General features: G+C 68.2%; 58 protein-coding genes and 1 tRNA gene (1 of these 59 cut by a window edge). 27 read left to right on the forward strand and 32 right to left on the reverse strand.

Going from position 1 to position 54,328, the window contains the following annotated elements; all coding sequences use genetic code 11:
• On the forward strand, window positions 1–540 hold a 540-nt coding region (locus tag ACODRV_RS15170; protein ID WP_488908865.1), incomplete at its 5' end, for a calcium-binding protein.
• A 192-nt stretch (window positions 541–732) separates the two neighbouring features.
• Here the strand turns inward: ACODRV_RS15170 and ACODRV_RS15175 are convergent.
• Entirely contained in the window at window positions 733–1,638 is a 906-nt protein-coding gene (locus ACODRV_RS15175) for a ParB/RepB/Spo0J family partition protein (protein ID WP_488908866.1), read from the reverse strand.
• Window positions 1,639–2,030: 392 nt separating this feature from the next.
• On the opposite strand from ACODRV_RS15175, the gene ACODRV_RS15180 reads away from it, so the two are divergent.
• Window positions 2,031–3,164 (forward strand): hypothetical protein, encoded by a 1,134-nt coding sequence (locus ACODRV_RS15180; RefSeq protein ID WP_488908867.1) that lies wholly within the window; start codon window positions 2,031–2,033, stop codon window positions 3,162–3,164.
• A 99-nt stretch (window positions 3,165–3,263) separates the two neighbouring features.
• Here ACODRV_RS15180 and ACODRV_RS15185 read toward each other — a convergent pair whose 3' ends face one another.
• Window positions 3,264–4,163, reverse strand: a complete 900-nt coding sequence (locus tag ACODRV_RS15185; protein WP_488908868.1) for an endonuclease/exonuclease/phosphatase family protein — start codon at window positions 4,161–4,163, stop codon at window positions 3,264–3,266.
• A gap of 272 nt (window positions 4,164–4,435) precedes the next feature.
• Here ACODRV_RS15185 and ACODRV_RS15190 point away from each other — a divergent pair, with 272 nt between their 5' ends.
• Window positions 4,436–4,720, forward strand: a complete 285-nt coding sequence (locus tag ACODRV_RS15190) for a helix-turn-helix transcriptional regulator (RefSeq protein WP_488908869.1) — start codon at window positions 4,436–4,438, stop codon at window positions 4,718–4,720.
• A gap of 30 nt (window positions 4,721–4,750) precedes the next feature.
• Here the strand turns inward: ACODRV_RS15190 and ACODRV_RS15195 are convergent, their stop codons facing one another.
• From ACODRV_RS15195 to guaB, 6 genes are all read right to left on the reverse strand, one after another.
• On the reverse strand, window positions 4,751–6,004 hold the full coding sequence (locus ACODRV_RS15195; RefSeq protein WP_488908870.1) for a tyrosine-type recombinase/integrase: 1,254 nt from the start codon (window positions 6,002–6,004) through the stop codon (window positions 4,751–4,753).
• 290 nt (window positions 6,005–6,294) lie between these two features.
• Window positions 6,295–7,854 carry a glutamine-hydrolyzing GMP synthase gene (gene guaA, locus ACODRV_RS15200; protein WP_488908871.1) on the reverse strand — a complete coding sequence of 520 codons (1,560 nt, stop codon included), beginning with the start codon at window positions 7,852–7,854 and terminating at the stop codon, window positions 6,295–6,297.
• A complete protein-coding gene (locus ACODRV_RS15205) occupies window positions 7,851–8,561 on the reverse strand; it encodes a 5'-methylthioadenosine/S-adenosylhomocysteine nucleosidase (protein WP_488908872.1) in 711 nt (236 codons plus the stop codon). Before ACODRV_RS15205 ends, guaA begins: the two co-directional genes overlap by 4 nt.
• Window positions 8,558–9,862: an RsmB/NOP family class I SAM-dependent RNA methyltransferase gene (locus tag ACODRV_RS15210; RefSeq protein WP_488908873.1), complete on the reverse strand. Its 1,305-nt coding sequence runs from the start codon at window positions 9,860–9,862 to the stop codon at window positions 8,558–8,560. Before ACODRV_RS15210 ends, ACODRV_RS15205 begins: the two co-directional genes overlap by 4 nt.
• Before the next feature lie 10 nt (window positions 9,863–9,872).
• A complete protein-coding gene (locus ACODRV_RS15215) occupies window positions 9,873–10,271 on the reverse strand; it encodes an MAPEG family protein (RefSeq protein WP_240811607.1) in 399 nt (132 codons plus the stop codon).
• 17 nt (window positions 10,272–10,288) lie between these two features.
• Window positions 10,289–11,746, reverse strand: coding sequence for an IMP dehydrogenase (gene guaB, locus ACODRV_RS15220; protein WP_141626922.1), 1,458 nt, complete (start codon window positions 11,744–11,746; stop codon window positions 10,289–10,291).
• 128 nt (window positions 11,747–11,874) lie between these two features.
• On the opposite strand from guaB, the gene ACODRV_RS15225 reads away from it, so the two are divergent.
• The gene (locus ACODRV_RS15225) at window positions 11,875–12,438 is read left to right on the forward strand and encodes a DUF2061 domain-containing protein (RefSeq protein ID WP_488908874.1); all 564 of its coding nucleotides are present in this window, start codon (window positions 11,875–11,877) and stop codon (window positions 12,436–12,438) included.
• Window positions 12,439–12,446: 8 nt separating this feature from the next.
• Here the strand turns inward: ACODRV_RS15225 and ACODRV_RS15230 are convergent, their stop codons facing one another.
• Both ACODRV_RS15230 and ACODRV_RS15235 read right to left on the reverse strand, forming a co-directional pair.
• A complete protein-coding gene (locus tag ACODRV_RS15230) occupies window positions 12,447–13,445 on the reverse strand; it encodes a hypothetical protein (protein ID WP_488908875.1) in 999 nt (332 codons plus the stop codon).
• A complete protein-coding gene (locus ACODRV_RS15235) occupies window positions 13,442–14,152 on the reverse strand; it encodes an RlmE family RNA methyltransferase (protein WP_141626925.1) in 711 nt (236 codons plus the stop codon). The genes ACODRV_RS15230 and ACODRV_RS15235 overlap by 4 nt, the downstream gene beginning before the upstream one ends.
• A gap of 66 nt (window positions 14,153–14,218) precedes the next feature.
• Between ACODRV_RS15235 and ACODRV_RS15240 the strand changes: the two genes are divergently transcribed.
• Window positions 14,219–14,680: a peptidylprolyl isomerase gene (locus tag ACODRV_RS15240; RefSeq protein WP_141626926.1), complete on the forward strand. Its 462-nt coding sequence runs from the start codon at window positions 14,219–14,221 to the stop codon at window positions 14,678–14,680.
• A gap of 137 nt (window positions 14,681–14,817) precedes the next feature.
• A complete protein-coding gene (locus tag ACODRV_RS15245; RefSeq protein WP_488908876.1) occupies window positions 14,818–15,159 on the forward strand; it encodes a hypothetical protein in 342 nt (113 codons plus the stop codon).
• Between the two features lie 4 nt (window positions 15,160–15,163).
• Here the strand turns inward: ACODRV_RS15245 and rnd are convergent, their stop codons facing one another.
• Window positions 15,164–16,312, reverse strand: coding sequence for a ribonuclease D (gene rnd / locus ACODRV_RS15250; protein WP_141626928.1), 1,149 nt, complete (start codon window positions 16,310–16,312; stop codon window positions 15,164–15,166).
• Between the two features lie 80 nt (window positions 16,313–16,392).
• On the opposite strand from rnd, the gene purM reads away from it, so the two are divergent.
• Entirely contained in the window at window positions 16,393–17,430 is a 1,038-nt protein-coding gene (gene purM, locus ACODRV_RS15255; protein WP_488908877.1) for a phosphoribosylformylglycinamidine cyclo-ligase, read from the forward strand.
• A 6-nt stretch (window positions 17,431–17,436) separates the two neighbouring features.
• On the opposite strand, the gene ACODRV_RS15260 is transcribed toward purM, so the two are convergent.
• On the reverse strand, window positions 17,437–17,922 hold the full coding sequence (locus ACODRV_RS15260; RefSeq protein ID WP_488908878.1) for a hypothetical protein: 486 nt from the start codon (window positions 17,920–17,922) through the stop codon (window positions 17,437–17,439).
• Window positions 17,923–18,062: 140 nt separating this feature from the next.
• On the opposite strand from ACODRV_RS15260, the gene purN reads away from it, so the two are divergent.
• Window positions 18,063–18,659, forward strand: coding sequence for a phosphoribosylglycinamide formyltransferase (gene purN, locus ACODRV_RS15265; RefSeq protein ID WP_141626931.1), 597 nt, complete (start codon window positions 18,063–18,065; stop codon window positions 18,657–18,659).
• Here purN and ACODRV_RS15270 read toward each other — a convergent pair.
• Both ACODRV_RS15270 and ndk read right to left on the reverse strand, forming a co-directional pair.
• On the reverse strand, window positions 18,656–19,318 hold the full coding sequence (locus ACODRV_RS15270; RefSeq protein WP_141626932.1) for a YoaK family protein: 663 nt from the start codon (window positions 19,316–19,318) through the stop codon (window positions 18,656–18,658). The two genes, purN and ACODRV_RS15270, sit on opposite strands and share 4 nt — an antisense overlap.
• A 79-nt stretch (window positions 19,319–19,397) precedes the next feature.
• Window positions 19,398–19,817 (reverse strand): nucleoside-diphosphate kinase, encoded by a 420-nt coding sequence (ndk, locus tag ACODRV_RS15275; protein WP_141626933.1) that lies wholly within the window; start codon window positions 19,815–19,817, stop codon window positions 19,398–19,400.
• Between the two features lie 142 nt (window positions 19,818–19,959).
• Between ndk and ACODRV_RS15280 the strand changes: the two genes are divergently transcribed.
• The 3 genes from ACODRV_RS15280 (at window position 19,960) to ACODRV_RS15290 (ending at window position 22,605) form a co-directional block, all read left to right on the forward strand.
• Complete coding sequence (locus tag ACODRV_RS15280; protein WP_488908879.1) at window positions 19,960–21,882, forward strand: ABC-F family ATP-binding cassette domain-containing protein; 1,923 nt, start codon at window positions 19,960–19,962, stop codon at window positions 21,880–21,882.
• On the forward strand, window positions 21,879–22,118 hold the full coding sequence (locus tag ACODRV_RS15285) for a DUF2164 domain-containing protein (protein ID WP_488908880.1): 240 nt from the start codon (window positions 21,879–21,881) through the stop codon (window positions 22,116–22,118). Before ACODRV_RS15280 ends, ACODRV_RS15285 begins: the two co-directional genes overlap by 4 nt.
• A 91-nt stretch (window positions 22,119–22,209) precedes the next feature.
• Window positions 22,210–22,605 (forward strand): hypothetical protein, encoded by a 396-nt coding sequence (locus ACODRV_RS15290; protein WP_488908881.1) that lies wholly within the window; start codon window positions 22,210–22,212, stop codon window positions 22,603–22,605.
• Window positions 22,606–22,657: 52 nt separating this feature from the next.
• Here ACODRV_RS15290 and ACODRV_RS15295 read toward each other — a convergent pair whose 3' ends face one another.
• Together ACODRV_RS15295 and ACODRV_RS15300 are read right to left on the reverse strand one after the other, a co-directional pair.
• Window positions 22,658–23,356: an AIM24 family protein gene (locus ACODRV_RS15295; protein WP_488908882.1), complete on the reverse strand. Its 699-nt coding sequence runs from the start codon at window positions 23,354–23,356 to the stop codon at window positions 22,658–22,660.
• A gap of 107 nt (window positions 23,357–23,463) precedes the next feature.
• The gene (locus ACODRV_RS15300) at window positions 23,464–25,041 is read right to left on the reverse strand and encodes a cryptochrome/photolyase family protein (protein WP_488908916.1); all 1,578 of its coding nucleotides are present in this window, start codon (window positions 25,039–25,041) and stop codon (window positions 23,464–23,466) included.
• Window positions 25,042–25,133: 92 nt separating this feature from the next.
• On the opposite strand from ACODRV_RS15300, the gene mutL reads away from it, so the two are divergent.
• From mutL to ACODRV_RS15315, 3 genes are all read left to right on the forward strand, one after another.
• A complete protein-coding gene (mutL, locus tag ACODRV_RS15305) occupies window positions 25,134–27,029 on the forward strand; it encodes a DNA mismatch repair endonuclease MutL (RefSeq protein WP_488908883.1) in 1,896 nt (631 codons plus the stop codon).
• 143 nt (window positions 27,030–27,172) lie between these two features.
• Window positions 27,173–28,837, forward strand: coding sequence for an AAA family ATPase (locus ACODRV_RS15310; RefSeq protein ID WP_488908884.1), 1,665 nt, complete (start codon window positions 27,173–27,175; stop codon window positions 28,835–28,837).
• 23 nt (window positions 28,838–28,860) lie between these two features.
• Window positions 28,861–29,046, forward strand: a complete 186-nt coding sequence (locus ACODRV_RS15315) for an arsenate reductase/protein-tyrosine-phosphatase family protein (RefSeq protein ID WP_488908885.1) — start codon at window positions 28,861–28,863, stop codon at window positions 29,044–29,046.
• Here ACODRV_RS15315 and ACODRV_RS15320 read toward each other — a convergent pair.
• A complete protein-coding gene (locus tag ACODRV_RS15320; protein WP_488908886.1) occupies window positions 29,007–29,537 on the reverse strand; it encodes a thioredoxin family protein in 531 nt (176 codons plus the stop codon). The genes ACODRV_RS15315 and ACODRV_RS15320 overlap by 40 nt on opposite strands.
• A 152-nt stretch (window positions 29,538–29,689) precedes the next feature.
• Between ACODRV_RS15320 and ACODRV_RS15325 the strand changes: the two genes are divergently transcribed.
• Window positions 29,690–30,151 (forward strand): low molecular weight protein-tyrosine-phosphatase, encoded by a 462-nt coding sequence (locus tag ACODRV_RS15325; protein WP_488908887.1) that lies wholly within the window; start codon window positions 29,690–29,692, stop codon window positions 30,149–30,151.
• Between the two features lie 114 nt (window positions 30,152–30,265).
• Here ACODRV_RS15325 and ACODRV_RS15330 read toward each other — a convergent pair whose 3' ends face one another.
• Window positions 30,266–31,312, reverse strand: coding sequence for a Kelch repeat-containing protein (locus ACODRV_RS15330; RefSeq protein ID WP_488908888.1), 1,047 nt, complete (start codon window positions 31,310–31,312; stop codon window positions 30,266–30,268).
• Window positions 31,313–31,587: 275 nt separating this feature from the next.
• Here ACODRV_RS15330 and ACODRV_RS15335 point away from each other — a divergent pair, with 275 nt between their 5' ends.
• Window positions 31,588–32,070 carry a hypothetical protein gene (locus ACODRV_RS15335; RefSeq protein WP_488908889.1) on the forward strand — a complete coding sequence of 161 codons (483 nt, stop codon included), beginning with the start codon at window positions 31,588–31,590 and terminating at the stop codon, window positions 32,068–32,070.
• A gap of 47 nt (window positions 32,071–32,117) precedes the next feature.
• Here ACODRV_RS15335 and rsmD read toward each other — a convergent pair whose 3' ends face one another.
• Together rsmD and ACODRV_RS15345 are read right to left on the reverse strand one after the other, a co-directional pair.
• Entirely contained in the window at window positions 32,118–32,693 is a 576-nt protein-coding gene (gene rsmD, locus ACODRV_RS15340; RefSeq protein ID WP_488908890.1) for a 16S rRNA (guanine(966)-N(2))-methyltransferase RsmD, read from the reverse strand.
• Window positions 32,694–32,696: 3 nt separating this feature from the next.
• On the reverse strand, window positions 32,697–34,211 hold the full coding sequence (locus tag ACODRV_RS15345; protein ID WP_488908891.1) for a pseudouridine synthase: 1,515 nt from the start codon (window positions 34,209–34,211) through the stop codon (window positions 32,697–32,699).
• On the opposite strand from ACODRV_RS15345, the gene tadA reads away from it, so the two are divergent.
• Window positions 34,200–34,685 carry a tRNA adenosine(34) deaminase TadA gene (gene tadA / locus ACODRV_RS15350; protein WP_488908892.1) on the forward strand — a complete coding sequence of 162 codons (486 nt, stop codon included), beginning with the start codon at window positions 34,200–34,202 and terminating at the stop codon, window positions 34,683–34,685. The two genes, ACODRV_RS15345 and tadA, sit on opposite strands and share 12 nt — an antisense overlap.
• Before the next feature lie 35 nt (window positions 34,686–34,720).
• A complete protein-coding gene (locus ACODRV_RS15355; protein ID WP_141626948.1) occupies window positions 34,721–35,125 on the forward strand; it encodes an MliC family protein in 405 nt (134 codons plus the stop codon).
• A 52-nt stretch (window positions 35,126–35,177) separates the two neighbouring features.
• Here the strand turns inward: ACODRV_RS15355 and aroB are convergent, their stop codons facing one another.
• Together aroB and ACODRV_RS15365 are read right to left on the reverse strand one after the other, a co-directional pair.
• Complete coding sequence (gene aroB, locus ACODRV_RS15360) at window positions 35,178–36,284, reverse strand: 3-dehydroquinate synthase (protein WP_488908893.1); 1,107 nt, start codon at window positions 36,282–36,284, stop codon at window positions 35,178–35,180.
• Window positions 36,281–36,838 (reverse strand): shikimate kinase, encoded by a 558-nt coding sequence (locus ACODRV_RS15365; protein ID WP_141626950.1) that lies wholly within the window; start codon window positions 36,836–36,838, stop codon window positions 36,281–36,283. The genes aroB and ACODRV_RS15365 overlap by 4 nt, the downstream gene beginning before the upstream one ends.
• Before the next feature lie 122 nt (window positions 36,839–36,960).
• Between ACODRV_RS15365 and ACODRV_RS15370 the strand changes: the two genes are divergently transcribed.
• From ACODRV_RS15370 to ACODRV_RS15385, 4 genes are all read left to right on the forward strand, one after another.
• Complete coding sequence (locus ACODRV_RS15370; RefSeq protein WP_488908894.1) at window positions 36,961–37,860, forward strand: tyrosine recombinase; 900 nt, start codon at window positions 36,961–36,963, stop codon at window positions 37,858–37,860.
• 84 nt (window positions 37,861–37,944) lie between these two features.
• Window positions 37,945–38,895, forward strand: coding sequence for an acetyl-CoA carboxylase carboxyltransferase subunit alpha (locus ACODRV_RS15375; RefSeq protein WP_141626952.1), 951 nt, complete (start codon window positions 37,945–37,947; stop codon window positions 38,893–38,895).
• Between the two features lie 91 nt (window positions 38,896–38,986).
• Entirely contained in the window at window positions 38,987–39,568 is a 582-nt protein-coding gene (locus ACODRV_RS15380) for a response regulator (protein WP_488908895.1), read from the forward strand.
• A complete protein-coding gene (locus tag ACODRV_RS15385) occupies window positions 39,565–40,041 on the forward strand; it encodes a chemotaxis protein CheE (RefSeq protein ID WP_141626954.1) in 477 nt (158 codons plus the stop codon). Before ACODRV_RS15380 ends, ACODRV_RS15385 begins: the two co-directional genes overlap by 4 nt.
• A 21-nt stretch (window positions 40,042–40,062) precedes the next feature.
• On the opposite strand, the gene ACODRV_RS15390 is transcribed toward ACODRV_RS15385, so the two are convergent.
• From ACODRV_RS15390 to bla, 6 genes are all read right to left on the reverse strand, one after another.
• Window positions 40,063–40,335: a hypothetical protein gene (locus ACODRV_RS15390; protein WP_488908896.1), complete on the reverse strand. Its 273-nt coding sequence runs from the start codon at window positions 40,333–40,335 to the stop codon at window positions 40,063–40,065.
• A gap of 81 nt (window positions 40,336–40,416) precedes the next feature.
• Complete coding sequence (locus ACODRV_RS15395) at window positions 40,417–42,306, reverse strand: ABCB family ABC transporter ATP-binding protein/permease (protein WP_488908897.1); 1,890 nt, start codon at window positions 42,304–42,306, stop codon at window positions 40,417–40,419.
• Between the two features lie 51 nt (window positions 42,307–42,357).
• Window positions 42,358–43,560 (reverse strand): acyl-CoA dehydrogenase family protein, encoded by a 1,203-nt coding sequence (locus ACODRV_RS15400; protein WP_141626956.1) that lies wholly within the window; start codon window positions 43,558–43,560, stop codon window positions 42,358–42,360.
• Window positions 43,561–43,639: 79 nt separating this feature from the next.
• Window positions 43,640–43,945: an SCP2 sterol-binding domain-containing protein gene (locus ACODRV_RS15405; protein ID WP_141626957.1), complete on the reverse strand. Its 306-nt coding sequence runs from the start codon at window positions 43,943–43,945 to the stop codon at window positions 43,640–43,642.
• Window positions 43,946–44,049: 104 nt separating this feature from the next.
• On the reverse strand, window positions 44,050–44,613 hold the full coding sequence (locus tag ACODRV_RS15410) for a hypothetical protein (protein WP_488908898.1): 564 nt from the start codon (window positions 44,611–44,613) through the stop codon (window positions 44,050–44,052).
• Window positions 44,614–44,700: 87 nt separating this feature from the next.
• Window positions 44,701–45,642 carry a subclass B3 metallo-beta-lactamase gene (bla, locus tag ACODRV_RS15415; RefSeq protein WP_488908899.1) on the reverse strand — a complete coding sequence of 314 codons (942 nt, stop codon included), beginning with the start codon at window positions 45,640–45,642 and terminating at the stop codon, window positions 44,701–44,703.
• Window positions 45,643–45,748: 106 nt separating this feature from the next.
• On the opposite strand from bla, the gene ACODRV_RS15420 reads away from it, so the two are divergent.
• The gene (locus ACODRV_RS15420; RefSeq protein WP_488908900.1) at window positions 45,749–46,648 is read left to right on the forward strand and encodes a LysR family transcriptional regulator; all 900 of its coding nucleotides are present in this window, start codon (window positions 45,749–45,751) and stop codon (window positions 46,646–46,648) included.
• Window positions 46,649–46,732: 84 nt separating this feature from the next.
• Here the strand turns inward: ACODRV_RS15420 and ACODRV_RS15425 are convergent.
• Window positions 46,733–46,824: transfer RNA gene (locus ACODRV_RS15425), tRNA-Ser, on the reverse strand.
• Between the two features lie 119 nt (window positions 46,825–46,943).
• Between ACODRV_RS15425 and ACODRV_RS15430 the strand changes: the two genes are divergently transcribed.
• The 4 genes from ACODRV_RS15430 to ACODRV_RS15445 are packed head-to-tail and all read left to right on the forward strand — an operon-like array spanning window position 46,944 to window position 51,845.
• The gene (locus tag ACODRV_RS15430) at window positions 46,944–48,506 is read left to right on the forward strand and encodes an exopolysaccharide biosynthesis polyprenyl glycosylphosphotransferase (RefSeq protein ID WP_488908901.1); all 1,563 of its coding nucleotides are present in this window, start codon (window positions 46,944–46,946) and stop codon (window positions 48,504–48,506) included.
• Window positions 48,507–48,514: 8 nt separating this feature from the next.
• Window positions 48,515–49,963 (forward strand): lipopolysaccharide biosynthesis protein, encoded by a 1,449-nt coding sequence (locus ACODRV_RS15435; protein WP_488908902.1) that lies wholly within the window; start codon window positions 48,515–48,517, stop codon window positions 49,961–49,963.
• Window positions 49,960–50,901 (forward strand): glycosyltransferase family 2 protein, encoded by a 942-nt coding sequence (locus tag ACODRV_RS15440; protein ID WP_488908903.1) that lies wholly within the window; start codon window positions 49,960–49,962, stop codon window positions 50,899–50,901. Before ACODRV_RS15435 ends, ACODRV_RS15440 begins: the two co-directional genes overlap by 4 nt.
• Window positions 50,901–51,845, forward strand: a complete 945-nt coding sequence (locus tag ACODRV_RS15445; RefSeq protein WP_488908904.1) for a glycosyltransferase — start codon at window positions 50,901–50,903, stop codon at window positions 51,843–51,845. The genes ACODRV_RS15440 and ACODRV_RS15445 overlap by 1 nt, the downstream gene beginning before the upstream one ends.
• 7 nt (window positions 51,846–51,852) lie before the next feature.
• Here the strand turns inward: ACODRV_RS15445 and ACODRV_RS15450 are convergent, their stop codons facing one another.
• The 3 genes from ACODRV_RS15450 to ACODRV_RS15460 form a co-directional block, all read right to left on the reverse strand.
• Window positions 51,853–52,125 (reverse strand): hypothetical protein, encoded by a 273-nt coding sequence (locus tag ACODRV_RS15450; RefSeq protein WP_141626965.1) that lies wholly within the window; start codon window positions 52,123–52,125, stop codon window positions 51,853–51,855.
• 78 nt (window positions 52,126–52,203) lie between these two features.
• Entirely contained in the window at window positions 52,204–52,905 is a 702-nt protein-coding gene (locus ACODRV_RS15455) for a CpsD/CapB family tyrosine-protein kinase (protein ID WP_141626966.1), read from the reverse strand.
• Window positions 52,906–52,959: 54 nt separating this feature from the next.
• Window positions 52,960–54,328: the 3' portion of a GumC family protein gene (locus ACODRV_RS15460; protein WP_488908905.1), read on the reverse strand. It continues 77 nt past the right edge of the window; 1,369 of the gene's 1,446 nt are visible here — the last part of the coding sequence; the start codon falls outside the window, past its right edge; it ends in the stop codon at window positions 52,960–52,962.

The raw sequence follows: 54,328 nt of genomic DNA on the forward strand, positions 1-54,328 counted from the left end.
GCCGACACCTACATCTACAATTCGGGCGACGGCCATGACGTCATCACCGAAGCCCCGTCCTATGACACCACCACCCTGGACCGGCTCGAACTCGGCGCAGGCCTGACCGCCGACCTGTTGCAGATCACCCGGGACGGCGCGCATCTGACCCTCAGCTTCACCGGCCACGCCGGTTCGATCCGGCTGGACAATCAGGACAACACCCTCGGAGCGGGGATTGAAAGGATCGTCTTCGGGGACGGCGAGGTCTGGACGCGGGCCCAACTTCTTCAGGCCGCGGCCTTGCCGGCGATGGCGGCCCAACGCGCCGGTCTTCCCGACGAGATACTGTCGGACGCCTTCGTGTCCCTACCGGCGGAGAGGTCCGACAAAACAGCTGCTTTTGATGCACAGACCCTGCCGGTTCTGGAGGGCCGATGGGAAGAGGGGGGCCTTGACGCCGACGCCTCCGGGGGGCTCCTCTGGCTCGCCCAGGGGCCCGACAGCCCCTGCCCGCCCCAGGAAGACCTCTTCGTCCACCCGCAGGACTGGATGACCTGAGGCCGCCCGGCCCGGCGTCCCGGCCTGGAGACGAGCCGTCGACGCCGGGCGCCCGCCGTATAGCGCGCCGGCGCGGGTCTCCGCGCGCCTCTTCCATGGACGTGGGACTCACCAGACCGTCCGCGTGGCCCGCCTCGCGATATGACCGGACGCCGCCCCCGGTCCCGTACGCCTTGCAGCCCGGCGAGCCGGTCAGGACGGATCGACGATGCCCAACCCCACCGCCTTCGCCACCGCTTCGATCCGGGTCCGGACCTGCAGCTTGGCGCACGCCTTCTCAAGGTCGCGCAGCACGGTCCCGCCCTCGGCCTGATAGGCCTCGACGCCGACAAACCGCGCCCGCCGGTCGTCCGCCGAGACCTTGGCCTCGGTCATGGCGCGGCGGATCGCATAGACCGGCATATGCCGCCCCATCCCCTCGAACACCTGCCGCTGCCGCTCGACGTCATCGCTGACGCAGAAGGCCATCAGCTGATCGAGCGCCAGCGCGCCTTCCCGATAGGCGGTCATCAGTTCGGGCGCCGCCGCGCCCAGCCGGAGCCGCTGGCGCACAAGAGTCCCCGACACCCCAAACCGGGCGCCGATCTCCTCGGGGCCGTAGCCCTTCTCGTCCGCCAGCCGACGGAAGGCCTCGAACTGGTCAGCGGGATGCATGGCCTCGCGGGTGATGTTCTCGTCCAGACTGATTTCATGGGCGTCGTTCTCGGTGTCGACCGTCACCCGGACCGGATGGGTCCGCTTGACCGCCTTGCGCTTGGCCAGCAGCCGCAACGCCAGACGCCGCCCCTCCCCGATGGTCACGAGATAGTTTCCGGTCGCGACGCCTTCGGCGTTCCGCTCGATCTCGACCACGGGCGGCTGCAACACCCCCTTGGCCCGGATCGAGGCGGCGAGGGCCTCGAGGGTCGCCGCGCTGTGCGGCGTCTTGCGGGCGTTCTTCGGGGACGCCTTCAAGCGGTTGAGGGGCACGAGGATCTCCGCGCCGTGCACCGGCCCGGACGCCGTCGAAACACCATCCTGAACCGGCTCCTGAGCCGCTCCGGTCGCGGCGGCGTCAGCCGCCGCGGGGCTACGGGCTTGGGTGGATTGAGCAGTCATGTCTGCCTCCTTTGGGCAAGGGTTGCAGGCACGCGAAAGGCGCGCCTGAAACCCTGCCCGTCGGCGAGACCGGGGTAGCAAGGGCCAGGGCGGATCGGCCGGAGGGGGATCGCCCGGCCTGCACAAGCCTGCCATTCCGGGAGCCTGACCGTCGTCGCCGGCGCGGAAGGCCGGGGAGACCGGCCGATCCGGCGGCGCAGCCGCGCACCCTGGCCCGCGCGAGGGCGGAGCCCTTAGCGCTTCAGAGGTCGGGTCGTCGTCTGTCGCTCCGGTGAGGCGCGACGAGACCATCCCGGCCAGGGCCCGTCTCCTCCGCCACCGCGCCAGGGCGAGGCGGCGGGCCAGCCTGCATCGCCGGTTGCGGTTTCGCGTAACAGTGGCATCCTGAACCGATGCACATCCTGATCCGTCGCCTCCTGCCCGGCCTGGCCGCCGTCGCCCTCTCGGCCTGCAGCCATGGCTGGAGCCGACCGGGCGAACCGGCATTCGCTATCGAACCGCACACGGCGTCTCTATTCGTCGACAGGGATGGCAGCGTCTATCCGCCGGACTGGCCGTCTCTTTACGGCCCGCAGAGCGCCGCCCGCATCGTCGAGACCGCGTCGCTGCGGCGGGGACTGACCGTGGAACAGGCCACGACATTCGACGAGGGACAGGCGGCGCTGCTGGACCAGGTCGCCGCCATGGCCGGGAGGCACGACCGGGTCTTCATCCTGATCCATGGCTTTCGCGATCCGCAGCCGGGCCCGGCCCACGCCTACCGCACCGTGATGCAGACCATCGATCTGAAGCCGACCGATGCGGTCATCGGCTTCCACTGGGACGGGCTCCAGTCCAGCGACGCGGCGATCGGCAACATCTGGTTCGAGTCCGCCGGCAACAGCCAGATCGCCGGTCTCAGGGCGCTCCGCCCCCTGCTGGCCCGGCTGCATGGCAAGCAGGTCATCCTGATCTCCTTCAGTCGCGGCGCCTCGGTGGTTCTCAGCGCCTTCGGCGATCCGTCCTTTGACGAAACCCGGGCGCGTCAGGAGCGGGAGGCTTTCCCCGCCCTGCAATTGACGGGCGCCGAATTGCCCCCCAACGGCAACACTTTCGATGTCATCTTCCTGGCGCCGGCCATCGGCTGTCCGGACTTCTGGAAGCCCCGGAGCCAATGGGTCCGGGGTCAATCCATCCTGCGGCCGCTCCCGCTCATCCGCACCCTGCAATACACCGTCAATCCCGACGACCCGGCCCTGATGAAGGCGGTCCGTGGCCTGCCCGGCCTGTCCGGGGGCTTCAACGCCACCAATCTCGGATATGTCCCGGCTGTCGGCGAGACCCTGCGCGAGACCTATCCCTTCATGCAGGGCCATCCGATCAGCGGCATCGGCCACAGTTTCGTGGACTACGCCGCCCATCCGGTTCTCCGCACCATGCTGGAGCGGATCGATGTCGGCGCCCGCCCCCTGCCCTTCACGCAAACCTACGCCTTCCGCCCGCAGGTCGCCCACCGGGGCGCCTGTCAGACCCTCGCTCTCTCGTGACCGGTGTCGGTCGCGGCGCGCGCACAGGCGTGATGACCTCGCCTGTCGACGCACGATCACGCCCCAAGGCGTCCGGTGCGACTGACCGCGCCCTGAGCGTCAGCCGCTGATCTTCACCGAGATCGGGCAGTGGTCCGACGGATGCTCGGTTTCCGGGATCCCGCCATACCGGTATTCCTCGAATGACCCCGGCTGCACGCGGGCCGTCGCCGCCGCGCCGGTGGCGATGAAGTCGATGAACTCCCGATAGCGCGCCTTGCAGCCCGCTGGCCGGTCGCCCGAGGCGAGGGTCAGGGTCGCGTCCGCCGGATCCCCGTCGTTCAGATCGGCGAGGAAGGCGTCATCCCGACTGGCCAGGCGTCGGTTCCAGTCGCCCAGAACCACGAAGGCTTGCCCCTCCCTGGCGCGGGCTTCCGTCCACCCTTCCAGAACAGGAAGCTGATCGAACAGGACCGGGCAGTCGGGGTCCGTCGGCGTGCGTCCCGAGTTGCAGCCCGATTTCAGATGAACGGCGAGCAGACGCACCGGCGCCCCCTGCGTCACGGTGATATCCACGCCCCACCGCAGATCGGGATTGCCCAGGGCGAGGGCCGAGAGGTCGGGATTGCGCCGCCACGGCACGCCCTTGCGGATCGCGAAGCCGACGGCCTGGTTCTGAATGAACAGACCGGGCCGCCCGCGGCACTCTCCGCCCCGCCGGCTGGCGGGCCGCGACGACATCACCACATCATAGATCGTCGGGTCGAAGACACGCTCGGCCGCTTGCCGGCTCTGCACCTCCTGGAAGGCGACGACGTCGGCGCCGAGCGCCTCGGCGTGACGACGCAGCGCCGCATAGTCGGCTTCCGTACGAGGCCGGCAACCCTCGCCGTCCCGGTCCGCCAGATGTTCCAGATTCCAGCTTGCGACCTTGAGCTCCCTCGCAGTTGTCGGCGGGTTCAGACCCGCGCAGCCCGAGAGCATCATCGCCGTCAGCGCCATCGCCGTGAAGGATTTCATGGTCAGCATCCTTGCGTTCGAAGAGGGGTGCGGCCCGGCCAACGGCGGGTCGGCGACGGGCCGCGGCTGATCGAGAGGTCGGTCCCGGCCAGCGATCTTCGCGTACCGCATCCTCACGATTCGGGCATCTGAACCCCGGACGGCCCGATCCGGTCCCGGACCCTTCGGGCGACGCTGAAGAGGACGCAACCCGCAAGGTGACGGTGGTCTGGTCACGGATCGACCGACCGACGCCTTTCGGATTCCCTTGAGTCGTATCGAGGAGATCCGCCATGGGACAGGCCAATGCGCCCCTGCCACGCACGATCAAGAAGCCCGAGTTGCGGCAGATCGTGCCGCTGGCCGACAGCACCATCTGGGAGATGGAGCAACGCGGGGAGTTCCCGAAGCGCTTCCTTCTGACGCCGCGGTGCGTGGTCTGGAACCTGGCCGAGGTCGAAGCCTGGCTTGAGCAACGAAGGCGATGTCCCGTTCCTCCGGCAAAGGCGCCGAACGTGCATCTGCGCCGGTCCCGCCCCGTGCGGCGCAGGCCCGACGACGACCTGCCCTGGCGGTGAGGGACGGCGACAGGCGAGCACGGCCCCGGATCAAACTCGCGGATCGAACCGGGGCGCGCGCCCCTCAGGCACGGCCAGAACCGGCGTATAGGCCTGCCCCGCTTCCCAGGCATCGACCGCATTGGACCACTCCTGCGCCATGTGCCGACGCTGCGCTTCGAACTCCGCCTTGTTGTAGACGCCCCGAGACGACCGCTCCTCGTGCGCGAGCCCCTTCTCGATCCAGTCAGAGTTGAAGCCCATCTCGTGCAGAAGGGTCGAGGCTGTCCGCCGCAGATCGTGGACGGTGAACGGCTCCAGCGGCAGTCCGCGCTCCCGCGCCTTGTCCACGATCGCCGTCGTCACACGATTGAAGGTCGCCCGGGACATGGGAGCGTCGGCGTCATAGCGAGACGGCAGGAGGTAGCGCGAGTTTCCGGCGCAGGTCTTCAGCGCGACGAGGATGTCCTGCATCTGGGTGGACAGATAGACGTTGTGGGCCCGCGACCGCTTCATACGCGCCGCCGGGATCGACCAGACCGCGTCTTCGAAATTCACCTCGGGCCAGACGCCGTCCTGCAGTTCGCTCTTGCGCACCATGCTGAGCAGGATGAACTTCAGGCCCAACCGGATCGTCGGAAGCGTAGCGACTTCCCCCAGGAGCTCCAGCATGATCCGGATCTCCGCCGGCGAGAGCGACCGGTCGCGAGGCCGGAAGGTGGCGATGGAAGCAGGCCCGACCCCGTCGGCGGGATTGTCGATCTTCTCCCCGTGCAGGATGGCCCAGCCGTAGATCTGTTTGACGATGTCCCGGACGTGGATGGCGGTCGCGGGGGCTCCACGATCCACGATCGTCTTGCAGTGCGCCCGCAGATCGTCGGGGGTGATCTCGCTCAGGAGTCGGTTGCGCCACTTCGGCAGGACTTCCCGATTGAAGATCGACCTCCGCATGGCCCGCGTGCTGTCCGCCATGGGCGCCTTGTCCATCCAGCCCTGGGCCACGTGCGCGAAGTCACGCGCCTCCTTCAGCCGTCGCTTGGCCCGCTGCTTCTCCACGGCCGGAGACGTCCCGTCGGCGATCATCTTCTTGATCTCGATCAGCCGTTCACGGGCCTGCGCCAGACTGAGACCGGTCCGGCCATATCGGCCCAGGGTCACCGTCTCCCGACGTCCGTTGAAGCGATAATCGTAGCGAAACGAGATCGCGCCGCCGGGCGAGACGTAGGCATACATGCCGTCCCTGTCGGTACTCTTGTAAGGCTTTGATCTGGGTCGCAAATTCTTGAGTGCAGCGTCCGTAAGCACGGTAAAATCGCCTCGATCTGGAGTTGGTCGAAATCGGCCGCCATTTCAGGAACTTTTCTTCGCCAAATCAGAAACTTGGTCGATTTCAGTACCGTCACCGGCCTTGGTGTGCATCTGACGGTATGGGCCCGAGTCCACCGGATCAATGCGCGGCGGTACCGTCGGCAAGGACGGTAAAATGAAAAAAGACCCTCCGAACGATCTCGAAGGGTCTCGACAGAATTCACAATGTTGTCAGAGCTTTATAGGCACCTTCCGAAGCGATCTCGAAAGGTGCCGAGAGCCCCGAATTATTCCCACTCGATCGTCCCCGGCGGCTTGGAGGTTACGTCGTAGACGACGCGGTTCACGCCGCGGACCTCGTTGATGATGCGCGTGGCGGTCTTGCCCAGCACATCCCAGGGGAACGGGTAGAAGTCGGCGGTCATCCCGTCGGTCGAAGAGACAGCGCGCAGGGCCAGCACCTTCTCGTAGGTGCGCGCGTCGCCCATCACGCCAACCGTCTTGACCGGCAGCAGCACGGCGAAGGCCTGCCAGATGTCGTCGTAAAGACCCGCGTTGCGGATTTCTTCCAGATAGATGGCGTCGGCCTGTTGCAGGGTGGCGACGGCGTCCGGGGTGATCTCGCCGGGGATGCGGATGGCCAGCCCTGGTCCGGGGAACGGGTGACGGCCCACGAAGGCGTCGCTCAGGCCCAACTCGCGGCCCAGCGCGCGGACCTCGTCCTTGAACAGTTCCCGCAGCGGCTCGACCAGCTTCAGCTTCATATAGTCCGGCAGGCCGCCGACATTGTGGTGGCTCTTGATGACGTGGGCCTTGCCGCTGGACGACGAGACGCTCTCGATCACGTCCGGATACAGGGTGCCCTGCGCCAGGAACTCGGCGCCCTCGATCCTGGCGGACTCGCGATCAAAGATTTCGATGAACACCCGGCCGATGGTCTTGCGCTTGGTCTCCGGGTCCGACTGACCGGCCAACTCGCCGAGGAATTCCTTCGACGCATCAACGTGGATCAGCGGGATGTTATAGTGCTCGCGGAACAGGGTCGTGACCTGCTTGGCCTCGTCCTTGCGCAGCAGGCCGGTGTCCACGAACACGCAGGTCAGCTGGTCGCCGATGGCTTCGTGGATCAGCACGGCGGCGACCGACGAATCCACGCCGCCCGACAGGCCGCAGATCACCCTGGCGTCGCCGACCTGTTCGCGGATCTGGGCGATCTTCTCGTCGCGATAGGCGGCCATGGTCCAGTCGCCCTTCAGCCCGGCGATGCCGTGGGTGAAGTTCTTCAGCATCTGGTGGCCGCGCGGGGTGTGCATCACCTCCGGGTGGAACTGCACGCCGTAGAAGCGGCGCGTCTCGTCGGCGATCACCGCATAGGGCGAGCCCGACGATGAGGCGACGACGTCAAAGCCGTCGGGGATGGCGACGATCTTGTCGCCATGGCTCATCCAGACTTCCTCCTCCTCGCCCACCGGAGCCAGACCGGCCAGCAGGGGCGAGGCCTTCTCGACGGTGATCGCCGCGCGACCGAACTCGCGGGTGTGACCGCCCTCGACCTTGCCGCCCAATTGCTCGCACATGGTCATCTCGCCGTAGCAGATGCCCAGCACCGGCACGCCCGCCTCGAACACGCCCTGCGGCGCGCGCGGGCTGCCTTCCTCGTGCACGCTCTCCGGCCCGCCCGACAGGATGATCGCCGCCGGCTTCATCGCCGCCATCGCGGCCTCGGCCTTGGCGTAGGGATGGATCTCGCAATAGACGCTCGCCTCGCGCAGGCGACGCGCGATCAGCTGGGTCACCTGACTGCCGAAGTCGACAATGAGAACTTTCTGGTGGGTCGGCTGGGTCATGCGAGCGATTCCGGGGAGGGCGTGGAATGGGCGGGGTCTTGGCGGTCTGAAACCGCAATAGCAAGGGCGGCGAGGCCGTCGGCCTCCAGCACGGCGATCAGGCGATCCAGCGCCGTCGCCAGGTTCTCGTCCACGTGGTGCAGGGTGGAGGTCCAGTCCTCCAGCGCCTTCAGTTCGGCGCGTCCATCCGACACCCCGCGCAAGGCGACCAGAGGAAGGCCGAAGGTCTGGCAGGCGCGCAACAGGGCGAAGGTCTCCATGTCCACCATATCGGCGTCGATGGCGTCATAGGCCGCCCCGGAGACGACATTCCCGCCGGTGGACAGGGTCGCCGTCGGCACGCCCGGGATCGGGCACGGCAAGGCCATCACGGCGGGGAGGTCCAGCAAGGGCGTCTTGCCCTTCTCGAAGCCGAGCGCGCTGGCGTCCATGTCTCGATAAGAAACCGACGACGCCTGATAGACCGCCGCATGCTCCAGCATCGGCGAGCCGCACGAGCCCAGCGACAGCACCAGATCGGGCAGGTCTCCCCTCGCCTCCAGCCGCGCCAGTTCGGCGGTCAGGGCGATTGCGCCCTCGACCGGACCGATACCGGTCATCAGCGGCTGGATGCGCGCCTTCAGATGGACACCGTACTCCGCCGGGGCCGCCATGACGCAGAGGACCGACACGTCGCCGTATCGCTCCATGCGCCAGGCCGCCGTCACGAAGCGCGCTCGTACAGGGCGACGAAGAAGCCGTCGGTAGTGGTCGAGGCCGGTGACAGGCGCAGGCGATGCCCGTCCGCCTTCGCCGCCAGCGTCGCCGCGCCGTCGCCGTTCAGCGCCGCATCCGACAGGGCCGAGGCCACCGTCACCGGCTTGAACTCCGGATGCGCCGCCTCGAAGGCCGCGACCGACGCCTCGTTCTCGCCGCTCAGCATCGAACAGGTCACATAGACCAGACGTCCGCCCGGCTTCACCAGCTGGGACGCCTGCGACAGGATGCGGACCTGCAACGCATGCAAGCGCTCCACCTCCTCGGTCGTCAGACGCCACGCGTCCTCCGGACGCCGCCGCCAGGTGCCCGAGCCGCTGCACGGCGCATCGACGAAGACCACATCGGCCTGACCGTTCAGATCCTCGATCCCGCCGCCGTTCTGGCCCAGCAGGCAGAGGTCCGCCGCCACGCCCGCGCGGGTCAGGCGAGGCCGGATGTTGTCCAGACGCTTCTGCACCACGTCACAGGCGACCAGCGTGCCTTGCGCCTGCATGGCCTGGGCCAGCGCCAGCGTCTTGCCGCCGCCGCCCGCGCAATAGTCCACGACCGTCATGCCCGGCCTGGCGCCGGCCAGCCAAGACACGATCTGGCTGCCTTCGTCCTGGATCTCGACATGGCCCTGTTTGAAGGCCTCCAGCGCCTGCACGTTCGGCGGCGGCTCGCTGGGCAGGCGCAGGCCGAAGGTCGAGAACGGCGTGGGCTCGGGCGACAGACCGGCCTCCTTCAGCTCGGCCTCGACATCCGCCGTCGTCGCCAGCAGGCCGTTGACCCTCAGGTCGATCGGCGCGCGCGGCGCCATCAGCTCGCGCGCCTCCTCGGCCCAGCGCTCGCCGTAGGTCGCCTTGAAGTCCTCGACCGCGAACTCGGGCAGGCCCGACGCGACCCAGCCCGGCAGTTCGCCTTCGCCGGCGGCGGTCAGGCGCGAGCGCTCCTGCTTGGACAGCGGACGGGGACCATAGCCGTCGCCCGAGTGCAGGGCCTCGATCTCGTCCAGCGACAGGCCGTCAATCAGGCTCAGGCTACCGATCACCAGCGCCCGGCCGTCCTCGCGCCCGCCCATGGCCCAAACCAGGCGGCCGCGCGCGCGCAGCACCTTGTAGACCCGGTCGGCGATGGCCCGCCGGTCCTTGGACCCGGCATATCGGTTGGCCGTCCCCCAGGCCTTCAGCACGGTTTCAGCGGGCTGACGCCCCTGGGCGATGCTGTCCAGGATGGAGGCGGCGGCGGCGAGACGGGCGGCTGGGGTCAATTCAGATCTTTCAGACGAACAGGGCGGCGATGACCATCAGCAGTCCGCCGGTGGCGATCAGCCAGACCAGCGAACGAACATAGGGCACGCCGAAGGCGTAGAGCGGGACATAGATCAGCCGCCCGAAGAAATAGAGGTGCGTACCGAGGGCGGTCAGGAAACCGAACTTGCCCTCGATGCTCGCCATGAGGACCGCGCCGATGAACAACGGCAGGGTCTCCAGCAGGTTGTTCTGCGCCCGCTTCAGGCGGCCCGCCAGCTTGCCGGAAGGCTGGGCGTCGCCATCACGCGGGCCCGCGTTCCACTTCCCGCCCAGTTCCGCCGTGCTGGCCATGCCGGCCGCCAGAATCTGGGCGAGCGCCAGAATGAGAGTGAAAGCCAACAGAATGAATTCAGGCGTCATATCCATGGCTTGCACTCCCTTGCTCAGCCCTGACGATAGTTCGGAGCCTCCCGCGTGATCATCACGTCATGGACGTGGCTCTCACGCAGACCGGCGCCGGTGATCCGCACAAAGCGGGCCCGTTCCTGGAAGTCCGGAATGGTCCCGGCGCCCACATAGCCCATCGAGGCGCGCAGGCCGCCGACCAGCTGGTGCAGGACGGGGCTGATCGGCCCCTTGTACGGGGTCTGGCCCTCGATGCCCTCCGGCACCAGCTTCTCGGACGACACTTCCTTCTGGAAGTAACGGTCCGCCGAGCCCGCGCCCATGGCGCCGACCGAACCCATGCCGCGGTACGACTTGTAGCTCCGGCCCTGATACAGGAAGACCTCGCCCGGGCTTTCGTCGGTGCCCGCGAACATCGAGCCCATCATGGCCACGTTGGCGCCGGCCGCGATGGCCTTGGCCAGATCGCCCGAATACTTGATGCCGCCGTCGGCGATGACCGAGGCGCCGGTGCCCCTGGCCGCGCGGGCCGAGTCCATCACGGCGGTCAGTTGGGGCACGCCCACGCCCGCGACGATGCGGGTGGTGCAGATCGAGCCCGGCCCGATGCCGACCTTCACGGCGTCGGCGCCCGCGTCGATCAGAGCGCGGGTGGCGTCATAGGTCGCCACGTTGCCGGCGATGATCTGCAGGCGGTTGTTCTCGCGCTTGATGCGCTCCACCACGGCGGCGACCGAGGCCGAGTGGCCGTGGGCGGTGTCGATCACCACCACGTCGCAGCCCGCGTCGGCCAGCGCCATCGCCCGCTCGAAGCCGGAATCGCCGACCGTCGAGGCGGCGCCGACCAGCAGGCGGCCCTGCTCGTCCTTGGCGGCGTTCGGGAAGGCCTGCGCCTTCTCGATATCCTTCATGGTGATCAGGCCGACGGCCCGATAATCCTCGTCCACCACGATGACCCGCTCGATCTTGCGGGTCCGCAGCAGTTCGCGGGCCTCGTCGCGGCTGGCGCCCTCGCGCACCGTGATCAGGTCGCCGGTGGTCATTAGCGAGGCGGCGGTGACGTTCAGGTCGCTCTCGAACCGCATGTCGCGGTGGGTCAGCATCCCGACCAGCCTGCCCGTCTTCGGATCGACGACCGGGAAGCCGGTGATCTTCTTGCGCTCGACGATCTGGCGAACCTCGCCGAGCGTCGTCTCGGGGCCGACCGTCACCGGATTGACCACCATGCCGCTTTCATAGCGCTTCACGGCGCGGACCTGATCGGCCTGCTCCTCGATGGTCATGTTCCGGTGCAGCACGCCCAGACCGCCGGCCTGGGCCATGGCGATGGCCAGACGGCTTTCGGTCACCGTGTCCATGGCGGACGACAGCAGCGGGATGTTCAGTCTGATGTCGCGGGTCAGCTGGGTCGAGACATCGACCATCGCCGGCATGAACTCGGACGGGCCGGGTTCGAGCAAAACATCATCGAAGGTGAAGCCTTCGCGTATCTCCATGAGGAGTCTCCGTTTTGCGGGCCGCGTATAACCGCACCGGGGGCGGAACCGCAAGGCCCGAGGCGGGCTATTGGACGGATAAGAAAAATTGCCTTGCGTCGCGAGGCTTTGGCCCCAATCTGTCGATAATGGTTCGCATCTTGTTCAACACGGCCCGCCGCCTTGCGCTCAAGATCGCGAGCTATGGCGTGATGCACCTTCTGGTCGCCATCCTGGTGGCCTTCGCCATCACGCGCGACTGGCGTCTGGCGCTGGCGGTCGGGGTGGTCGAACCCTTCTTCCAGACCATCGCCTATTCGATCCACGACCGCGTCTGGCACCGGATCGAACGTCGCCGCATGCTGTCCGGCGTCGAGGAGGCGTCCGAGGCCTTCACCGCCCGCCTTGGCCTCATGGACCCGGCCGAGCAGACGCGCGCCCACGGTCATCACGGCCACGGTCACCATGGCCACAGCCACGCCCTGCCCCGCTCGCTGAAGCAGATCGCGCTGAAGTCGATGACCTACGGCGCCATGCACTTCACGGTGGCCGTTCTGGTCGCCTTCGCCCTGACGCGGAACATCGGCCTGGCCCTGACCATCGGTCTGGTCGAGCCTCTGGTGCAGACGGTCTTCTTCACCATCCACGACCGCATCTGGACGGCCATCGAAGCCCGCAAGGCCAAGCGGGCCGAGGAACTGGCCCAGGCCTGAGCGCTCCCTCAGGGCCTCAGATTGCCATATGCCGTGCAGCCCCGGCGATGGTCGCCCGGCCGGTTCTCCGTATCGCGGCACATCAGCGACGCCAGCCCCAGATGACCGGCCTCGCGCCGGACCTCCCAGACCACCCGATCACCGCGCACGCCCAGCAGGCCGACGTCGGCGATATTGTCCAATCCGTCGCCCAGCTTGACCGCGATCACCGCGAAATCGGGATCGACCGGATCACGATGGATACGAACGCCGCGCCGCCTGCCCACGAAGGCGTCGACCCCGCCCGGCAGGATCGATCCCGGCTCGACCGAATCCAGCAGGGCGCCGCCCTCGCGGTCCGCCCGTGACTCTTCCGCCCGCTGGAACGGCACGAACGGCAGCACGGTCAGCCCGACCATGGCCCAGATGATATCGGTCCCGATGTCGCCGGACCGAGCCGTCTGCTCCGGCAACTGCATGCACAGACTGGTCACCGACAGATCGGCGGGCGACGGCGGGAGGCGCTCCAGCACGCCCAGACCATCCGACAGCGGCAGCCGACCCATCCCCACCGTCATCGGCGACGGCGGCTGGGGCGCCAGAATCCGGGCTTCGACCGAGTCCCGCGTCGCGGGACTTGCCGGACCGGTGCGGCGCGGAACCGGCGTCTCGGGGTAAACCCCGGTCAGCACCCCGTTCTCGAACACGTACCAGCCCCGGCTACGGCGCATCAGTCCGGCGCGGGGATTAGGGTCCGGCTCATCCGCCAGCGGGACCTCCGGGAAGCCCGTCACACACACACCGCCCCGGGGCCAGGCGCGCTGGAAGCGTTGGGCGGGATAGATATCGACCCGGCGTCCGCCCTCAAGGATGCGCACGGCGTCGGCCTCGACGACCTCGCCCGGCGCGCCGGTCATGAGGCCGACCTCGGCGGGCGTACGTCGCAATAAGTCGGCCACCGGAACGCGCACCGGCGGCAGGGCCGTGGCCTGCATCGCGCCGATCAGGGCCAGGGCAGCGACACTCATCGCTTGTTCAGCGCCACCAGAAACACCTCGGCGCTATCCTTGCGGCTCGATTCCGGCTTCACGTATTTCACCGTCTCGAACTCCTCGCGCAGGCGCGCCAGAACGCCCCCGGCGTCGCCGCCCTGGAAATTCTTTGACACGAAGGCCCCGCCCGGCCGCAGGGTGCGGATGGCGAAGTCGGCGGCGATCTCGATCAGGGCGATGATCTTCAGGTGATCCGTCTTGCGATGGCCGACCGTATTGTGGGCCATGTCCGACAGCACCAGATCCGGCGGCCCGCCCAGCAGGTCCATCATCTGTTGATCCACGCCCGGATGGGTGAAGTCGGCCTGGATCAGCTCTGCACCCGGAACAGGCTCGATCGGCAGCAGGTCCACGCCCACCACCGCCCTGGCGCCGCGCTTCAGCGCCACCTGCACCCAGCCGCCCGGCGCCGCGCCCAGATCGATCACCCGGCTGCCCGGCCTGATCAGGCGGAAACGGTCGTCGATCTCGATCAGCTTGAACGCCGCGCGCGAGCGCCAGCCCTCGGCCCGCGCCTTCTCGGACCACTTGTCCGACAGCTGGCGCTTGATCCACTGCTGGCTGGACATCGACTTGGTGTCCGCCGTCTTCATCTTGGCGCCCATGCCGCGCCCGGCAGCGGTTCCGCCGGTGGGCGGTTTCACCATTCTGCGGCGTTCGGCGGGCTTTTCGTCTTCACTCATGACACCCACATAGCCGCGACAGCGTTTGCGGGCTATGACCCCGCGACATTTCAAAGGAGCGCGCCCATGGCCGAAACCCTCACCCTCACCCTCGACAACGGCGACGCCCCGGGCGGCGACGTGGTCATCAAGCTGCGCCCGGACCTGGCGCCGAACCACGTCAAGCAGATCACCGAACTGGCGTCGGAAGGCTTCTATGACGGCGTCGTCTTCCACCGCGTGATCCCGGGCTTCATGGCCCAGGGCGGCGATCCGACCGGCACCGGCACCTCGGGCTCCAAGAAGCCGAACCTGAAGCAGGAATTCTCGGCCGAGCCGCACGTCCGCGGCGCCGTGTCGATGGCCCGCACCTCGGACCCGAACTCGGCCAACAGCCAGTTCTTCATCGTCTTCGATGACGCCACCTTCCTGGACCGCCAGTACACCGTCTGGGGCAATGTCATCGAAGGCATGGAGCACGTCGACAACCTGCCCAAGGGCGAGCCGCCGCGCGCTCCGGGCAAGATCGTCAAGGCCACGGTGGCCTGATCACCGCTCCGCTCTCAGCTAGCTGGGAAGCATGGTCTCCGGAGTACCAAGCGGCCTTGGGTCGCTTGGTACTTCAAGCTGGCTGGCTTGAGCACTGCGTGGTGCTCGCTCTTCATACCCTGACAGGCGATGTTCAAATGCCTGATCAAGGCGAGCGGCTGGACAGTTATGTTTTCCATGGGAAAAAGCGGCTTACCGAGAACGCGGAGAAGCTCCGCACCGAGGCCGTAAGGTTGGTTGGTGACGCAGAAGCGCGAGCGCTAGCGGCAGAATTTCAACTTGTCATCGAAGCCCGCAACACCGCCGTCCACGGCCACCACGGCATCGAGAACACGGGCCTCATCGTCCGGCTCCTAAAACCCGGACGGCACCGAAAACTGCACTCGCTACCTTGCTCGGTTGCGGAACTGGACAGTTGGGCCCGACGAGCAGGTGAGCTCGCACAAACGGTCGCCGATCTCCAGTTCTCCAAAGCCTAGCCTTCTACTCGATCTCCACGACCTCGACCCGCGGTCCGTTCAGGACCAGGGCGATCTCGCCGCGCTTCAGCTTCAGTGCGTCCTCGCCGAACAGCTGACGGCGCCAGCCCTTCAGGGCCTCGACGTTGGCGTTGTCGTCCAGCGCGATCTTCTCCAGATCGGCGACGTTGGCGATCAGCTTGGTGGCCACGCCCGCATTGTCGCTCTTGGCCTTCAGCAGCACCTTCAGCAGTTCCACCACCGACGGCGGGGCCGGCTGGTTGTGCGCCGGGCGCTCCAGCTTGGGCGCATGGGCTTCCGGATCGGCCATCACGCGTTTCAGCTCGGCGATCAGCTCCAGACCCAGCCGCGACGCGCCGAAGCCCTTGGGCACCGAACGCAGGCGGTTGAAGGCGTCGGGGTCGGTCGGCGCCTGCGCCGCGATCTCGTCGATGGCCTCGTCCTTCAGGATGCGGCCGCGCGGCTGGTCCCGCTCCTGCGCCGCCCGCTCACGCCAGACGGCGGTGGCGACGAAGGGCGCCAGATATTTGGCCGAGAACTTCTTCGGTTTCAGGCGCTTCCACGCCTTCTCCGGGTCGGTGTCGTACAGGGCCGGGTCGGTCAGGTCGCCCATCTCGGCCATCACCCAATCCAGACGGCCATCCTTCTGCAGTCGGTCGCGCAGCTTGGGATACAGGGCCGCCAGATGGGTCACATCGCCCAGCGCATAGACCAGTTGCGCCTCAGACAACGGACGGCGCGCCCAGTCCGTGAAGCGGCTGCCCTTGTCGACTTCCTGACGCAGCATCTGGCGAACCAGCGCCTCATAGCTGACCTGATCGCCGAAGCCGGCGGCCATGGCGGCCACCTGGGTGTCGAACATCGGCTTGGGCATGGCGCCCAGCTTGGCGAAAATCTCCACGTCCTGACGGGCGGCGTGGAAGACCTTCAGAATCGATTCGTCGCGCAGCAGCTCAAGGAAGGGCTCCAGATCCAGCCCCTCGGCCAGCGGATCAATGATCGCGGCGTCGGTCGGCGAGGCGGCCTGAATCAGGCACAGCTTGGGCCAGTACGTCGTCTCCCGCATGAATTCGGTGTCGACGGTGATGAAGGGCTCGGAGGCCAGACGCGCGCAGAACTCGCGCAGCGCCTCGGTGGTGGTGATCGGCGTCATTCGGATGCTATAGCCCCGCGCAATGCGGTTGTGGCAAGAGCCGCGACATATTTCCGCCCACTGATTCAGGCCCGTGACCGATGAGCGACACCCCCGAAAGCCTCAAGAACGGCCTGACCTATGCGGATGCGGGGGTCGACATCGACGCCGGGGAGATGCTGGTCGAGCACATCAAGCCGCTGGCGAAGTCCACGGCGCGCCCGGGTTCGGAGCCCTCGCTGGGCGGTTTCGGCGCCCTGTTCGACCTCAAGGCCGCCGGGTTTGAGGACCCGCTGATCGTCACCACCACGGACGGCGTCGGCACCAAGCTGAAGATCGCCATCGAAACCGGCCGCCACGACGGCGTCGGCGTCGATCTGGTCGCCATGTGCGTCAACGACCTGCTGGCCCAGGGCGCCGAGCCCCTGCTGTTCCTCGACTATTACGCCACCGGCAAGCTCGAGATCGACGCCGCCCGCCGCGTCGTCGCGGGCATCGCCGAAGGCTGCCGTCAGGCCGGCGCCGCCCTCGTCGGCGGCGAGACCGCCGAAATGCCCGGCATGTATCAGGGCGGCGACTATGACCTCGCGGGCTTCTCGCTCGGCGCCGTCGAGCGCGGTCAGGCCCTGCCCTATCTGGATCGCCAGTCGGCGGGCGACCTGATCATCGGCGTCGGCTCGTCGGGTCCGCACTCCAACGGCTATTCGCTGATCCGCAAGGTGGTCGAGAAGTCGGGCCTGTCGTGGGCCGACGACGCGCCCTTCGCCAAGGACCGCTCGCTGGCCCAGGCCCTGATGGAGCCGACCCGCATCTATGTGAAGTCCGTCCTGCCGATCATGAAGGCCGGTCTGGTCAAGGGCGCGGCCCACATCACCGGCGGCGGCCTGATCGAGAATCCGCCCCGCTGCATCGCCGAGGGCCTGCAGGCCCGCTTCGACTGGGACGCCTGGCCGATGCCGCACGTCTTCCAGTGGCTGGGTCAGGTCGGCGGCATTTCGGATCACGAACTGCGCCGCACCTTCAACTGCGGCGTCGGCTTCATCCTGATCGTATCGCCCGAAAACGCCGAGCCGGTGCTGGCCGCCCTGCTCAACGCGGGCGAGGTCGCCTTCGTCTGCGGCCAGCTGGAAGCGGCCTAAAGGCCGCTACTCCTCGGTGCTGGTGTAGGTCACGCGAACCACGGTCGCGCGGCCTTCCGCCTGACGCACCGAGACGGTCACGGCGCCCTTGGTCCACAGCGCCCGGTTGGCGGCCGTCGTCGGCTCGGCGACAAAGCCCGCCTGCTCAAGCGGACGGCGCACCGCGCCGCGCGCCGAAGCGAAGTCGATGGTGCGGCCCTGAAGCGTGCACGCCCGCAGGACTTCGCCGTCGTCGTCGCCTTCGTCGTCGGCCAGTTGAAGCATGTATTTCGCGATCCGGTCGCCACCGCTCCGGGTCACCGCGTCGCCGGACTCCATCTCCACGACCGGCCCTTCCTCGCTCACCACGGTGAAGCCCAGGAACTCGGCCGGCCCCCTGTCCTTCTCGCCGCCGACGAACGGCAGGCAGACGTTGACCAGCACGTCCCGCGTCAGATCATCACCCTGCATCGGCGGGCTGAACAGGGCGGCGGCGAACAGGGCGGCAAGCATGTGGTGAACTCCCCTCGAAACAATCGGCGCCACTGTTTCCGAGCGAACGTCGCGACGCAAGCGCCTGATCGCGAACGCCCCGCCGTTGACCCGGCCGGGCCGGGGCGGCATTCCTCCCCTCCCTCCCCGAGGCTGGCCCCATGACCGAATCTCCGCCGCGCCGTACCCGCGTCGCCGTCCTGATTTCAGGCGCGGGCTCCAACATGGCCGCCCTGATCGAGGCGTCCCGCAAGCCCGGGGCGCCGTTCGAGATCGCCCTGGTCCTGTCCAACCGCCCCACCGCGGGCGGGCTCGCCATCGCGGAGGCACAGGGCGTTCCCACCGTCGTCGTCAATCACCGTCTACATGGTCAGGACCGCGAGGCGCATGAGCGCGCCATCGACGCCGTCCTGATGGAGCATGCGATCGATGTGGTTGCGCTGGCCGGCTACATGCGCCTGCTGACGCCCTTCCTCGTGCGTCTGTGGGCGGCGCGGATGATCAACATCCATCCCAGCCTGCTGCCCAAATACCCGGGGCTGGATACCCATGCCCGCGCTATCGAGGCCGGGGACGCCGAGGCCGGCTGCACCGTCCATCTGGTCACCGAGGGCGTCGACGAAGGTCCCATCCTGGATCAGGAGTTCGTGCCGATCCTGCCGATGGACACCCCCGAAAGCCTGGCCGCGCGGGTGCTGGCCGCCGAACACAAACTCTATCCTCGCGCACTGACCGCCTTCTGCCGGGCGCTCTGCTAGGACCGCCCGTCCGCCCGGCGCGCCGCGCGTTCCGCCACGGCCGTCAGGACCGTCAGCAGCCCCGTCACGGCGGCCGCGCCCCACAGCGCCATGACCCCGGCCTTCAGAAAGGCCAGCGCGCCCAGCGCACCGCCGGTCGCCAGCCCGAGCCAGAGCAACAGGAAGGGCAGCCAGTCCCACCGCGCGCCGCCATGCAGCGCCGTGGCGATCCTCTGCCCCATGCGAACGAGGGTTCCGGTCATATAGGTCAGGCCCAGTCCGACATCGCCCTCGCGCTGGAAGACCGCATTCTCCACCCCCATCGCCATGACCACGAAGACCATGCCGACGTGCGGCCGACCGAGGCCGCACAGGGCCGCCCCTGAGATCAGCAACAGCGTCTCGGTCGCCAGCACGAGGGATCGACGCTCCTCGCCGAACCGGCGCGCCACCGTGCCCCCCAGCACCACGCCCGCCACGAACAGCCCGATCAGCATCAGGGCCATGCCCGCCTGCGCCGGATCGCCGGAGGCCAGGCCCACGCCCAGCCGGGTCGAGTTCCCGCTCATGAAGGAGACGAAGAAGCCGCCCAGCGTCATGAAGCCGATGGCGTCGACATAGCCCGCCAGCGCCGAAAGGCTTGCCCCCAGCAACACGCCCCTTTTGCCGTAGTGCTTCATGGCGTGCCCGAGCGGCCCAATTGAAAACGGCCGGATCGTCTCCGATCCGGCCGCTGCATTTCAAGATGCCGGGATGAAATCAGCCGACAATCTGATCTTCGGTGAAGAACTGGGCGATCTCGATGGCGGCGTTCTCCTGCGAGTCCGAACCGTGGACCGAGTTTTCACCGATCGACAGGGCGAACTGCTTGCGGATGGTGCCTTCGGCGGCCTGTTCCGGGTTGGTGGCGCCCATGACTTCACGGTAGGCGGCGACGGCGTTCGGGCCTTCCAGCACCTGAACGACGACCGGCTCGGCGGTCATTTGCTCGACCAGCTCGCCGTAGAACGGGCGCTCGGCGTGCACTTCGTAGAATTTCTTGGCCTGATCGGTCGACAGCTTGACGCGACGCTGGGCGACGATGCGCAGGCCGGCGCCTTCGATCACGGCGTTGATCGCGCCGGTCAGGTTGCGGCGGGTGGCGTCCGGCTTGATGATCGAGAAGGTACGTTCGGTCATGGGATGACTTCTGGTTTGGGAGATTGAAGGTCGCGGGCTTATAGACGCGCGCTCCCCGGTTTCCAACCGCCTCACAATTTTGCCTCTATCGCTGACCGATCCCCGGTCGTTCGGCGTCGGGGGCGCGCCCGAGTTCTGGACTATGCTGCAGATCAATCGCCTGACCCTCAACGCCTGGGGCCGTTCGTTCCTCGACGACGCCTCCGTCAGCCTGCCGCCCGGCGCCAAGGTCGGCCTGGTGGGCCGCAACGGCATCGGCAAGTCGACCCTGTTCAAGGTCATCCTCGGTGAACTGGTCGCGGGCGGCGATGAAGTCAGCCTCCCCAAGACCGCCCGTATCGGCTCGGTCGATCAGGAGCACCCGGCCACGCCCGTTTCCGTGCTGGAGACGATTCTCGAGGCCGACGTCGAACGCCACGAGCTGCTGACCCGCCTCGAAACCGCCGAGCCCGAGGAAATGGGCGAAATCTGGGGCCGTCTGATCGAGATCGACGCCGACGCCGCCCCGGCCAAGGCCTCCGAAATCCTCGTCGGCCTCGGCTTCTCGCAGGAAGACATCCATCGCCCCATGGCCCATTTCTCGGGCGGGTGGCGGATGCGCGTCGCTCTGGCTGCGGCCCTGTTCGCCGAGCCGGACATGCTGCTGCTCGACGAACCGACCAACTATCTCGATCTGGAAGGCGCCCTGTGGCTTGAGGCCCGCCTGAAGAAATATCCGGCGACGGCGCTGATCATCTCGCACGACCGCGAGATGCTGAACGAGGTCTGCACCCACATCCTGCACCTGTCGAACCGCAAGCTGGACCTCTACACCGGCAACTACGACACCTTCGAAAAGACCCGGGCCGAGAAGCTGCGCCTGATGGCCGCGACCCAGTCCAAGCAGGAGGCCGAGCGCGCCCACCTTCAGAAATTCATCGACCGCTTCAAGGCCAAGGCTTCCAAGGCCACCCAAGCCCAGTCGCGCGTCAAGAAGCTGGAGAAGATGGAACGGATCGAGCTGCCGCCAGAGGAGCGCGTCGCCCCCTTCGTCCTGCCGTCGCCCGAACGCCCCCTGCCCCCGCCGCTGATCCGGCTGGAGCGGGCCAATGTGGGCTATGAGCCCGGCAAGCCGATCCTGAAGAACCTCAACCTGCGCATGGACCTGGACGACCGGATCGGCCTGCTGGGCGTCAACGGCGCGGGCAAGTCGACCTTCGCCAAACTCATCGCGAAAGCACTGACGGTCGAGACCGGCGAGTTCCACCGCGACGGCAAGATGCGCGTGGGCTGGTTCCACCAGCACCAGATCGAGGCCATGGACCCGACCGACACCCCGCTGGAGATCATCCGCCGGGCCATGCCGGAAGCTTCCGAATCCAGCCGCCGGTCGAAGCTGGCCCAGTTCGGCCTGCCCTTCCAGAAGCAGGAAACCACGGTCGCCAACCTGTCGGGCGGCGAGCGCGCCCGCCTGCTGCTCAATCTGGTGGCGATGGACTCGCCCCACATCCTGATCCTCGACGAACCGACCAACCACCTCGACATCGACAGCCGCCGGGCCCTGCTCGACGCCCTGAACGAGTACACCGGCGCCGTCATTCTCATCACCCACGACCGCTCGCTGATGGAGCTGGTCGCCGACCGCCTGTGGCTCGCCGCCGACGGCACGGTGACCCCGTTCGAGGGCGACATGGACGACTACGCCAAATTCGTCCTGGACCGCGCCAAACAGGCCGGGATGAAGCCGTCACAGGTCAAGCATGAGCCGGTGGCCGAAGCCGCTCCGGCCGCAAGCACCTCCGCCTCTCAAGCAGCGAGCGGCCGCGCCGCGAGCGATAGGGGCCAAAAGAAAGGCGGACCGTCGCCGTCCACCCTGCGTCACGCGGTAAAAAAGGCCGAGGAGCGCATGACCCAGCTCGCCGCCGACCTCTCGCGCCTCGACGACGACCTCGCCAACGCCGCCGCCAACGATCCGAAGAAGCTCGAAGGCCTCAGCCGCTCCCGCGCCAAAACCCAGGCCGACCTCGACGCCGCCGAGGCCGCATGGATTGAGGCCGAGGAAGCCCTGGCCGAGGCCACCGCATGACACCCATCAAGTTCAGCCGCGAGGAGATCACCGCCATCGCCGCGAACCTGCGTCCTTATTTCCGGGACGAGTTCGACGTCGACCTGCGCGACCTCCCGGCTGAAATGCTGGTCGACTTCCTCGCCCGCGAAATCGGCCCCTTCTTCTACAACCGCGCCCTCTATGACGCGCAGGCCATCGTGAAGAAGAAGGCCGACGACATCGCCGAAGCCATCGCCGGGCTGGAGCGCGGCTAGACCTTTCCCTCCCCATCTTCGATGGGGAGAAGACTGTTATGTTCAGCGAACGCGAATCCCCCGACGCTCCGACGCCCTCAAGGAGTTGTCCATGATCCGCCCCATCCTGATCGCCGCCGCCCTGTTCGCCGCTACCCCGGCCCTCGCCCAGGAGCCAGCGCCGCGTCACTACCGACTGGACGTGTCGGTCGTGCGCAACGGCGTCGAGGTCGTGTCGACCCACACCCAGATCATGGAGAACGCCCCGGCCAGCGCATCGGCGACCCTCGGCGACACCACCTATGAGTTCGAGGCCAATCTGTTCACCGTCCAGGGCGACGGCGCCGACGCCCAGATGATCGTCGAGGCCAATCTGGCCCGGAACGAAACCCGGATCGCCGCCCCGCGCCTGACCTTCCTGCGCGGCGAAATGGCCGAAATCGCCATCGGCGACGAGGCGGGTGACATCCTGAAAATGTCGATCATGCCCGTTCCCGCCGCCGACTGACCGGCCCGCGTCTCCTCCCCATCTGCGATGGCGCGGAGACGCGTCACCGGCCCTACGACTGCCCCTGCTGCATGTAGGTTTCCTCATAGGGCTGGACCACGACCCAGCCCTCGCCCTGGAACTTCATCTGGATGCTCTCGCCCGAGCCCCGGCCGACGAAGGTCTTCAGCGAGATGTCCGTGGCGATCTCCGGCGACAGGCCGCCGGACCAGGCCACCGTCGCGTTCGGATCGGTGAAGATCGGCCCGGTCTCGCGGCTGACCTTGAGGATCAGCGGGTCATAGTGGCTGGTGATCGCCACGATGCCGCTGCCACTCAGCTTCACATTGAACAGACCGCCGGACATCATCCCGGCCACCCGCTTCATCATGGTGATCTGGTTGCTGACGCCGGTTTCCAGCGCCAGCACGTCGTTTCCGTTGGCGAAGATGGTCTCGTTGTCGAGGCGCAGCAGGGTGATCTTCTTGCCGGTGTCGGCCAGATAGACGCGGCCCTGCCCCTCCACCTTCATCAGCACCATGCCCTCACCGCTGACGGCCTTCTTCAGCAGATTGCCGAGGCCCTGCTCCATCAGGCCCTGACGGGTGAATTTCACCGATCCGGTGCGGGCCACCATCGCGCCCGCCTTGGCCCAGATCGCGCCGTTCAGCTTCACCTCCAGCAGATACTGGCTCTCCAGCTCAAAGGCTTCAGGGCTGACGTCCTTCTCCTTGTAGGCGGCGACGAACTCGGCGACGGTCTTGACCGGCATGGGAACCTCGAAGGGGGGTTTTCGGAAGCCGCGAGGCTGGGCGGGTATCCGTCGCGGCGCAAGCCGTTTGACCACCCGCCCTCGTCTTTTCCACGGACCTGACGTCCCTATTCCGGGTTGTCCGCGAGCGACGTCGCCCCCAGCGCCAGCCGCGTCGCCTCCGCCTCGGCCAGCAGGGCCGCGCGTTTGGCTTCGCCGAAACCGTCCAGCGTCCGGTAGGGCATGGCCAGCCGGATATTGTCGCGCAGCCGCCCCCGGTTCCGCTCAAGGAACCCCCAGTACAGCCGGTTGAAGGGACAGGCGCCGTCGCCGGACCTGCCCTTCACGTCATAGCGGCAGGCCCCGCAGTAGTCGCTCATCCGGTTGATGTAGGCCCCTGACGCCGCATACGGCTTCGACCCCACGATCCCCCCGTCGGCGAAGGTCGCCATGCCCCGCGTATTGGGCATCTCCACCCACTCATAGGCGTCGGCGTAGACGGTCATGTACCAGTCATCCACCGCGTCCGGATGCACCCCCAGCATCATGGCCAGATTGCCCGTGACCATCAGCCGCTGGATATGGTGGGCATAGGCGTTGTCGCGGCTGGTCGCGACAACGTCGGCCACACAGGCCATGTCCGTCTCGCCCGACCAGAAGAACCACGGCAGGGCGCGGTCGGCGTCCAGGAAGTTGCGCCGTCCGTACTCCGGCGACTTCAGCCAGTAGACGCCGCGCACGAACTCCCGCCAGCCGAGGATCTGCCGGATGAAGCCCTCGACCGCATTCAGGGGCGCGGCCCCGGCGGCATACACCGCCTCGGCCCGGCGGCAGACGTCCAGCGGGTCCAGCAGGCCCAGGTTGATCGCGGTCGAGATCAGCCCGTGCCACATCCACGGCTGCCCCTCCGCCATCGCGTCCTGCCAGTCGCCGAAGCCCGGCAGGATGCGCGTCAGAAAGTCCTCCAGCACCGCCTCGGCGTCCGCGACCGTCACCGGCCAGCCGAACCCTTCCAGCGTCCCGAAATGCTCCGGGAACAGCCGCTCCACGTCCGCAATGGCCTCGCGCGTCATCGCGGACGGCGGCGTCTTCAGCCGCTCCGGCGGTCGCACGCCCTTGGCCGGCTTACGGCGGTTCTCCGTGTCATAGTTCCAGCGACCGCCCTCAGGCTCCGCGCCGTGCATCAGCAGCCCGGTCTCGCGCCGCATCTCGCGATAGAAATACTCCATCCGCAGTTCGCGCTTGTTCGCCGCCCAGCGCCGGAACCGGTCGTGTGAGCAGATGAACCGCCGGTCCTCGCGGACCTCGACCGGCACGCCCGCCGTCGCCGCGAACGCCTCCAGCGCCCCGGCCAGCCGCACCTCGCCGCATTCGGTCAGCACCACCCGCTCGAAGTCCCCGCCCTCCACCGCGCGCGCCAGCTCCCCGACGATGGAGTGGCTGTTGTCCGGCGCGTCGATCCGCACATAGCGCACGCTCACGCCCCGTCCCTCCAGCCGCGCCGCATGGGCCCGCATGGCCGCGAAGGTCAGGGCGATCTTTTGCTTGTGGTGCCGCACATAGGTGGCTTCCTCGCGCACCTCGGCCATCAGCACCACGTCCCGGGCGGCGTCCAGATCGGCCAGTCCCGCCAGCCCGTCCGACAGCTGGTCGCCCAGCACCAGTCTCAGGGTCGCGCCACGCCGGGCCGGGTCGGGGTTCGTCATCGCCATGCCCTGTCTCTAGGCGCCTCCGCCCCCGGTCGCCAAGGCCCGCGCCCCTTCTTCCCTTTCCCGGATCAGGCCATACTTGCGAATCCATGCCCATCCGTCGCCTCCCCCCCGAGACCGTCAATCGCATCGCCGCCGGCGAGGTGGTCGAACGCCCGGCCAGCGCCATCAAGGAGCTGGTCGAGAACGCGCTGGACGCGGGCAGCACCCGTATCGAGATCCAGGCGGACGGCGGAGGCCTGTCGCGCATCCTCATCGCCGACGACGGTCACGGCATGGCCCCGGACCAGCTGGCCCTGTGCGTCGAGCGCCACGCCACCTCCAAGCTGGAACCCGACGACGCGGGCGACGTGGACCTGCTGCGCATCCACACCCTGGGCTTCCGGGGCGAGGCCCTGCCCTCCATCGGCTCGGTCGCCCGCCTGACCATCACCTCGCGCCCCCGTGAAGGCGGCGACGCCCACCAGATCACCGTCGAGGGCGGCGACCAGAAACCTGTCGCCCCCGCCGGCTTCCCCGGCCCGCACGGCGCCCGCGTCGAGGTCCGCGACCTCTTCTACGCCACCCCCGCCCGGCTGAAGTTCATGAAGTCCGAGCGCTCGGAGGCCATGGCCATCTCGGAGGAGATCAAGCGTCAGGCCATGGCGCATGAGGATGTCGCCTTCACCCTCGATCTCGACGGCAAGACCGTCCTGCGCCTGCCCGCCGAACACCCCGGCGACCACGGTCGGTTGAAGCGCCTCGCCGCCCTGCTGGGCCGGGATTTCGAGGCCAATGCCCTGCTGATTGATCAGGAGCGCGACGGCGTCCGGCTGACCGGCTACGCGGGCCTGCCCACCTACAGCCGGGGCAACGCCGCCCACCAGTTCCTGTTCGTCAACGGCCGCCCCGTGCGCGACCGCCTGCTGCAAGGCGCCCTGCGCGGCGCCTACGCCGACTTCCTCGCCCGCGACCGGCACCCGGCGGCGGTCCTCTTCCTCGACATCGACCCGCTCCATGTCGATGTGAACGTCCACCCCGCCAAGGCCGAGGTCCGCTTCCGCGATCCCGCCCTCGTGCGCGGCCTGATCGTCGGCGCCCTGCGCCACGCCCTCGCCGCCGCCGGCCACCGCGCCAGCACCACAGTCGCCGCCGACGCCCTCTCAGGCTTCCGCGCCCACGAAGGCGTGACCGCGCCGGGTGTGGGGAGTGGGGCATGGGGTGTGGGGTCGGGCGGCGGAAACGCCTCCGGCTACAGCGGCTGGCAAGCCTGGGCCGCCCCCGCCACCCAGACCGCCCAGATCCTCCCCGGCCTCAACGACCGCAGCGCCCGCGTCGAGACCTTCGACACACCCCACACCCTGCACCCCACGCCCTACACCCCCGGCGCGCCCTACACCCCACACCCCACACCAGACCCCCTCGACTTCCCTCTCGGCGCCGCCCGCGCCCAGCTGCACGGCACCTACATCGTCGCCCAGACGCGGGACGGCCTTGTCGTGGTCGACCAGCACGCGGCGCACGAGCGGCTCGTCTATGAGCGGATGAAGTCCCAGATGGCCGAGGGGGCCGTCACCCGTCAGGCCCTGCTGGCGCCCGAGGTGGTCGAGCTGGACCCCGCCGAGGCCGACCGCGTCGCCGCCCGCGCCGAGGAACTGGCCGAGCTGGGCCTGATCGTCGAGGCCTTCGGCGGCGGCGCCGTCCTCGTCCGCGAGACCCCGGCCCTGCTGGGCGACACAGACGTTCAGGGCCTGATCCGCGACATCGCCGACGACCTCGCCGAACACGGCGCCGCCCTGTCGCTCAAGGAACGCATGGCCGACGTCTGCGGCACCATGGCCTGCCACGGCTCCGTCCGCGCGGGCCGCGTCCTCAGCGCGCCCGAGATGAACGCCCTCCTCCGCCAGATGGAAGCGACGCCGCACAGCGGCCAGTGCAACCACGGTCGGCCGACTTACGTGGAGCTGAAGCTGGGCGATCTGGAGAAGCTGTTCGGGCGGCGGTGAGCGGACGCACGAAGAAAGCTCATGCAGGCAGGATCGCACCCAGCACAACACGCCGGAAGGCTGCTGCGCCGTACAACGTCCATTACCAGACACCGGTCCCGCACCGGATGGCATTAAGCTTGGCTGCCAGATAAGCTCTACGAATGACTCAGACCAATGCAGCCATTAACCTGACGTTCGATATACCCGATCATCGCGACCAAGCCCCGGGCCAAAACAGACCGATCATCGCAGTAGAGGGCGAGCGGATAATACCAGGTTCCGCGCCAGTTGTTTTCATTGGCGCTAACGGCTCCGGTAAGTCCCGCTTGGCTTCACTCGTGGCGACAACTGATGGCGTCACGCTGATCCCTGCAGATCGTGAAACGGCCGTTCCCGATGCTCTTGCGCCGATCCCCGTGCAGGATGCCGAATACAATTTGCACTCGACTCAGACAAATGATCAAGTCACACCCGGAATAGGGATAGCAAATCGACGCAGGGCCCAAGACGTACATCAACTATTCATGTACCTTAAGGCCGAAGAGTCGCAAATTGGTGTCGATTTTTACAGAGCGACCGCGGAAAATTCTTTTGCACCTCGACCTAAAACAAAAATTTCTGAGGTCGAGAATCTCTGGCGCATCGTTTTCCCTGACAGGAAATTTAACCTCACCACTCACAACCCCGAGGTAGAGCGCACCAAAACCAACGGCACAATAATCACTTACCCAGCGTCTAAGATGAGCGAGGGTGAGCGGAGCATTTTATATCTGATCGCTCGCATTGTAACGGCTCCATCAGGAATCATTCTGATTGATGAACCTGAGGTGCACATGCACACGCTACTGGCCCGACGGTTTTGGGATCTAGCCGAACATTCACGGCTTGACTGCAGATTCGCTTATATCACCCACGACCTCGCATTTGCGCTCTCGCGGCAACAGGCGCGTATGGTAGTGGTGCGTGACGAAAATTCGGTATCTGTCGTCCCGGCGAACGAGCGCATTCCACCGGAGACCTTCGAAGAAATATATGGAGCCGCAACGCTTTCAGTCTCCGCTCGCCGCCTCGTTTTCTGTGAAGGCGTTGACGATGGAAGCATCGACCGGCCGTTCTATGAGGCTTGGTTCAACGCTGGCGGCACCGCAGTTGCCCCAGTGGGAAGCTGCAACGCCGTCAGGCAATCCACCGCCGTCTTTAAAGCAGGAAACACCATTTCAGCTGCCAATCCGGTTGGCGTGATTGAACGAGATTTTTGGCCCACCGATTGGCTCGATAAGCGCAAAGCCGAGGGCTTTCACGTCCTTCCCGTCCATGAGGTCGAGGGCCTTTTTTGCTTGAAGGAAGTCGCGGAGGCAGTCGCGCTCCATCTTGGCGTTTCAGATTTTTCAAAGCGATGGACAATCTTCGAGAAAGACGTAAAAACTGAAACAGTGCAGCGGGAACCGGTAATCGTTGAACGCGCGAAGCGTTACATCGACGTTGCCCTCGAAGGACTAGCCAATTCAGCCAGAAGCAACCCAGACAGAGCTACGGCCCGGGCCGCCTTTGTATCCACTGTCGATATCGGAAGAGCGGTTTCTGACACCGGTGCAGCATTCGACACTGAAGCAAGTATCGTTGACCAAGCCTGCTCCGGTTCTTGGGACGACTATCTGGCGGTAATGCCGAACAAACGCCTCTTGGGACCGCTAGCTCAGTCACTTGGGATAAGCAAAGAAGCTTACACAGGTATAATTGTCGGATCGCTGGCGCAGCCCGCCACCTACCCGGCAGCCGCCAGCCAAATCGAGCATGCATTGCAGTCCAGGTTGCCCTGTCGTTAGCTTCCGCCTTTGATGTACGCCGAATGCCCTCCATCCTCTTCGCCTGTCTCGGCGACATCTGTCGCTCGCCGCTGGCGGAGGGCGCCCTGCGGGCCGAGGCGGCCCGGCCCAGGCTCGCACTGATCGTGGACTCCGCCCGAACCGGGAACCGACATCCGGGCGAGCCCCCTCACACCCCCCGATCCGCCAGCATCGCCAGTTCCTCATAGATCGCGTCGCCCGACCGGCTTTCGGCATTCCGCCAGCTGGTGGCGGTCGTGGGGTTCACCAGCGTCCCGTCGGCGGTCAGGACCAGCACATTGGGCAGGCCGGGCAGCTCAGGCAGGCCGAACCGGCGGGCGATGGCGAGGTTGTGGCCGTCGCCGGTGCGGGGCATGCCGATGTTGACGAACACCAGCTCGTATTTGCGCTCGATCAGCGCGGCGAAGCGTTCGGTCTCCAGCCAGCCGGCCAGGGCGCGGCTGTCGCTGCACCAGTTGGCGCCCATGACCAGCAGGACCCGCTTGCCGGACGCCCGCGCGCGCTCCAGCGCCGCATCGACGTCGCCCATCGCATTGTCGCTGACCAGATAGGAGCGCGCCTGCGGCCTGGGCGCTTCCGGCGGCGTCGGCGCGACCGCCACCACGGGCGCAACAGGGGCCATCGGCCCGGAGGTCGTGGCGCAACCGGCCAGAGCGCTCGCGGCCACGAGCAACGACACGACAGTTCTCATTTTCAGCATCCCCCGCCGGCCTCATCGCCCGCGTCCGGCCCGCTTCTCCGACACTTTCGCGACGCGCTCAACAGCGTTCGCCACCGGCCCCTGAACCGTTCAGACTGCACGGGTCCATCCCGCCCTCAGGTCGCCTCCCCATGCCCTCCATCCTCTTCGTCTGCCTCGGCAACATCTGTCGCTCGCCGCTGGCGGAGGGCGCCCTGCGGGCCGAGGCGGTGCGGCTCAGGCTCGATCTGATCGTGGACTCCGCCGGCACCGGTAACTGGCATGCGGGCGAGGCGCCGGATGAGCGGGCGCAGCGGACGGCGTTGAGGCATGGGGTCGACATCTCGGGCCTGCGGGCGCGGCAGGTGACGAAGGACGACTTCCGCCGCTTCACCCACATCATCGCGCTGGACCACGAGAACCTGTCCAACCTGCGCAAGCTCCAACCGGCCAACGCCACCGCCGAACTCAGCCTGCTGCTGGACCACGTCCCCGGCCGCGAGGGCCAAGCCGTCACCGACCCCTGGTTCGGCGACGAGGCCGGGTTCGAGGTGACGTGGGATGAGGTCGAGGCGGCGGCGCGGGGACTGGCGGCACAGCTTCGGGCGCTCTGAGCGTCGCTTTCGGGGGTGTGGGGTGTGGGGTGTGGGGTGTCGGGTGTGGGCATGCCCCGGCGTCCCGCCAATCCCCACTGCCTACTGCCTACCCGACACCCGACACCCCATCCCCTACGCCCCAAACCGCTCCACCACCCCCGTCGCCTGTCCGCCGGACACGACCGAGCCCCCGGCGATCGCATAGACCGCCCCGTCCACCGACGCCGCCGCCAGCCCGTGCCGGGGCGTCTTCATGTCCGGTCCCGCCGTCCAGGCATCCCGCGCCGGGTCATAGAGCCAGGTCTCGGCGAACACGCCGCCGCCTCCGCGTGCGAACCACTCCCCGCCGAACGCCACCAGCTTCCCGCCCGCTTCCGCCATAGCCAGCCCGCCGCCGACCTGATTGTTCTGCGCATGGGAGCGCGGGATCGGCGCCAGGGTGTCCCAGCGATCCGCCGCCAGGTCATAGCGATCCAGCCGCCCCGTCCCGCCGCCGCTGACCGTGCGTCCTCCAGCCACCCAGATCGCGCCGTCCAGCACCGCCGCCGCCGCGCTGTTGCGGGCCATCGGGCACGGCCGCGCCGTCTCCCAGCGTCCGTCCACCCGCACCAGATGCCGGTCGGTGTCGGCCTGCTCGTTCCAGCGGGCGTTGGCCGCGCCCGCGGGCGTCCGCCCGGTGATCAGGTGCAGCCGCTCGCCCCCTCCTGAAGTAAGCCCCAGCCCTACCGCCTCGGCCTGCGGCGTCGGCAGGCCCGGCGCCTCGACCCAGCCGCCGTCCGTCAGCGTCCACGCCGTCGTCGTATTGACCCAGTCCCCGGCCCCGGTCCGCGCATAACCGCCGACGATGTTCAGCTGTCCGCCCGCGACCACCACCATCGGGTGATGCCGGGCCTCGGGCAGGCGCGGCAGCTCGCTCCACGCATCCGCCGCCGGATCATAGGCGGCCACGCGATCCTCGACATGCAGCCCGTCCCGCCGCTGCACCAGACCGCCCGCCGTGACGATCTTCCCGTCCCACACCGCCGCATAGATCTCCTGCACGATCCACGGCAGGGACGCGCGGCTGGTCCAGCCGCCCGAGGGCGCGGCCCGCGCGCGAGCCGCCAAGGGGGTTGTCAGGGGAACGAGGCCGAGTGCGGCTCCGGCGGCGATCAGGGTGCGGCGGTCGGGATGGGTCATGGGGTCAGACTGACACGGCTTCGCGCACGTTCGCCACCTTCCCTCTCTTCCGCTCATCCTCGGGAGGGCGCGCCACGGCGCCTGGGTGTGGGGTGTGGGGTGTCGGCATGCCCCACGGCGTTCCGCTCATCCCTACTCCCTACTCCCTACTCCCTACTCCCTACTCCCTACTCCCTACTCCCTACTCCCCACACCCCACACCCCACACCCTCAAAAATCGCGCGCGTCCGATCCGTACGACCAAATTTGACGTACCGCCGGTTTATCGTGCAGGCATGACCGACGCTTATCGCATCCGCCCCGTCCGAACCTGGCTTCTCGCGCGCGACGCCTATCTCGGCGGCCTGACCGCCGAAACCGTGTGCCGCATGTACGATCTGGGCCTGTCCGCCTTCCGGCGCCGCGCCCGCAAATACAGCTGGCGGCGCATGGACAATGTCGGCGACCCCGCCTCCGAACGGGACCGCTCCATCTATGACGATGTGGAGGTCGAGGAGCAGATCGATACCGCCCGCCTGCGCTTTCTCCAGACGCTGGAGCAGGGCAAGGCGCTGGAAGCCCTGCGCTGGCGCAAGCTCTGGGGAGAGTTGCGGACCGAGTCCGCCGCCTTTGATGCAGCCTTCTTCAGGGACATGACCCCGGAGGAGATCAGCGCCTTTCACGCCTCACCGCACGAGTACGAGGACGAGGACGAGGACACCGAAGAAGACGCGGCCCTGCTCAGCGCGCCCCGGCATGACGTCCATAACGAGGACTGAGCCGGGAAATGTCCACTAAAGTGCACTCAAAAAATAATTGAGTGCACTCAGCCCCCGGTCGGCAGGGCCCTGAGGAACAGCACCCGCGCCGCGCCGTAGTCGCGGGCGTCCAGCCGTTCATAGCCGGGGGTCTCGATCTCCGGCTCGTCCGAGCCGCGCTCGAACACCACGGTGGCGCCCGGCTTCAGCCAGTTGCCTTCCAGCAGCCGGGCCAGCGTCTGCTCCCCCAGACCCTTGCGGTAGGGCGGGTCGAGGAAGGCGATGTCGAAGGCCTCGCCCGCCGAGCCGGGACGGACGCCCAGATCGGTGGCGCTGCGGCGGTGCACCCTCGTGCGGCCCATCAGGCCCCAGGCGTCGGCGTTCTCGCGGATGGCGCCGCGCGCCTCATCCTCGATCTCGACGAACAGGCAGAAGGCCGCCCCCCGGCTGATGGCCTCATAGCCCAGGGCGCCCGAGCCCGCGTACAGGTCGATGACCCGCGCGCCGTCCAGCGGCTCGGCCCAGCCGGCATGTTCCAGCACGTTGAAGATGGCCTGACGCGCCCGGTCCGAGGTCGGGCGGGTGTTCTGGCCCTCGGGGGCGGTGATGGCCCGCCCCTTCAGGCTTCCGGCGACGATCCGCATGGATCAGCCGCCCGAGCGCGGACCACGCGGCCCGCCCCGCCCGGCCCCGCCTGACGGACGCGAGCCGCCGGGGCGAGCCCCGCCGCCCCCGGCGGGCTTGCCGAAGGTGCGGCCGCCCGAGGGCTTGGCGCCATAGGCAGGCTTGTCCCCGAAGGCCGGCTTGCCGCCGGTCTTGCGGGGGCCGCCCGCCGGCTTGCGGCGGTCGTCGATGAACTGGTCATCGCGGGGGGTGAAGGCGCGTTTCGGCCGGTCGCCGCCGTCCTCGTCCTTGCGGGCGGGCGCGGTGCGCTCACGGGGCTTGAAGGTCTTGGTGTGCTCGAACTTCGGCTTGGCCCTGGCCCAGCCGTCCTTTTTCGGGGCGCGACGGCCGGTGTCGCCACCCTCGGTCGCGGCGGCCTCGGCGGCGCGGACGCGGCTGGGCTTGCGCGACGGGTCCGACAGGGCGGAGCCCGAGGCGCCCTTCACGATCGGCGCCGAGGTGCGGCGGCCGGGGATGGGCGCGGGGGTGCTGACCGTGTTGCCGGTCGGCAGGTTCTCGGGCCGGATGTGCTCGGCCAGCAGCTCACGGATCACCCGCGGACCGACCTCCTCGACCGAACCCACCGGCAGGGTGCCCAGCTGGAACGGACCGTAGGCCAGACGGATCAGGCGGTTCACGGTCAGGCCCAGATGCTCCAGCACCTTGCGGACTTCCCGGTTCTTGCCCTCGGTGATCGAGACACTGATCCACAGGTTGGCCGACGACTTCTCGCCCTCGGCCTTCTCCCTGGCCTTGTCGAGGGTCGCCTCGATCGGGCCGTAGCGGACGCCGTCGACGGTGACGCCGTCCTTCAGGCTGTCGAGCTGCGCCTGTGTCACGCGGCCCCGGGCGCGGGCGCGGTACTGGCGGACCAGCTCGGTCTGCGGCAGCTCCAGCGCGCGGCTCAATTCGCCGTCGTTGGTCAGGATCAGCAGGCCCTCGGTGTTCAGGTCGAGGCGGCCGACCGAGATCACCCGCGGCAGGCCGCTGGGCAGGGCGTCGAAGACCGTCGGGCGGCCCTGCGGGTCGCCGTGCGACGTCACCAGCCCGGCGGGCTTGTGATAGCGCCAGACGCGCGTGGCCTGCGCCGCGCCGATGGGCTTGCCGTTCACGGTGATCACGTCGTCGCGGGTCACCAGGGTCGCGGGCGTGTCCAGGATCTTGCCGTTGACGGCCACCTGGCCCAGGCCGATCAGGCGCTCGACCTCGCGGCGCGAGGCGATGCCCGCCCGGGCCATGGCCTTGGCGATGCGCTCGCTGCGCTTGGGGGCCTCGTCGGCGGCGGGCTTGCCCCCCGGTTTGGAGCCCGGCTTCGCGCCGAACTTGCCGGCCGGCTTGTCAGCGCGGGGGCCCTTGGCGAAGGGTTTGCCGCCGCGCGGCGGACCGCGCTCGCCGTCCGCGCTCTCGACGCGTTTGACGTAGGGTTTGCGGGGGCCGTCGCGGTCGCCGTCTTGACGCGGGCGCGGCTTCTTGTCGTTGTCTCGGGGATGGAAGGCCATGATGAGCGGTTCATGCGCATGGCCTTGGCCTGCGCGCAAGCGGCGGCGGACGCCGGAGAGACTCCGGTCGGCTGTGTGATCGTCGACGAATCGACCGGTCAGGTCGTCGCCGAGGGCATGAACGGCCCCATCGGCGCCCATGATCCGACCGCCCACGCCGAGATCGTCGCCCTGCGCGCGGCGGCCCGAAAGCTGGGCAATTACAGGCTCACAGGCCTGACGCTGTATGTGACGCTGGAGCCCTGCGCCATGTGCGCCGGGGCCATCAGCCACGCTCGTATCGGCCGGGTGGTCTGGGGCGCTGACGACGCCAAGGGCGGCGCCGTCGCCCACGGCCCGCGCTTCTTCGACCAGCCGACCTGCCACTGGCGCCCCGCCGCCGAGGGCGGGGTTCTGGCCGCCGAGGGGGGCGACCTCCTGCGGTCCTTCTTCCGGGCCCGTCGCAAGGGAACGCCCCCCGATACGGCGCGTTGATCCGCCTGCTCCCGTCACGGCAAGGCTTGTTACGTATGAAGACGCTTCTGGTCCCGGCGCTCGCCGTCCTCTCGCTGGCCGCCTGCGGCCGTCAGCCGGCCGAGGCCCCGACCGACGGTGATTCGGTCCGTGAGCGCGCCGAGGAAGCCCAGACCGCCCGCCGCCGCACGGGCGCCGAGCTTCAGGACCGCGCCCTGAACCGGGTCATCCGCGCCGTCTACATCTGCAACGACGGCCAGCGCCTGTCGGTGGACTTCGACAACCCCCGGGAGATGGCCACCGTCCGCAACTCGAACGGCGAGGCCGTTGACCTGTTCCAGGAACGTGCCGCCGACGGCATCTGGTATCGCGCCTCGGGCTACGAACTGCGCGGCAAGGGAACCCAGGCGACCTGGACCGCGAACAACCTGCCCCCGACCACCTGCCGCGCGGTCGACTAGGAGAGGGCCGTCGGTCGCCTCTACGCGTCCTGCAGAGCGGCCGGATCGAGCATCACGCCGCGCCCTCGGCCTTCAGGAAGGCGGTCAGGGTCGCACGGTCCACGGTCTTGTCGGTGAAGGCCTCGCCGATGGCCCGGGCCAGGATCAGGGTCAGGCGGCCGCCCTCGGCCTTCTTGTCCCCCTCCATCCGCTTGATCAGGGCCTCCGCCCCGAACTGGCCCACCTCGGCCAGACGCACCGGCAGACCGGCCGCCGCCGTCACCGTCTCGACCCGGTCCGCGTCCGCCTGAGCGCACAGCCCGGTCGCGGCCGAGTAGCGGAAGGCCATGGCGCAGCCCAGCGCCACCGCCTCGCCGTGGGCCAGCTTCTCTTCGTCGAAGTCCAGCTCCGCCTCGATGGCGTGGCCGAAGGTGTGGCCGAGGTTCAGCAGGGCGCGCCGCCCCGCCTCCTTCTCGTCCTCGCCGACGATGCGGCTCTTGATCTCGACCGAGCGAACCACGGCGCGATGCAGCGCCGCCGGGTCGCCCTTGACGCCGACCGCGCCCTCTCCAGCCAGCCAGTCGAAGAAGGCCGCGTCGCAGATCAGGCCGTGCTTCAGCACCTCGGCCCAGCCCGACCGCAGCTGCCGCTCCGGCAGGGTCGCCAGCACGTCGATGTCCGCAACCACCAGCCGGGGCTGATGGAAGGCGCCGATCAGGTTCTTGCCGCGCGGGGTGTCGATGGCCGTCTTGCCGCCTACCGAGCTGTCGACCTGCGCCAGCAGGGTCGTCGGAACCTGCACGAAGTCGATGCCGCGCATGTAGAGCGCCGCTGCCAGTCCGGCCAGATCGCCGACCACGCCGCCGCCCAGCGCCACGACGATGTCGCTCCGATCCAGCCCGAAGGCCAGCATCCGGTCCAGCACCCGCTCCAGCTCGGCGAAGGACTTGGAGCTCTCTCCCGCCGGCACCGCCAGCAGCCGGGCCCGCACGCCCGCGTCCTCCAGCGCCTTCAGCACCGTGGGTCCATGAATGTTGGCCACTGTCTCGTCGGTGACGACGACGGTTCGCCCCTTCGCCAGCGGCGCGACGTGCTGGCCCAACTCGCGCAGGAGCCCGCCCCCCACGACGACATCGTAGGGCAGGAAGCCAGCCCCTGAAACCAGCACCGTCGTCGTCACGCCTTGATCTCCATCGCCCCGTGGGCCTCAAGCGCCCGCACTATGGCCTCCACGGCCTCGGCATGGGCGCCGCCGGCCACATCAACCGTCAGGTCCGCTTCGCCGTAAACAGGATACCGGGCCTCGGCCAGTGTCCGCAGGGTCTCCAACGGATCCTTGCCCCGCAACAGCGGTCGGGTATCGCGTCGCTGCACCCTCTGGGCGATGACCTCCAGATCGGCCCTCATCCAGACCGTCACCGCATGGGTCTTCATCAGCGCCCGGGTTTCGAGATTCAGCATGGCCCCGCCGCCGGTGGCCAGCACCAGCCGCGGTCCCTCCAGAAGGCGGCGCATCACACGCGCCTCTCCCGCCCGGAACTCGCCCTCGCCCATGCTGGCGAAGATGTCCGAAACGGTCATGCCCGCCGCCGACTCGATCTCTTCGTCGCCGTCCGCAAAGGACAGGCCCAGCCGCCTGGCCAGCCGGCGCCCGACGGTCGATTTCCCCACCCCCATCAGCCCGACCAGCGCTATGGTGCGCTGATGGACGGGAATCGGCTCGAATTCGGTCATCGCGCGCCTCGCGAGAGCGGGCGGCGGTCGGGAGACGGGAAGGATGGGCGCAGGCACGTCATGATCGCCTTCACCTCTACACGAACACAGGCGCGGGGCCACGCCATGGCGAAGGCGCCGCGATGAGCAGTCCCCAGATCGAGGCCTTCCTCGAGATGATGGCTGTGGAGCGGGACGCCTCGCCCCACACCCTGTCCGCCTACGCACGCGATCTGGCCGACGCCGAGGGTGGCGTGGACGGCGGGCTGATGCAGGCCGATGAGACGGCGGTGGAGACCTGGTACGCCGGTCTGGCGGTGCGCGGCCTGTCCCCCGCGACCCAGTCCCGACGTCGCGCCGCCGTGCGTCAGTTCTATCGCTTCGCTCTCGGTGAAGGCTGGCGGCAGGACGACCCGTCGCGCCGGCTCGACGCCCCGAAACAGGGTCGCTCCCTGCCTAACGTCCTTACCCGCGAGGAGATTGAAGCCCTGCTGGAAGCCGCCGCCGCCCGCGACGGCGCTGCCGGGATTCGCATGGTGGCGCTGGTGGAGTTGGCCTACGCCTCGGGTCTTCGGGTGTCTGAACTGCTGGCGTTGAAGGTTGAAGCCGTTCGCCGCGATCCCGCCTGGCTGATCGTGCGCGGCAAGGGCGGCAAGGAACGACTGGCTCCATTGAACGCCTCGGCCCGCGAGGCGATGAAGGCGTGGCTGGAGGCCCGGGACGCCGCCCGCAAGCCTGGGATGCCGGACAGCCCATGGCTGTTCCCTTCCCCCATGGGCAAGGCCGCCCTGACACCCCGCCGCTTCGCCCAGATGCTGGATCAGGCGGCCATCGACGCCGGGATCGACCCGGCGCGGGTCAGCCCCCACGTCCTGCGTCACGCGTTCGCCACCCATCTGATTGAAGGCGGGGCCGACCTGCGCGTCGTCCAGACCCTGCTGGGTCACGCCGACATCGCCACCACCCAGATCTACACCCACGTCGCCACGGATCGGCTGGCCAGAATGGTGCAGGAGAAGCACCCTCTGGCGCGGGATGACTGAACTCCGCTTGCTCCCCGGCGTTGACCTGACTAGGTTCCGCCGCCTTCCGATGCGCCATGTGGCGCGCCAGTTCCGGACGCCTTGATGGCCACGCACTACCTCGAGTTCGAAAAGCCGATCGCCGAATTGGAGGCGAAGATCGAGGAGCTGTCGCTGCTCGCCTCGACCGCGGGCTCGTTCGACTCCGAGATCGACGGCCTGAAGAAGAAGGCCGATCAGCTCCGCAAGAAAATCTACAACGGCCTCGATCCGTGGATGAAGACGCAGGTCGCGCGCCACCCGCAGCGTCCGCACTTCGTCGACTATGTCGAGGGTCTGTTCACCGACTTTGTCGAGTTGAAGGGCGACCGGCAGTTCGGCGACGATCAGGCGATTCTGGGCGGTCTCGCCAGGCTGCGGGGTCGGGCGGTGGTGATCATGGGTCACGAGAAGGGTCACGACACCCAGACCCGCCTGACCCACAATTTCGGCATGGCCCGTCCCGAAGGCTACCGCAAGGCGGTGCGCCTGATGGATCTGGCCGAGCAGTACGGCCTGCCGGTGCTGTCTTTCGTGGACACCGCCGGCGCCTACCCGGGCCTCGGCGCCGAAGAGCGTGGTCAGGCTGAAGCCATCGCCCGCTCGACCGAGCGCGGCCTGACGCTGGGCGTCCCCTCCATCGCCACCATCACGGGCGAAGGCGGTTCGGGCGGCGCCATCGCCATCGCCGCCGCCAGCCGCGTGCTGATGCTGGAGCACTCGATCTATTCGGTCATCTCGCCGGAAGGCGCCGCAGGCATCCTCTGGCGCGACGGCAGCCGGGCCCGGGACGCGGCCATGGCAATGAAGATCACCGGCCCCGATTTGGTCGAGCTGAAGATCGTGGACCGCATCATCGGCGAGCCGCTGGGCGGCGCCCACACCGACCGCGCGGCAGCCATCGCCGCTGTTGGCGATGTGCTGGTCGAGGAACTGGACGCCATGGCCGGCCTGTCGCCCGAGCAACTGCGCAAGGCCCGCGCCGACCGCTTCTACGCCATCGGCCGCCTGAGCTAGGTTTACGGCGTTAACGCTCTGAATACCCGCGACTGCGAAGCATTCTGCGCCCGGCGATACGCGAGTCGGGTCGGGGGCGTGTGGAGTAGCGATGAGTCAGGGGCTGGACGGGCTGCGCGAGAGCGCGGTGATCAATCTCACCGGCGCCGTGACCATGGTCGTGGACGATTCGCCGTTCGGGCTCGACATCACCGCCAGCGCCCTGCTCGGCTTCGGCATCAAGACCCGTTACGCTTGCCATAGCGGCATTGAAGCTATGGAAATCCTCAAGGATCACCCTGTTGATCTGCTGGTGGTCGATACCGAAATGCCCGAAATGGACGGCTATGCACTGGTGCGCTGGCTGCGCCGGTCCGGGCTGGATCCGAACGCCTTCACCCCCGTCATCATGACCGCCAGCCACATCCGCCGATCCCGTGTCGCCGAAGCCCGCGACTGCGGAGCGAATTTCGTGATTACCAAGCCCTTCAGCGCCGCAACCCTGCTGGAGCGGATCATCTTCGTCGCGCGCGACACCCGCCCCTTCCTGGAGGTCGGCGACTATTTCGGTCCCGACCGCCGCTTCCGCGAGGGCAAGCCGCCGTTGGAGGAACGGCGAGCCGATGTGCTCCGCCGGATGAAGCTGGACGCCGAACAGGCGGCTGCTCAGACCAATGCCGGGGGGGCCGCATGACTGTCATCACCCATTCACGCCGCAAGTCCCGTCTGTCGAAGATCATTGATCAGGCCGGCGGCTTCAGCGTCGGCGCCGCACTGACGCAGGCCCGGGCCAATATGGACGCCCTGAAACCCCGCAGCGCGGCCGAGGTGGCGGATCGCATCGCCGAACTGGCGGCTCTCGCGCCGACCGACACGGCAGACGTCGCAGAGACCCAGACCGCGCTGGTTCGGGCCTATCACGTCGCGAACGGCGTGATCGACGCCGCAGGGCCGTTCGGAATGGATGACGTCTGTGCGGTCGCGGTTGGCCTGTGCGACCTGATCGACGCGACCACGGCGGAACGCCCGTTCGATTGGCGTGTCGTGCCGATCTACGCCCGGTCGCTGCAACTCCTGCTCGCGCTGCCGGAAGACGCCGACGCCCGTAAAAAGGTGCGCGAGGGACTTGAGCAGATGGTGGACCGGAAGCTGGCGCAGCCGGGCTGAACCGGCTCCCGGCCCTGCCCCTTATTCGTAGATCGTCAGATCGCCCCGACACACGCCGGCGCGCTCCTGAATGACATAGGCGCTGCCCGTGCCGACCATCTGCTGCACAGCCGCCTGGCCGTTGAAGCAGGTCCCGATCTCGTAGCCGACCACCGTCGTGTAGGTCGCATCGCTGAAGTAGGTGTAGTTATAGAACGGCACGTCCAGCATGGCGGCGCTGGGGCCGGCGACGGCCGAGGCGGCCAGGGCGACAGCGGACATGGCCGCCATCTTGACGGAAACGCGTCTCTTCATTGCATCCTCCAGTGTTCACAACCAAAAGAACACTGAACGAGACCCGCTCAACCTCAAGACACAAAAACTTGTGTGGGGAAATCAGGCCTCCAGCCCGGCTTTGACCCGCGCGCCCCGGGTCTGCTTGCGCCAAAGGGCGGCATACTCGCCGCCCTGACGGGCGACCAACTCGTGGTGCGCGCCCCGTTCCACGATCCGACCGGCCTTCAGCACCAATATCTGGTCCGCATCAGCGATGGTGGACAGCCGGTGCGCCACCACCAGCGTGGTCCGCCCGGCGCGGGCCTTGCGCAAGGTCTTCTGAATGGCGGTCTCGGTGCGACTGTCCAGCGCGCTGGTGGCCTCATCCAGGATCAGGATGCAGGGATCGGCGAGCAGGGCCCGCGCGATGCCGACACGCTGGCGCTCACCGCCGGACAGCTTAAGTCCCCGCTCGCCGACAACGGTGTTCAGACCGTCCGGCAACTGGCCGATGAACTCCGCCAACTCGGCCGCCTCAGCCGCCGCCCAGATGGCCGCCTCGTCCGCGTCGGGGCGTGCGAAGCCGATGTTGGCGCGCAGCGTGTCGTTGAACAGGGCCACGTCCTGCGGGACCAGAGCCACCGCCGCGCGCAGGCTTTCCTGCGTCACCGCCCGCGCATCGACGCCGTCCACCAGCACCCGACCCTCCTGTGGGTCAATCAAGCGCAGGGCCAGCTTGACGATCGTGGACTTGCCCGAACCGGACGGCCCGACCAGCGCCGTGGTCGTGCCCGGAGCGGCGTGGAAGCTGACGTTCTCCAGCCCGTTGGCGCGGGCGTCGTGGCGGAAGCCGACGTGCTCGAACGTCAGGGCGGCGCCGTTCACCCCGGCGGCGCGATCCAGCGGCGCCGCATCAGCGGCGTCAGCGACCTGCGGCACCTGACGGGTGACCTTCAACATCTCCTCCATGTCGATGAAGGACTGGCGAATTTCGCGATAGGCGAAGCCCAGAATGTTCAGTGGCGCATACAGGCTGATCATGATCAGGACGGCGGCGGTGACATCGCCCGGTCCCATGCGGCCGGCGGCGGCTTCGAACCCCGCCATGACCGCCATGACACCGAGGCCGACATTCATGATCACGGCCTGGATCACGTTCAGAAGGGCGAGCGAGCTGTTCGCCTTCAAGGCCGCGCGCGTGTAGTCGCCGAGGGCCGCGTCGTAGCTCCGCGCGGCGCGCGCTTCGGCGCCGAAGGACTTGACCGTCTCATAGTTCAGCAGGGCGTCGACCGAGACCCCGGCCGCCTGGGTGTCGGCGGCGTTCATGATCCGGCGGTGCTCGATCCGCCAGTTGGACAGGGCGAAGGTCGACACGGCGTAGATGGCCACCACGGCGACCGCCACCGCCCCGAAGCGCCAGTCGTACTTGCCCGCCAGCACGCCCGCGGCCAGCACCAGTTCGACACCGGTGGGGATCAGGTTGAAGGCGAGAATGCGCAGCAGGAAATCCACCGCCCTCGAGCCGCGATCCATGGTCCGGGACAGGGAACCCGACCGCTTGGTCTGATGAAAGTCCAACGACAGACTGAGGGCGTGGCCGAACGTCTCGGTCGCCGCCGTGCGCTGGGCCGCGGATCGAACCGGTGCGAAGACCACGTCCGAAGCATTCGGCGCGACGGCCGACAGCAACCGGACGATGGCCCACCCCAGCGCAAAGGCCGCGAAGCCGAGACCGACGGCGACCTCCGTCCCCTGCCCCGCCGCCAGATGGTTGACCGCCGCCCCCAGCACCAGCGGCGCCATAACGCCCAGCCCCTTGCCGGCCAGCGTCATTCCGATGGCGGCGACCAGACGCAGTTTCAGCTGCGGCGCATTGGAGCGGCCGACCAGCCGTAGCAGGTCGGCCAGCGCCTGGAGCGTCGGCGGGCCGTCGGTGGGGGTTGTCAGCCCGGCTTGCGCCGCCTTTGCTTCCGATCCCTGCCGTCGCCCGGCCCCGCGTTCACCTCTCATCGCCATCCCCGCCATATGGCCCCGTCAGGGGCCGGGCGGAAGAGAGAACGCTCAGCGACCGCCGTGCTTGGCGTATTCCAGCTTGGCGATGGTCCGGTTGTGGACCTCGTCCGGGCCGTCAGCCAGACGCAGGGTGCGGACACCCGCGTACAGCTCGGCCAGCGGGAAGTCGCCCGACACGCCCGCGCCGCCGAACGCCTGAATGGCGTCATCGATGATCTTCAGGGCCATGCGCGGCGCGGCGACCTTGATCTGGGCGATCTCGGACTTGGCGTTCTTGGCGCCGGCCTGATCGATCATCCAGGCGGCCTTGAGCACCGACAGGCGGCACATCTCGATGTTGATGCGCGCCTCGGCGACACGCTGCTCCCACACCGAGTGCTCGGCGATCTTCTTCTTGAAGGCCGTGCGGCTGAGCAGACGTTCGACCATCAGGTCCAGCGCGCGCTCTGCGGCGCCTATGGTGCGCATGCAGTGGTGGATGCGGCCCGGCCCGAGACGGCCCTGGGCGATCTCGAAGCCCCTGCCCTCACCTGCGATCAGGTTCGAGACCGGCACCCGGACGTTGTCGAGCACGACCTCCGCGTGGCCGATCGGGCGCTCGTCATAGCCGAACACCGACAGCATCCGCTCGACGCGGAAGCCGGGCGTATTGGTGGGCACCAGGATCTGCGACTGCTGTTGGTGCGTCGCCGCGCCCGTGTCCGTCTTGCCCATCACGATGGCGATGGCGACATTGGGGTGCGCCATGTTGGTCGACCACCATTTGCGGCCGTTGATGACGTAGTGATCGCCGTCGCGCTCGATGCGGGTTTCGATATTGGTGGCGTCCGAAGAGGCCACCGCGGGCTCGGTCATCAGGAAGGCCGAGCGGATGTCGCCGTTCATCAGCGGCTTCAGCCACTGCGCCTGCTGTTCGGCGTTGCCGTACATGTGCAGGACTTCCATGTTGCCGGTGTCCGGGGCGTTGCAGTTGAACACCTCGGCCGTCCACAGATGACGGCCCATGATCTCGGCCAGCGGGGCGTATTCGAGGTTGGTCAGGCCCGCGCCGTGATCGCCCGGCAGGAACATGTTCCAGAGGCCCGCTTCCCTGGCCTGGGCCTTCATCTCTTCCATGGCCCTGGGCTGGACGGTGTGATCCGCTTTCACCTCGGCCCAGTATTCCGCCGAGCGCGGAAGCACCTTCTCATCCATGAAGCGCTGCACGCGCTCCTGCCAGTGCAGTCCCTTGTCGCTGTGACGGAAATCCATGGTCGTCCTCCTCAGGTACGAAAACGGCGCGGCCCTCTTCCGGGACCGCGCCGCAAAAATCAGATCGTCGTTTTCAAGCTCAGCGCTTCAGCAGCGGGGCCAGCTTCTGGGCGATCATCATGTCGCCGGCGATCTTCAGCTTGCCCTGCATGAAGGCCATCATCGGATCCAGCTTGCCTTCCGACAGGGCCATGAAGTCATCCCAGCTGATCGAAACGGTCGCGTCGGCCGGCTTGTCTTCGTTGGTCACGGTGTTCGGCGACGAAGCGCCGTCGATGAAGATCTTGCCGACATCGCCCAGGTCGAGCTTCACGGTCTTGCCCAGACCGGAGTTGTCGCCAACGGCGCCGCGGATGTGTTCGGTGACTTGAGCCAGATCGACCATTTGCGTCTCTCCCTAAGGGACGGTTGAGGCTCCGACCTAGACCGCTCGAAGGCGGCTGCCAAGATCACGCCGGGTCAAGTTCCCGCCATCTGCTTGCATGAATGTCAGTAGAACGCTGACTCGCGGTCCAGATCCGCGCCGGGGACGGGGGTTCCGGGGTGAACTGTGGCGGCCCGATCGGCCTGCATCTGGTCCAGGCGCTCCTGCCGGGCGCGACGCTCGGCCGCATAATCGGGCCCCGGCGCATCAAAACCGAAGCGGCCGCCGTCGGATCGGGTGACCTCGACGCGCGCAGGGGCCTCCGGCTCGATCACATCACCGCGCCAGGCGACACGGGACGCCTCGCGCACCGGCGGCAGAGGCTCGACCCAAGGCGTCTCATAGTCAGCGACATGGACCTCGTCCCCGGTCGCCTGCGCGGGAAGGGCGACATGGGTGTAGCCGTCGACGAGGGCGCCCACGTCCATGGTCTCGCCCGGTTGCACCTCGGGCTCGACCGGCGCCACCACCTCGACCTGCATCTGCTCACCGCCAAGGACGCCGCCCGCCGAGGCGTCACGCAGGACCGCGAAGGTCAGCCCCCCCACAGCCAAAAGCCCCACCCCCGCGCCGACCATCCAGGGCTGGACACGAAACCGGGGCGAAGTGGAAACGGGATCGGGGATCATGGCGCCACTCCATACAGGCGGGGCAGAAACGATACGAACCGACTTTGGTTCGCGCCGCTCCCGTTTGTTCTAGTCGCGACCGCGCCGCTACCGCTCCCGCTCCAGTCGGCGGTCCAGCAGCGCCTCATATTTGTCCGCATAGGCCCGGCAGGCTGTCGGGTCGATGAATGGGTTAGGCGTCACGCCCTGACGCAGTTGCGCCATCCGCGTATCTCCGTCCGACTGGCCGGGGTGGGCTGTTAGCAGGATGTCGCACGGCATGGCGCGCAACGACGCAAAGGTCCCGCGGAACCCGTCCAGCAGCGCCCGGTTCGCCGGATCCGAGAACCGGTAGCCGTCCGCCGCGATCGGGTTCAGGCTGGAGCCGAAGACCACCGCCTTGCAGTCCTCGCCCTCGCATGATCGCCAGCTCCAGCTCATGCTGCCGGGGGTATGACCCGGCGTGGCGCGCGCCGTGATCTCCACATCCCCGAGCCTCAGAACTTCACCGTCCCGGAGCGCCCGCACCCGCTCGACGCCCGGGAAGGGCTCAAGCCAGGCCGCCTGGGGGTCATCCGCGCCACTGCGTCCGCGACGCAGGACCTCGGCGGCTTCCGGGCTGGCGACCACGGTCGCACCCGTATCCCGCGCCAGGGCGGCCAGCCCCCCGGCGTGATCATAGTGCGGCTCGGTGCTGAGGATGTACTTCACGTCCTCGATCCGGAAGCCGAGGCGGCGAATGTTGTCCTCAACCGCGCCCACGGCCTGCGGCAGCGCCCCGTCGATCAGAACCAGCCCCTCCGACGTCGAGATCACGGCCATGCTCAGGCCCGAGAAGCCCACAAACCACGTATTGCCGTAGACCTTGATCGGCGCCTCCACGCCCAGCCACTGCCGGGCGTATTCCGGGGCGATGGGCTGCAGCAGCGGATCATGGGCGGGGTCGGGGCGGACCTGCGCCGCAGGCTCCTGATGCTCGGGTTCAGCATTGGCGCAGCCCGCCGTCAAAACCACCAGCGCCGCGCCGAACAGGCCAGGGACTCGTCTCATCACTCACTCCGTGGATGGGGGATTGCGGGCGAGGATGAGCGGCGACAGGCGCCCGCACAAACCATCATATCTGGACAAAGCCATGAACTGATCTCATGCCTTGATCATGGATCGCGCCCAACTCCCCCTCAACGCCCTGCGCGCCTTCGAAGCCGCTGCACGGCATCTGAACTTCACCCGCGCCGCCATCGAACTCTGTGTCAGCCAGGGCGCGGTCAGCCATCAGGTGGCGCAGCTGGAACGCCGCTTGGGCGTCACCCTGTTCCGTCGCCTGCCCCGCGGTCTGGCCCTGACGGACGAGGGGCAGGCTTTGGTTCCCGTGCTGGCGGACGCCTTCGACCGGGTCGGCGCCACGCTGGACCGCTATGCGGGAGGACGGCTGCAGGAGGTGTTGACCGTCGGCGTTGTCGGCGCCTTCGCGGGGGGCTGGCTGCTCCCCCGACTGGAGGCCTTCAACCGCGAACATCCGCACATCGACCTGCGGGTCATGACCAACAACAACCGCGTCGATCTGGCCGGCGAAGGGCTTGATCTGGCCATTCGCTACGGCGACGGCGCCTGGCACGGGACCCATGCCGAACCGATCGTGAGCGCGCCTCTGACACCGCTTTGCGCGCCGGCCGTCGCCGCGCGCCTGACCAGTCCCGCCTCCCTGATCGGCGAGACACTCTTGCGCTCCTACCGCGCCGATGAGTGGATCCGATGGTTCGAGGAAGCGGGCGCGCCCTGCCCGCCCCTGCGCGGTCCGGTTTTCGACAACTCTGTGCTGACGACCGCGACGGCGGCCTCGGGCTTCGGCATCGCCCTCGCCCCCGCCGCCATGTTCACACGCGATCTGGCGGCGGAGCGCCTGGTCCGCCCGTTTGAGGCGGAGGTCACTCTCGGCGCCTACTGGCTGACCCGGCTGAACTCCCGCCCGGACAGTGCGGCCATGGCGACCTTCCGGCAATGGCTGGGGCGTGAAGCCGGGAGAGAAGCCGGATCGATCCGCCCCGCACGCCGCTGATCCCGCTGGAGGACGGACGACGAGAGCCGCCGGGGCGTAGGCCACGCCGGACGGGAGTATGTCGAAATCGATGTGGGAAGGTTCTGGCGGAGACGGAGGGATTCGAACCCTCGGTACCCCTTACAGGGTACGACGATTTAGCAAACCGTTGCCTTCAGCCACTCGGCCACGTCTCCGGCAGGCGGCGTGCTTAGCCGAGCATTTCGGGCGGCGCAACGGGTGATCGGCGTCACGGCGTTAACTGGACGGTCAGTCCGGTTGTGCAAGATGCTCCCGAACTCTTCATCCGGGCCTGATGACCGACGCCGCGAGCCGCCTTTCCAGCCACGACGCCCCGCCGCGCAACGCCGCTGTTCGGGACGCGGCGAAGCGTGTCGCCAAGCCGGTCAGCGCCAAGTCCGGCGGCGCGGCCCGGCGCGGTCCCTTCCGTCCGGAAGTCTGGCTGAACGCGCGCCAGCGTCACGCCTCGCGTCTCGCCGCCCACTATTTCCGGGCTTTCGATGTGCTGACGGTGACCGGTCTCACCCTCCTGTGCGCCTGGGCCGCGGCCTCTGACGCGCTGATCCACGTCGAGGTTTCGCGCGTGGCCCCCTTCGTTCTCGGCGCCCTGACCCCCCTGTCGCTGCTGAGGTCGCTGGGCCGCTACCGATTCTCACGCGGACAGGACACGGCGACCCACATGGCCTCCGTGGCCGGCGTCTGCGCGGTCGGCGCGGTCGTGGCCATCGTCACCGGCGTTCTGCTTCGCCCCGGCGAGGCCGCCCAGTGGAGCGCCTGGCTGGTCTGGGCCGGCCTGACCTTCGCCGCCCTGATGGCCCTGCACCTGACCTGGTGCGCCATGGTCGCCCGCTGGCGGGCCTCGGGCGCCCTGACGCCCAATATCGTGCTGGTCGGCGCCACCCGTCACGCCGAGGCCCTTATCCGCGAGGCGTTGAAGCGTCGCGACCTGAACGTGCTGGGCATCTTCGACGACCGTCTGGCCCGCAGTCCGAACGCCATCGAAGGCGTGCCGGTGCTGGGCACGGCGGACGACCTGTTGACCCACAAGATGACGCCCTACGTCGACCGCGTGGTGCTGGCGATTGATCCGCGCGCGGAAGCCCGCGTGCGCGAACTGACCTCACGGCTCGGGGCCTTGCCGAACGAGGTCACCCTGCTGGTCGAGCCGGACGGCGACCGCGAGACCGCCTCGGCGCTGGACCGCCTGGCCGCCGCGCCGCTGGCGGACATCCAGGGGGCGACCGACCCGGATCGCCGCGCCTTCAACAAGCGCCTGCAGGATCTGATCATCGCCCTGATCGCCCTGATCGCCCTCGCCCCTGTCATGGGACTGATCGCGCTGGCCGTCCGTCTGGACAGCCCGGGCCCGATCTTCTTCCGTCAGCGCCGCCACGGCTTCAATCAGGAAGAGATCATCGTGTGGAAGTTCCGGTCGATGCGTCAGGAGACGGCCGACGCGACCGCCAGCCGTCAGGTCACCCATGACGACGACCGCATCACGCGCATCGGCAAATTCATCCGCAAGACCAGCCTGGACGAACTGCCTCAACTGCTGAACGTCATCACCGGCGAGATGTCGCTGGTCGGCCCGCGTCCCCACGCCATCGGCATGAAGACCGGCCACGTCGAGAGCGCGCGTCTGGTCGCCGAATACGCCCACCGCCACCGCATCAAGCCCGGCATGACCGGCTGGGCCGCCGTCAACGGCTCGCGCGGTCCCCTGCACACCGCGCAGGACGTGCGTCGCCGGGTCCAGCTCGACATCGACTATGTGGAGCGCCAGAGCCTGTGGATGGATCTGTGGATCATGGCCGTGACCGTGCCCGTCCTTCTGGGCGACCGCGCCGCGGTCCGGTGATCGGCCAGATGTTCTGGAAAGGCGTCTGGGGCTACCTGCCCGCCAATATCGTTCAGGGCGTGGTCGGCTTCCTGACCATCGTCCTGTTCACCCGCCTGCTCAGCCCCGAGGACTTCGGGCGCTATGCGCTGGCCTTCTCGGTCATGACGCTGGCCCATGTCGCGGTGTTCAGCTGGCTCGAAGCCTCCATGGCCCGTTTCTGGGCCGCCCAGAGCGGCGCCTCGCTGAACGGCCATTTCGCCAGCCTCTACCGCACCGCCTTCGCGCTCAGCGTCGTCTTCCTGATCGTCATCGGGATCGGCCTGTGGCTGTGGCCGACGGACCTGCTGTTCAAGATCGCACTCGCCGTGGGTCTGGCCGGCGCACCGGCCCGCTGCCTGATGAAGCTGGGGCAGGAGCGGTTCCGCGCGGCGGGCGAGGTGCGAAAGGCGGCGGGTTTTGACATGGCGGTGTCCATCGGCGGCCTGCTGATCGGCGTCGGCTTCGCCCTCGCGGGCGCGGGCGGCGCGGCGCCCCTGCTGGGGCTCGGCCTCGCGCCGCTTCTGGCCCTGCCCTTCGTCCTGCCGGGCGAACTGAAACAGGCGCGGGACGGCCGGTTCGAGCCCGGGCGGATGCGCAGCTACGCCCTGTACGGCTACCCCATCGCCATGTCGCTGGCCCTGACGGTCGTGCTGTCGTCCACCGACCGCTTCCTGCTGGCCGCCTTCATGGATGAGGCCGCGGTCGGCGCCTATCACGCGGGATACTCGATCGCGAACCGGACGCTGGACGTGCTGTTCCTGTGGCTGGGGTCCGCCGGCCAGCCCGCGCTGGTCATGGCGCTGGAGCGCGGGGGCAAGGAGCGGCTGAACATCGCCGCGCGCGAACAACTGTCCACCTTCCTGCTGGTCGGCCTGCCCGCCGCCGCCGGGGTGGCGCTGGTCGCCCGCCCGCTGGCCGAGGTGCTGATCGGCGAGAACCTGCGGGTCGCGGCCGCCTCGATCACCCCGTGGATCGCCCTTTCAGCCCTCCTCTACGGCCTGACGGCCTACTATTTCGGTCAGGCCTTCACCCTCGGTCGCAAGACGAAGAACCTGCTGGCGGCCATGGCCATTCCGGCAGGCGCCAACGTCATCCTGAACCTGATCCTCGTGCCCCGGTTCGGCGTCATGGGCGCCGCCTGGGCGACCGCGGCCAGCTTCGGTCTGGGCCTGCTGGCCACCATGGCGCTGGGTCGCCGGGTCCTGCCGCTGCCTGTGCCGTGGGAAAGCCTGATCCGCTGCGGCGTCGCCACAGCTATCATGGCCGCTATGGTCTCGCTGGTGCCGCCGCTGGGCGGGATCGTGGAGCTCATCCTGGCCGCGGGCGTGGGCGTGATCGTCTATGCCGCCGTCGCCCTGACCATCAACGCCGCCGGCGTCCGCGACGTGGCCCTGCGCCTGCTGGAGCGCCGTCGAGTGCGGAAGGCCGCCGCATGACCACCGCCAGAGCCAAGGTGAACGACAACACCGCGTGGAAGGCGGCGACGCCCTCCATTTCGGTCCTGATCCCGTTCCTGCGCGACGATCCCTCGGATCTGCTGCGGGCGCTGGATCAGGAAGCCGTCTCCGTTGACGGCGCGGTCGAGCTTATCGTGCTTGATGACGGCACCGCCGACGCCGATCTGACCGCCCGTCTGGTGGCGCAGGTGAAGGCCATGGCCCTGCCGATCCGCCTGATCACCCTGCCCGCCAATGAGGGCCGATCCATCGGTCGTAACCGGCTGGCCTCGGCGGCGCGCGGCGACAGCCTGCTGTTCCTCGACAGTGACATGCGCCCCGACCACGGCCGCTTCCTGCGCGACTGGACCGATCTGGTGGCCCGGGACGCCCCCGCTGTCGCCTTCGGCGGCTTCTCCCTGCTCCAGGCGCCGACGGATGCGAAATTCAGCGTCCATCGCGCCATGGCCGCCAAATCCGAGTGCGTGCCCTGTGCCGAGCGCGCCAAACAGCCCGAGAAATACGTCTACACCTCCAACCTGCTGGTCCGCCGCGATGTGTTCGAGGCCGAGACCTTCGATCCCGGCTTCACCGGCTGGGGCTGGGAGGATGTCGAATGGGCCATGCGGGTCTCACGCCGCTTCCGCGTCGTGCATCTGGACAACGCCGCCACCCATATGGGGCTCGACACCGTCGACGCCCTGGCTCGCAAATATGAGCAATCGGCCCCGAATTTCGCCCGCATGGCCGAACGCCATCCGGAGATCGTCGCCGCCTACCCCAGCTACAAGGCGGCGAAGCTGCTGAAGCGCCTGCCGGGCCTGCCGCTGCTCCAGCGCACTCTGAAAGGCGCGGCGGGGAACAGCCTGCTGCCGGTCGCGGCCCGCGCCTTCTCCCTGCGCCTGTATCGCGCGGCCCTGTATGCGGACGCGATCTGATGGGCGACGTCGCCGTTATTATCCCGACCCTCAGACGGCCCGAGAGCCTGACCCGGGCTCTTCGTTCGGTCTTCGCGCAGGAGAACGTCTCCAACCGGGTTTCGGCGGTGATCGTGGTCGACAACGACCCCGCGGCCTCAGCGGGATCAACGGTTGACGAACTTCGGGCGCAAAGCCCCTGGCCGCTGGTCTATGTCTCCGAGCCCACACCCGGCGTGGCGCGCGCCCGAAACGCCGGGCTGGTCGCGACGGATGCCTCGCTGATCGCCTTTCTGGATGATGACGAGGCCGCTTCACCCGGCTGGCTGGCGGCCCTGCTCGCGGCGCAGGTGCAGACGGGCGCCGACGCCGTCTTCGGCCCCATCACCGGACGCGCACCCGGGGCGCAGGACTGGCTGAAGCCGTATCTTGAACGCTTCTTCGGTCGCGAGGGGCCGGCCGAAACGGGGCTGGTCGATCGTCCGTGGGGATGCGGGAACTCCCTTCTGGTGCGCGCGACCGCCCTGCCCGGTCCGGCGCCGTTCAGCGCCTCGGCGGATCACACCGGAGGCGAGGACGACATTCTGTTCTCGGCGCTGGCGGCGCGCGGCGGGCGCTTCGGCTGGGCCGCGGATGCATGGGTCGAGGAGTTCGCCCCCGCCCATCGCGCCACCCTGAACTACGCCCTCACCCGCGCCTTCGCCTACGGTCAGGGCCCCAGTCAGACCGCCGCCGCCGCCCGCGACTGGTCGGGCGTCGTCCGCTGGATGGTCATCGGCGCCGGACAGGCCGTGGTCTGGGGAGCCGTCTCCGCCGTCCTGACCCTGATCAACAGTCCGAAGCGCGCGCGGATGTATGATCGCACCGCGCGCGGGATCGGCAAGCTGTTCTGGATGCGGGGCTTCGAGCCCCGCTTCTACGGCGCCGCCGAGGTCGCTCGCCTGAACCGGTCAGGCGGGGCGTGATCCACCGTCAATAGCCGCGCAGGCCACGGTCGACAGCCTGGCTCAGCTGGCCGCGCGCCTGGCTGCGCCCACGAGATGCGTCGCGGTCGGCCATGTTGACGGTCACGCCCACACAGCGATACCCGCCTTCAGCCGCCGAACCACCCTCGACAAGGTCGCCGCCGCGGCGATCGCAGCGCTCCTGAAGTTGGGCGACGGTCGAGCGCTCACCCAAGGTGCCGCAAGCCCCGAGAGCCAGCAGTCCGGCGGAAGCAGTCACGGCGAAAAGAGTACGACGCACGGCGGGCCTCCCTTGAAATGACAGTGTCAGAAGAGGCTCAAACCCGGAACCCGTCAAGGTCGCTGCTTTCCGGCTGCGTCAACCCGTCAAGCGGCGCAGGAAGGCGGGCGCCCTGTAGGTCGAGCGGTTGACCACAACGCCTGCGATTTTCCCGCCGACGGCCTCGATCTCGTCGCGCAGGATCAGCGGCTCGTTCGCCGAGGTGCTGCCTGCCGCCACGACCAGCACGGTCGCGTCCACGAAGGGGGCCAGGGTGATGGCCGTGTCGCTGCGATCCCCGGCCGGGGCGTCGATCACCACCGTATCGGCATGACGACGCAGGGCGTCCCAATAGCGCGCGTCCGCCAGGACCTCGGCCCGCTGGCCCGAGCGCAGATGCTCGCCCGCGAAACGCGTGCCCCACAACCGTCCGCCGAGGAAGGGCCGCGCCGTGACCAGCCGGGCCGGATGCACCGGCTTGCCCTCGCGGTCGGTGATGCGCGGGGTGACGGCGAAAAAGATCGAGCCGTCCGGCGTCGCCATGGCCGCCTTGCCCGGGCGACCGAAGCGATCCGGCTCGGAGGCCATGGCCTCGACCTGCCCCTGCTGCGCCAGATCGGCGTCCACCAGCCAGACGGGGCGGCGTGCGCGGACGGCGGCGAGCCGGGCGTACTCGCGCGCGACGGTGGACACGCCCTCGCCGCTGTTGGCGGCGGCGATCTGGATCACGCGACCACGATGGCCCGGCGCTGGTCCCAGCGCCGCCCAAAGGGCCGCCATTTCGGACGTCAGATCGACCATCGAATCGTTACGCGCCTGTCCTGAACCCGAACGCTAACACGGGGCGGGTCAGGCTCATCGTCCCTTCATCGGGGCAACGGCGAGAACCGGCATCTCCAGCGTGCGGCCGGTCGACGCCGGCGTCACGAAGCCACGCTGGGTGAACACGCGCAGCAGGCCGACGCACAGGGCGGTGAAACCGGCGAACAGGAAGACCGCCGCCAGCAGCGGGAGCTTCAGGCTCTTGCCCCGGGTCGGGGCCTCCGCGCGGGCGATGACGGTGACATTGTCGGCGCCGGCGGCCACCAGGGCGCTGTCGGCTCGGGCCTCGGTCTCCCGCTGCTGGAACTCGCGAACCTTGGCCGTCAGCACCTCGCGGTTGCCCGCCAGCGTCGAATTGGTCGATTCCAGCTGGGTCAGATGGGCCTGACGCTGACGCAGGGTGTTGAGCTGACCCTCCAGCACCGCCAGACGGGCCGCCAGGGCATCCCGGTCGGCGGCGGCGTTGATCCGGGTCGTCTCGATCTCGGTGAAGATGGTGCTGGGGCCTGTGCGGACCTCCTTGGCGCCGACGGTCGTTCCCGTCGCCACATAGGCCTGAAGCTGGGCGATGCGCTGGTCGATGTCGCGCACCGGCTGGGCGTCCTCGGTATAGCGGGCCAGCAGGTTCTCGCGCTCTGTCCGCAGGGTCAGGATCTGGTCCTGCGCCGAAACGTTCAGGTCTTGCTGCAACACCACCTCGGACGGCTGCCGCGCCAATTGGGTCTCCAGGGTCCGCAGGCGTTGCGTCGCCTGATTCAGCTGCGCCCGGACCGACAGGGTCTCGGCGAAGGTGGTCTGGTAGGTCGCCGCAAGCGTCGCCTTGGAGGTCGCGAAATCGCCGATGTCATTCGACCGCAGGAAGGCCTCATAGGCGTTATCGGCGGTCGCCAGCTCGTTCTCGAACGCCTCGCGCTGGGCGGTGAAGGCCGGGCTGGCGCGGTCGCGGAAGACGTTGCGGCGCTGGATCAGGTACTGGTCGACCACGGCGTTCAGGATGCGGGCGGCGCGCTCGGGATCGCCGGCCTCATAGGACACGGAGATGATGGCGCTGGCCGGAGTCGTGCCGACGCCCAGCCCGGCGTCCAGCGCCTTCAGCGCGGCCAGTTCCTTCTCCGTCGTCGTCCCCTTGGCGTCCGGCCCCAGAATGACGTCGGCGCCCAGAGCCTGCACAGCGCGGCGCTTCACTTCCAGACTACCGAGGATCTGCGCTTCAGCCTGCGCCACCGCGGACGCTTCCAGCGGCTGGGCCGTCCGGTCGGTCACGCCCACGCGAGGCTGATACACATACTCCTGCCCTGCGCCCGCGTAGACGCTGGAGGTCGCGGTGTAGGTCTTCTTGAGGGTCAGAACCGCCGCCGCGCCGATGGCGAACACGGCCAGGAAGATGACGATCATCAGCAAC

The organism is Brevundimonas sp. FG8 (assembly GCF_057808845.1).

Bases quoted from the DNA above. Each gene is read 5' to 3' on its own strand.
- ACODRV_RS15175 (WP_488908866.1), bottom strand. From the start codon at position 1,638: ATGACTGCTCAATCCACCCAAGCCCGTAGCCCCGCGGCGGCTGACGCC.
- ACODRV_RS15180 (WP_488908867.1), top strand. From the start codon at position 2,031: ATGCACATCCTGATCCGTCGCCTCCTGCCCGGCCTGGCCGCCGTCGCC.
- ACODRV_RS15185 (WP_488908868.1), bottom strand. From the start codon at position 4,163: ATGAAATCCTTCACGGCGATGGCGCTGACGGCGATGATGCTCTCGGGC.
- ACODRV_RS15190 (WP_488908869.1), top strand. From the start codon at position 4,436: ATGGGACAGGCCAATGCGCCCCTGCCACGCACGATCAAGAAGCCCGAG.
- guaA (WP_488908871.1), bottom strand. From the start codon at position 7,854: ATGACCCAGCCGACCCACCAGAAAGTTCTCATTGTCGACTTCGGCAGT.
- ACODRV_RS15215 (WP_240811607.1), bottom strand. From the start codon at position 10,271: ATGGATATGACGCCTGAATTCATTCTGTTGGCTTTCACTCTCATTCTG.
- guaB (WP_141626922.1), bottom strand. From the start codon at position 11,746: ATGGAGATACGCGAAGGCTTCACCTTCGATGATGTTTTGCTCGAACCC.
- ACODRV_RS15225 (WP_488908874.1), top strand. From the start codon at position 11,875: ATGGTTCGCATCTTGTTCAACACGGCCCGCCGCCTTGCGCTCAAGATC.
- ACODRV_RS15230 (WP_488908875.1), bottom strand. From the start codon at position 13,445: ATGAGTGTCGCTGCCCTGGCCCTGATCGGCGCGATGCAGGCCACGGCC.
- ACODRV_RS15235 (WP_141626925.1), bottom strand. From the start codon at position 14,152: ATGAGTGAAGACGAAAAGCCCGCCGAACGCCGCAGAATGGTGAAACCG.
- ACODRV_RS15240 (WP_141626926.1), top strand. From the start codon at position 14,219: ATGGCCGAAACCCTCACCCTCACCCTCGACAACGGCGACGCCCCGGGC.
- ACODRV_RS15245 (WP_488908876.1), top strand. From the start codon at position 14,818: ATGCCTGATCAAGGCGAGCGGCTGGACAGTTATGTTTTCCATGGGAAA.
- rnd (WP_141626928.1), bottom strand. From the start codon at position 16,312: ATGACGCCGATCACCACCACCGAGGCGCTGCGCGAGTTCTGCGCGCGT.
- purM (WP_488908877.1), top strand. From the start codon at position 16,393: ATGAGCGACACCCCCGAAAGCCTCAAGAACGGCCTGACCTATGCGGAT.
- ACODRV_RS15260 (WP_488908878.1), bottom strand. From the start codon at position 17,922: ATGCTTGCCGCCCTGTTCGCCGCCGCCCTGTTCAGCCCGCCGATGCAG.
- purN (WP_141626931.1), top strand. From the start codon at position 18,063: ATGACCGAATCTCCGCCGCGCCGTACCCGCGTCGCCGTCCTGATTTCA.
- ACODRV_RS15270 (WP_141626932.1), bottom strand. From the start codon at position 19,318: ATGAAGCACTACGGCAAAAGGGGCGTGTTGCTGGGGGCAAGCCTTTCG.
- ndk (WP_141626933.1), bottom strand. From the start codon at position 19,817: ATGACCGAACGTACCTTCTCGATCATCAAGCCGGACGCCACCCGCCGC.
- ACODRV_RS15280 (WP_488908879.1), top strand. From the start codon at position 19,960: ATGCTGCAGATCAATCGCCTGACCCTCAACGCCTGGGGCCGTTCGTTC.
- ACODRV_RS15285 (WP_488908880.1), top strand. From the start codon at position 21,879: ATGACACCCATCAAGTTCAGCCGCGAGGAGATCACCGCCATCGCCGCG.
- ACODRV_RS15290 (WP_488908881.1), top strand. From the start codon at position 22,210: ATGATCCGCCCCATCCTGATCGCCGCCGCCCTGTTCGCCGCTACCCCG.
- ACODRV_RS15295 (WP_488908882.1), bottom strand. From the start codon at position 23,356: ATGCCGGTCAAGACCGTCGCCGAGTTCGTCGCCGCCTACAAGGAGAAG.
- ACODRV_RS15300 (WP_488908916.1), bottom strand. From the start codon at position 25,041: ATGACGAACCCCGACCCGGCCCGGCGTGGCGCGACCCTGAGACTGGTG.
- mutL (WP_488908883.1), top strand. From the start codon at position 25,134: ATGCCCATCCGTCGCCTCCCCCCCGAGACCGTCAATCGCATCGCCGCC.
- ACODRV_RS15310 (WP_488908884.1), top strand. From the start codon at position 27,173: ATGACTCAGACCAATGCAGCCATTAACCTGACGTTCGATATACCCGAT.
- ACODRV_RS15315 (WP_488908885.1), top strand. From the start codon at position 28,861: ATGCCCTCCATCCTCTTCGCCTGTCTCGGCGACATCTGTCGCTCGCCG.
- ACODRV_RS15325 (WP_488908887.1), top strand. From the start codon at position 29,690: ATGCCCTCCATCCTCTTCGTCTGCCTCGGCAACATCTGTCGCTCGCCG.
- ACODRV_RS15330 (WP_488908888.1), bottom strand. From the start codon at position 31,312: ATGACCCATCCCGACCGCCGCACCCTGATCGCCGCCGGAGCCGCACTC.
- ACODRV_RS15335 (WP_488908889.1), top strand. From the start codon at position 31,588: ATGACCGACGCTTATCGCATCCGCCCCGTCCGAACCTGGCTTCTCGCG.
- rsmD (WP_488908890.1), bottom strand. From the start codon at position 32,693: ATGCGGATCGTCGCCGGAAGCCTGAAGGGGCGGGCCATCACCGCCCCC.
- tadA (WP_488908892.1), top strand. From the start codon at position 34,200: ATGGAAGGCCATGATGAGCGGTTCATGCGCATGGCCTTGGCCTGCGCG.
- ACODRV_RS15345 (WP_488908891.1), bottom strand. From the start codon at position 34,211: ATGGCCTTCCATCCCCGAGACAACGACAAGAAGCCGCGCCCGCGTCAA.
- ACODRV_RS15355 (WP_141626948.1), top strand. From the start codon at position 34,721: ATGAAGACGCTTCTGGTCCCGGCGCTCGCCGTCCTCTCGCTGGCCGCC.
- ACODRV_RS15365 (WP_141626950.1), bottom strand. From the start codon at position 36,838: ATGACCGAATTCGAGCCGATTCCCGTCCATCAGCGCACCATAGCGCTG.
- ACODRV_RS15370 (WP_488908894.1), top strand. From the start codon at position 36,961: ATGAGCAGTCCCCAGATCGAGGCCTTCCTCGAGATGATGGCTGTGGAG.
- ACODRV_RS15375 (WP_141626952.1), top strand. From the start codon at position 37,945: ATGGCCACGCACTACCTCGAGTTCGAAAAGCCGATCGCCGAATTGGAG.
- ACODRV_RS15380 (WP_488908895.1), top strand. From the start codon at position 38,987: ATGAGTCAGGGGCTGGACGGGCTGCGCGAGAGCGCGGTGATCAATCTC.
- ACODRV_RS15385 (WP_141626954.1), top strand. From the start codon at position 39,565: ATGACTGTCATCACCCATTCACGCCGCAAGTCCCGTCTGTCGAAGATC.
- ACODRV_RS15390 (WP_488908896.1), bottom strand. From the start codon at position 40,335: ATGAAGAGACGCGTTTCCGTCAAGATGGCGGCCATGTCCGCTGTCGCC.
- ACODRV_RS15395 (WP_488908897.1), bottom strand. From the start codon at position 42,306: ATGAGAGGTGAACGCGGGGCCGGGCGACGGCAGGGATCGGAAGCAAAG.
- ACODRV_RS15400 (WP_141626956.1), bottom strand. From the start codon at position 43,560: ATGGATTTCCGTCACAGCGACAAGGGACTGCACTGGCAGGAGCGCGTG.
- ACODRV_RS15405 (WP_141626957.1), bottom strand. From the start codon at position 43,945: ATGGTCGATCTGGCTCAAGTCACCGAACACATCCGCGGCGCCGTTGGC.
- ACODRV_RS15410 (WP_488908898.1), bottom strand. From the start codon at position 44,613: ATGATCCCCGATCCCGTTTCCACTTCGCCCCGGTTTCGTGTCCAGCCC.
- bla (WP_488908899.1), bottom strand. From the start codon at position 45,642: ATGAGACGAGTCCCTGGCCTGTTCGGCGCGGCGCTGGTGGTTTTGACG.
- ACODRV_RS15420 (WP_488908900.1), top strand. From the start codon at position 45,749: ATGGATCGCGCCCAACTCCCCCTCAACGCCCTGCGCGCCTTCGAAGCC.
- ACODRV_RS15430 (WP_488908901.1), top strand. From the start codon at position 46,944: ATGACCGACGCCGCGAGCCGCCTTTCCAGCCACGACGCCCCGCCGCGC.
- ACODRV_RS15435 (WP_488908902.1), top strand. From the start codon at position 48,515: ATGTTCTGGAAAGGCGTCTGGGGCTACCTGCCCGCCAATATCGTTCAG.
- ACODRV_RS15440 (WP_488908903.1), top strand. From the start codon at position 49,960: ATGACCACCGCCAGAGCCAAGGTGAACGACAACACCGCGTGGAAGGCG.
- ACODRV_RS15445 (WP_488908904.1), top strand. From the start codon at position 50,901: ATGGGCGACGTCGCCGTTATTATCCCGACCCTCAGACGGCCCGAGAGC.
- ACODRV_RS15455 (WP_141626966.1), bottom strand. From the start codon at position 52,905: ATGGTCGATCTGACGTCCGAAATGGCGGCCCTTTGGGCGGCGCTGGGA.